Here is a 57,205-nt window from a genome sequence, read left to right as displayed (position 1 = left end):
CCTGCGCATGCACCCGCCGCGCGCCCTGGCCCGCACCGAGATCCCCGGTGACGGCATCGACGGCCGACTGGTCGTCCTCGTCGACGACGTGCTCTTCTCCGGCCGCACCATCCGGGCCGCCCTCGACGCGCTCAACGACATCGGCCGCCCGCGCGCGGTGCAGCTCGCGGTCCTCGTCGACCGGGGCCACCGCGAACTGCCCATCCGCGCCGACTACGTCGGCAAGAACCTCCCGACGTCGCTGCGGGAGACGGTCAAGGTCCAGCTCGCCGAGGAGGACGGTCGCGACACCGTGCTGCTCGGTGCCAAGCCGGCCGCCCCGGGCGCCCACCCCTAGCGCTGCGCGTACGCACCCAGCCGTGCCGTACGCCCCCTCGGCGCGCCCCCGCGCGTGCCGGGCCGCCCGAATTATCCCGCTCTTCCGCATGACTCGCCCTACGGAGCCTGACAGATGCAGCGTCATCTCATCTCGGCCGCCGACCTCACCCGCGACGACGCCGTCCTGATCCTCGACACCGCCGAGGAGATGGCCCGGGTAGCGGACCGGCCGATCAAGAAACTGCCGACCCTGCGCGGCCGTACCGTCGTCAACCTCTTCTTCGAGGACTCCACCCGGACCCGGATCTCCTTCGAGGCCGCCGAGAAGCGCCTGTCCGCGGACGTCATCAACTTCACCGCCAAGGGATCCAGCGTCTCCAAGGGCGAGTCCCTGAAGGACACCGCCCAGACCCTGGAGGCCATGGGCGTCGACGCGGTCGTCATCCGGCACGCCGCCTCCGGCGCCCCGTACCGCCTGGCCACCTCCGGCTGGATCGACGCCGCCGTGGTCAACGCGGGCGACGGCACCCACCAGCACCCCACCCAGGCCCTCCTCGACGCCTTCACGATGCGCCGCCGCCTGGTCGGCCGCGACGCCGGCCTCGGCAAGGACCTGGACGGCCGCCGGATCACCCTCGTCGGCGACATCCTGCACAGCAGGGTCGCCCGCTCCAACGTCGACCTGCTGCACACCCTCGGCGCCGAGGTCACCCTCGTCGCCCCGCCCACCCTGCTGCCGGTCGGCGTCGAGACCTGGCCCTGCGAGGTCTCCTACGACCTCGACTCGACGCTCCCCAAGTCCGACGCGGTGATGCTGCTGCGCGTGCAGCGCGAACGCATGAACGCCGCGTTCTTCCCGACCGAGCGCGAGTACTCCCGCCGCTACGGTCTCGACGGCGAACGCATGGCGAAGATGCCCGACCACGCCATCGTGATGCACCCCGGCCCGATGGTCCGCGGCATGGAGATCACCGCCGAGGTCGCCGACTCCGACCGCTGCACCGTCGTCGAGCAGGTCACCAACGGCGTCTCCATCCGGATGGCCGTCCTGTACCTGCTGCTCGGCGGCAACGAGCCCGCCGTCACCCACGCCCGCACCACCGAGGAGAAGTAAGACAGATGAGCAAGATCCTGATCCGCGGTGCGAAGGTGCTCGGTGGCGAGCCGCAGGACGTGCTGATCGACGGCACCGTCATCGAGGAGGTCGGCCAGAACCTGTCCGCCGAGGGCGCCGAGGTCGTCGAGGCCGGTGGCAAGGTGCTCCTGCCGGGCCTGGTCGACCTCCACACCCACCTGCGCGAGCCCGGCCGCGAGGACTCCGAGACCGTCCTGACCGGCACCCGCGCGGCGGCGAGCGGCGGCTACACCAACGTCTTCGCCATGGCCAACACCTTCCCGGTCGCCGACACCGCCGGCGTCGTCGAGCAGGTCTGGCGGCTCGGCCAGGAGTCCGGCTACTGCGACGTGCAGCCCATCGGCGCCGTGACCGTGGGCCTGGAGGGTGCCAAGCTCGCCGAGCTGGGCGCCATGCACGAGTCCGCGGCCGGCGTCACCGTCTTCTCCGACGACGGCAAGTGCGTCCACGACGCCGTGATCATGCGCCGCGCCCTGGAGTACGTGAAGGCCTTCAACGGCGTCGTTGCCCAGCACGCCCAGGAGCCCCGCCTCACCGAGGGCGCCCAGATGAACGAGGGTGTCGTCTCCGCCGAGCTGGGCCTCGGCGGCTGGCCCGCGGTCGCCGAGGAGTCGGTCATCGCGCGGGACGTGCTGCTCGCCGAGCACGTCGGCTCCCGCGTCCACATCTGCCATCTGTCGACCGCCGGGTCCGTCGAGATCGTCCGCTGGGCCAAGTCCCGCGGCATCGACGTCACCGCCGAGGTCACCCCGCACCACCTGCTCCTCACCGACGAGCTGGTCCGGTCGTACAACCCGGTCTACAAGGTGAACCCGCCGCTGCGCACCGAGCGTGACGTCCTGGCGCTGCGCGAGGCGCTCGCCGACGGCACCATCGACATCGTCGCCACCGACCACGCCCCGCACCCGCACGAGGACAAGGACTGCGAGTGGGCCGCCGCCGCCATGGGGATGGTGGGCCTGGAGACCGCGCTGTCGGTGGTCCAGGAGACCATGGTGGAAACGGGCCTGCTGGACTGGGCCGGCGTCGCCGACCGGATGTCCGTCAAGCCCGCGCAGATCGGACAGGCCACCGGACACGGCCGTCCCGTCTCGGCTGGTGAGCCCGCCAACCTCACCCTCGTCGACACGGAATACCGTGGCCAGGTGGACCCCGCGGGCTTCGCCTCGCGCAGCCGCAACACCCCGTACGAGGGTCGTGAGCTGCCGGGCCGTGTGACGCACACGTGGCTGCGGGGCAAGGCCACGCTCGTCGACGGGAAGCTCACGTGACATCTGTAGCACCGGTAATCCTGCTGGCCGCCGGGAAGGAATCGGCGGAAGTGACCGACTGGGCCGCCCGCATCGGCTGGGTCGTCGGCCTCGGACTGTTCGTCACGCTCGTCTACTGGCTGATGCGCGAGGGCTGGAAGTGGCGCGGCACCCTCCAGGGCGACCTCCCGGAGCTGCCCAGCGCGCCGGACGACCCCGGCCCGGCGAAACTGGTACTGAGCGGCCGCTACCACGGCTCCACCACCGCCGGGCAGTGGCTGGACCGCATCGTGGCGCACGGCCTGGGCACCCGCAGCCGGGTCGAGCTCACCCTGACGGACGCGGGACTGGACGTCGTACGCCCCGGCGCGGCCGACTTCTTCGTCCCCGTCGCCGCACTGCGCGAGGCCCGGCTCGACAAGGGCATCGCCGGCAAGGTCCTCACCGAGGGCGGGCTGCTCGTCGTCACCTGGGCGCACGGCGACAAGCTGATCGACTCCGGCTTCCGCTCCGACCACGCGGCCGAGCACAACGAGTGGGTCGAAACACTGAACGACATGATCAACAAAACGGAAACGGAAGGCGCACGATGACGACCTCCACCAGGGGAGTTGACAGGACTCCCGCCGTACTCGTCCTGGAGGACGGCCGGACCTTCCGCGGCCGCGCCTACGGGGCCGTGGGGGCCACCTTCGGCGAAGCCGTGTTCTCCACCGGCATGACCGGCTACCAGGAGACCCTCACCGACCCGTCGTACCACCGCCAGGTCGTCGTCATGACCGCCCCGCACATCGGGAACACGGGGATCAACGACGAGGACATGGAGTCCAAGAAGATCTGGGTCGCCGGCTACGTCGTCCGCGACCCCGCGCGCGTGCCCTCCAACTGGCGCTCCACCCGCTCGCTCGACGACGAACTGGCCGCCCAGGGCGTCGTCGGCATCTCCGGCATCGACACCCGCGCCCTCACCCGCCACCTGCGCGAGCGCGGCGCCATGCGGGTCGGCATCTTCTCCGGCAACGCGCTGCCCGACGAGGGCACCATGCTCGCCGAGGTCCGCCAGGCCCCCGAGATGAGCGGCGCCGACCTCTCCGCCGAGGTCGCCACCACGGAGGCGTACGTCGTCCCGGCGATCGGCGCCGACGGCGAAGCCGTCCCGATCGGTACCGCGAAGTACACCGTCGCCGCCGTCGACCTCGGCATCAAGGGCATGACCCCGCACCGCATGGCCGAGCGCGGCATCGAGGTGCACGTTCTGCCCGCCACGGCCACCGTCGAGGACGTCTACGCCGTCAACCCGGACGGCGTGTTCTTCTCCAACGGCCCCGGCGACCCGGCCACCGCCGACCACCCGGTCTCCGTGATGCGGGGCGTCCTGGAGCGCGGCACCCCGCTCTTCGGCATCTGCTTCGGCAACCAGATCCTGGGCCGCGCGCTCGGCTTCGGCACCTTCAAGCTGAAGTACGGCCACCGCGGCATCAACCAGCCGGTGCAGGACCGTACGACCGGCAAGGTCGAGGTCACCGCGCACAACCACGGCTTCGCCGTCGACGCCCCGCTCGACCAGGTCTCCGACACCCCCTACGGCCGCGCCGAGGTCTCCCACGTCTGCCTCAACGACAACGTGGTGGAGGGCCTCCAGCTCCTCGACCGGCCGGCCTTCAGCGTCCAGTACCACCCCGAAGCGGCGGCCGGCCCGCACGACGCCGCCTACCTGTTCGACCGCTTCACGTCTTTGATGAGCACCGTCATGGAGGGCCAGCGTGCCTAAGCGCACCGATATCCAGTCCGTCCTGGTCATCGGCTCCGGCCCGATCGTCATCGGCCAGGCCGCCGAGTTCGACTACTCCGGCACCCAGGCGTGCCGCGTACTCAAGGCCGAGGGCCTGCGCGTCGTCCTGGTGAACTCCAACCCGGCGACGATCATGACCGACCCGGAGATCGCCGACGCCACCTACGTCGAGCCGATCACCCCCGAGTTCGTCGAGAAGATCATCGCCAAGGAGCGCCCCGACGCGCTGCTGCCCACGCTCGGCGGCCAGACCGCCCTCAACACCGCGATCTCCATGCACGACCAGGGCGTGCTGGAGAAGTACGGCGTCGAACTGATCGGCGCCAACGTCGAGGCGATCAACAAGGGCGAGGACCGCGACCTCTTCAAGGACGTCGTCGAGGAGGTCCGCAAGAAGATCGGGCACGGCGAGTCCGCCCGCTCCGTGATCTGCCACTCCATGGACGACGTCCTGGCCGGCGTCGACACCCTCGGCGGCTACCCGGTCGTCGTCCGCCCCTCCTTCACCATGGGCGGCGCCGGCTCCGGCTTCGCCCACGACGAGGAGGAACTGCGCCGCATCGCCGGACAGGGCCTCACCCTCTCGCCGACCACCGAGGTGCTCCTGGAGGAGTCCATCCTCGGCTGGAAGGAGTACGAGCTGGAGCTGATGCGCGACAAGCACGACAACGTCGTGGTCGTCTGCTCCATCGAGAACTTCGACCCCATGGGTGTGCACACCGGCGACTCGATCACCGTCGCGCCCGCGATGACACTGACCGACCGCGAGTACCAGGTGCTGCGCGACGTCGGCATCGCGATCATCCGCGAGGTCGGTGTCGACACCGGCGGCTGCAACATCCAGTTCGCGGTGGACCCCGAGGACGGTCGCGTGATCGTCATCGAGATGAACCCGCGCGTGTCGCGTTCCTCGGCGCTCGCCTCCAAGGCGACCGGCTTCCCGATCGCCAAGATCGCCGCCAAGCTGGCCGTCGGCTACACGCTCGACGAGATCCCGAACGACATCACGCGCGAGACCCCGGCCTCCTTCGAGCCGACCCTCGACTACGTGGTCGTCAAGGCCCCGCGCTTCGCCTTCGAGAAGTTCCCGCAGGCCGACTCCACCCTCACCACCACCATGAAGTCGGTCGGCGAGGCCATGGCCATCGGCCGCAACTTCACCGAGGCCTTCCAGAAGGCGCTGCGCTCGCTGGAGAAGAAGGACAGCCAGTTCGCCTTCGTCGGCGAGACGGGTGACAAGGCCGAGCTGCTGCGCGAGGCCGTCCGGCCCACCGACGGCCGCATCAACCTGGTCATGCAGGCCATCCGCGCGGGCGCCACGCCCGAGGAGATCTTCGAGTACACGAAGATCGACCCCTGGTTCGTCGACCAGCTCTTCCTCATCAAGGAGATCGCCGACGAGCTGGCCGCGGCGCCCGAGCTGACCCCCGACCTGCTCGCCGAGGCCAAGCGGCACGGCTTCTCCGACCAGCAGATCGGTGAGATCCGCGGCCTGCGCGAGGACGTCGTCCGCGAGGTCCGCCACGCGCTCGGCATCCGGCCCGTCTACAAGACGGTCGACACCTGCGCAGCCGAGTTCGCCGCGAAGACGCCGTACTTCTACTCCTCCTACGACGAGGAGACCGAGGTCGCGCGACGCGAGAAGCCGGCCGTCATCATCCTTGGCTCCGGCCCGAACCGCATCGGCCAGGGCATCGAGTTCGACTACTCCTGCGTCCACGCCTCCTTCGCGCTCAGCGCCGCCGGGTACGAGACCGTGATGGTCAACTGCAACCCGGAGACCGTCTCCACCGACTACGACACCTCCGACCGGCTGTACTTCGAGCCGCTCACCCTGGAGGACGTCCTGGAGATCGTCCACGCGGAGCAGCAGGCCGGCCCCGTCGCGGGCGTGATCGTCCAGCTCGGCGGCCAGACCCCGCTCGGCCTGTCGCAGGCGCTCAAGGACAACGGCGTGCCGGTCGTCGGCACCTCGCCCGAGGCCATCCACGCCGCCGAGGACCGGGGCGCCTTCGGCCGGGTCCTGGCCGAGGCCGGCCTGCCCGCCCCCAAGCACGGCACCGCCACCACCTTCGCGGAGGCCAAGGGCATCGCCGACGAGATCGGCTACCCGGTCCTGGTACGCCCCTCCTACGTCCTCGGCGGACGCGGCATGGAGATCGTCTACGACGAGACCCGCCTGGAGGCGTACATCGCCGAGTCGACCGAGATCAGCCCCTCCCGGCCGGTCCTCGTCGACCGCTTCCTGGATGACGCGATCGAGATCGACGTCGACGCGCTGTACGACGGTGAGGAGCTGTACCTCGGCGGCGTCATGGAGCACATCGAGGAGGCCGGCATCCACTCCGGCGACTCGGCGTGCGCCCTGCCCCCGATCACGCTCGGCGGCTTCGACATCAAGCGGCTGCGCGCCTCCACCGAGGGCATCGCCAAGGGCGTCGGCGTGCGCGGCCTGATCAACATCCAGTTCGCGCTGGCCGGCGACATCCTGTACGTCCTGGAGGCCAACCCGCGCGCCTCCCGCACGGTCCCCTTCACCTCCAAGGCGACCGCGGTGCCGCTGGCCAAGGCCGCCGCCCGCATCTCGCTCGGTGCCACCATCGCCGAGCTGCGCGCCGAGGGCCTGCTCCCGGCCACCGGCGACGGCGGCGAGCTGCCGCTGGACGCGCCGATCTCCGTCAAGGAGGCCGTGATGCCGTGGTCCCGCTTCCGGGACATCCACGGCCGCGGCGTCGACACGGTGCTCGGCCCGGAGATGCGCTCCACCGGCGAGGTCATGGGCATCGACTCCGTCTTCGGCACGGCCTACGCCAAGTCGCAGGCGGGCGCGTACGGGCCGCTGCCCACCAAGGGCCGCGCCTTCATCTCGGTCGCCAACCGGGACAAGCGCTCGATGATCTTCCCGGCCCGCGAGCTGGTCGCCCACGGCTTCGAGCTGATGGCCACCTCCGGCACCGCCGAGGTCCTCAAGCGCAACGGCATCAACGCCACCGTCGTGCGCAAGCAGTCCGAGGGCACCGGTCCAGGCGGTGAGAAGACCATCGTCCAGCTCATCCACGACGGCGCGGTCGACCTCATCGTCAACACCCCGTACGGCACCGGCGGCCGCCTCGACGGCTATGACATCCGTACGGCGGCCGTGGCCCGCTCCGTGCCCTGCCTGACGACCGTCCAGGCGCTGGCGGCGGCGGTCCAGGGCATCGACGCTCTCAACCATGGCGACGTGGGAGTGCGCTCGCTCCAGGAACACGCGGAATTCCTGACCGCGGCCCGCGACTAGCGGCCCCGAGGGGGACACCGGAAACGGTGTCCCCCTCTTCATGAGCCCGACCGTCTCCAGAGGCGTCACGAGGACACATGTACACGATCTTCTTCAAGCTCTTCTTCTCCCGCATGGACCCGGAGCAGGCCCACCACCTGGCCTTCCGCTGGATCCGCCGGGCCGCCCGCGTCCCCGTGCTGCGCACCTTCGTCGCCGCCGCGCTCGCGCCCCGTCACAAGGAACTGCGCACCGAGGCCCTGGGCCTGCGCATGCACGGGCCCTTCGGGCTCGCCGCCGGCTTCGACAAGAACGCCATCGCCGTCGACGGCATGGCGATGCTCGGCTTCGACCACGTCGAGATCGGCACCGTGACCGGGGAGCCGCAGCCCGGCAACCCCAAGAAGCGGCTGTTCCGGCTGGTCGGCGACCGGGCGCTGATCAACCGCATGGGCTTCAACAACGACGGCTCGCTGGCCGTGGCCGCCCGCCTGGCCTCCCGCACGCCGGTCTTCCGGACCGTCGTGGGCGTCAACATCGGCAAGACGAAGACCGTCCCCGAGGAGGAGGCCGTCGGCGACTACGTGAAGTCCGCCGAGCGGCTCGCCCCGCACGCCGACTACCTGGTCGTCAATGTCTCCTCCCCGAACACGCCCGGCCTGCGCAACCTCCAGGCCACCGAGGCGCTGCGTCCGCTCCTGACGGCGGTCCGCGAGGCCGCCGACCGCGCGGTCACCGCACGGCGCGTCCCGCTCCTGGTGAAGATCGCGCCGGACCTCGCCGACGTGGACGTGGACGCGGTCGCCGACCTGGCCGTGGAGCTGGGCCTGGACGGGATCATCGCCACCAACACCACCATCGCCCGGGAGGGCCTGGGCCTGACGTCCTCACCCGTCCTCGTGCGGGAGGCCGGCGGCCTGTCCGGCGCGCCCCTCAAGGCACGCTCCCTGGAGGTCCTGCGCCGCCTGTACGCGCGCGTGGGCGACCGGATCACCCTGGTGGGCGTCGGCGGCGTGGAGTACGCCGAGGACGCCTGGCAGCGCATCCTGGCGGGCGCCACGCTGGTCCAGGGCTACAGCGCGTTCATCTACGAGGGCCCGTTTTACGCTCGCGACCTCCACAAGGGGCTCGCCGCGCGGCTGCGGCAGAGCCCCTATGCCACCCTCGCCGACGCGGTCGGCGCCGACGTGAGGAAGCCCCGGTGACCAGCATGACGGTACTCGAACCCTTCGGCGCCCGGCTGCGCCGCGCCATGGACGAGCGCGGCCCGCTGTGCGTCGGTATCGATCCGCACGCCTCCCTGCTCGCCGAGTGGGGCCTGAACGACGACGTGGCCGGCCTGGAGCGCTTCAGCCGCACCGTCGTGGAGGCGGTGGCCGACCGGGTGGCCGTCCTCAAGCCGCAGAGCGCCTTCTTCGAGCGCTTCGGCTCGCGCGGCGTCGCCGTCCTGGAGAAGTCCGTCGAGGAGGCGCGGGCGGCCGGCGCGCTCGTCGTCATGGACGCCAAGCGCGGCGACATCGGCTCGACCATGGCCGCCTACGCGGAGTCCTTCCTGCACAAGGACGCGCCGCTGTTCTCGGACGCGCTGACGGTCTCGCCCTACCTCGGCTACGGCTCCCTGAAGCCGGCCGTCGACCTGGCGCGCGAGAGCGGTGCCGGCCTGTTCGTGCTGGCGCTGACCTCGAATCCGGAGGGCGGCGAGGTCCAGCATGCGGTCCGGCCCGACGGGCGGAGCGTGGGGGCGACGATGCTGGCGCACCTCGCCGCCGAGAACGCGGGGGAGGAGCCGCTCGGCTCCTTCGGCGCGGTGGTCGGCGCCACCCTCGGCGACCTGTCGTCGTACGACCTGGACGTCAACGGACCGCTGCTGGCACCCGGCATCGGCGCCCAGGGAGCGACCCCGGCGGACCTGCCCCGGGTGTTCGGGGCGGCGGTGCGCAACGTGGTGCCGAATGTCAGCCGGGGTGTGCTTCGTCACGGTCCGGACGCGACCGCGCTGCGTACGGCCACGGACCGCTTCGCCGACGAGGTCAGGACCGCTTTGGCGGCGGTCTAGGACGTCCAGACCTTGGATACATCCTCAAATCCGAGGCATTATGTCCTAAATGTCTGGCCTGACGGAGGCTGACCAGGACTTTTCCGCTGTTCTCGCTGACTCTGGCGGACTTGACCGCTAGTCTCCGTCGAGAGTCGGCGGGCAAGCGTGTTGCTCGTGGCTCCCCAGGTGTGGGGCGACTAGGTTCCTCACCGGTCCGTATCCGACAGTTCGACATCCGAGGTGACGTAGGCGTGGCTCTTCCGCCCCTTACCCCTGAACAGCGCGCAGCCGCGCTCGAAAAGGCCGCCGCGGCTCGCCGGGAGCGGGCCGAGGTCAAGAATCGACTCAAGCACTCCGGCGCCTCCCTCCACGAGGTCATCAAGCAGGGTCAGGAGAACGACGTCATCGGCAAGATGAAGGTCTCCGCCCTCCTCGAGTCCCTGCCGGGCGTGGGCAAGGTGCGCGCCAAGCAGATCATGGAGCGACTGGGCATCTCCGAGAGCCGCCGCGTGCGCGGGCTCGGTTCCAACCAGATCGCCTCCCTGGAGCGCGAGTTCGGCAGCACCGGCAGCTGAGTCCGGACCACTCCGGGATTGCTGGAATAATCGCTGCATGGCTGCAACACCCCGGGGGACGTCCCCCGTACCCCCGGACGCACGTCCGCGGCTGACCGTGCTCTCCGGCCCCTCGGGGGTCGGCAAGAGCACGGTCGTCGCCCATATGCGCAAGGAACACCCCGAGGTATGGCTGTCGGTCTCGGCGACGACCCGCCGGCCCCGCCCGGGCGAGCAGCACGGTGTCCACTACTTCTTCGTCACCGACGAGGAGATGGACAAGCTGATCGCCAACGGGGAGCTGCTGGAGTGGGCCGAGTTCGCCGGCAACCGCTACGGCACGCCCCGCACGGCCGTGCTGGAGCGCCTGGAGGCCGGTGAGCCGGTGCTCCTGGAGATCGACCTCCAGGGTGCCCGGCAGGTCCGCGCGTCCATGCCCGAGGCCCGGCTGGTCTTCCTGGCCCCGCCCTCCTGGGAGGAGCTGGTGCGCAGGCTCACCGGGCGCGGCACCGAACCGCCGGACGTGATCGAGCGCCGTCTCGACACGGCCAAGGTCGAGCTGGCGGCCGAGCCGGAGTTCGACCAGACGCTGGTCAACACCTCCGTCGAGGACGTGGCGCGCGAGCTGCTAACCTTGACGAACGTCGTGTGATCGTTACTGGTCACCCTGCGATCACCCTGACTTCATCTTTCCCATCCATCGGAAGGTAGAGCGTGTCCTCTTCCATCTCCGCGCCCGAGGGCATCATCAACCCGCCGATCGACGAGCTCCTCGAGGCCACGGACTCGAAGTACAGCCTCGTGATCTACGCGGCCAAGCGGGCCCGCCAGATCAACGCGTACTACTCGCAGCTCGGCGAGGGCCTCCTCGAGTACGTCGGTCCGCTCGTCGACACCCACGTGCACGAGAAGCCGCTCTCGATCGCTCTGCGCGAGATCAACGCGGGGCTGCTGACCTCCGAGGCCATCGAGGGTCCGGCGCAGTAGTACCGGCGACAGCGGCGGTAGTATTTTCAGCCTGAAGCTGACTTTTCCACAGGCCCGGCAGCCCGACTGTCGGGCCTGTGGTGTGTCATGGGTCGTAAGCGATATCCGAGTCGGGGAGAGACGGTGGACAAGCCCAAGGTCGTTCTGGGGGTCAGTGGCGGCATCGCCGCGTACAAGGCCTGTGAGCTGCTGCGCAGGTTCACGGAGTCGGGACACGAGGTCCGGGTCGTCCCCACCGCCTCCGCCCTGCACTTCGTCGGCGCCGCCACCTGGTCCGCCCTGTCCGGGAACCCCGTGTCGACCGAGGTGTGGGACGACGTCCACGAGGTCCCGCACGTGCGCATCGGTCAGCACGCCGACCTGGTCGTCGTCGCGCCCGCCACCGCCGACATGCTCGCCAAGGCGGCCCACGGCCTCGCCGACGACCTCCTCACCAACACCCTCCTGACGGCCCGCTGCCCGGTCGTCTTCGCCCCCGCCATGCACACCGAGATGTGGGAGCACCCGGCCACCCAGGAGAACGTGGCGACACTGCGCCGCCGCGGTGCCGTCGTCGTAGAACCGGCCGTCGGCCGCCTCACCGGCGTCGACACCGGCAAGGGGCGGCTGCCCGACCCCGGCGAGATCTTCGAGGTCTGCCGCCGCGTGCTCGCCCGGGGCGTTCGGGAGCCGGACCTCGCCGGACGCCACGTCGTCGTCAGCGCCGGCGGCACCCGGGAGCCCCTCGACCCGGTCCGCTTCCTGGGCAACCGCTCCTCCGGCAAGCAGGGCTACGCCCTCGCCCGCACCGCCGCCGCGCGCGGCGCCCGCGTCACCCTGCTCTCGGCGAACCCGTCGCTCCCGGACCCGGCCGGTGTGGACGTGGTCCCGGTGGGCACCGCGGTGGAGCTGCGCGAGGCGGTGCTGCGGGCCGCGGCGGACGCCGATGCCGTCGTCATGGCCGCGGCGGTCGCCGACTTCCGCCCGGCCGCCTACGCCACCGGAAAGATCAAGAAGAAGGACGGCGAGGAACCGGCGCCGATAGCCCTGGTGCGGAATCCGGACATCCTCGCCGAGGTCTCCGGCAGCCGGGCCCGCTCCGGGCAGGTGATCGTCGGCTTCGCCGCCGAGACCGACGACGTCCTCGCCAACGGCCGGGCGAAGCTGAAGCGCAAGGGCTGCGACCTCCTCGTGGTCAACGAGGTGGGGGAGCGCAAGACCTTCGGCTCCGAGGAGAACGAGGCCGTCGTCCTCGGCGCCGACGGCAGCGAGACCCCGGTCCCGCACGGCCCGAAGGAAGACCTGGCCGAAACGGTGTGGGACCTCGTGGCCGAACGGCTCGGCTGAATGACCCATTCACCCGGGCGGCCCGCGCGAACCCGCGCATTCGAGCGTGGCGACCCTGGCCAAGGCCGCCTCGTTCTGGGCAGAATGCCCGTGCCGCAGGTCACAGCCCTTCCGAGAGCTGAGACGGGTGGGTCCGCGGCCGAGCGTGACCGATAAACTGTTCCTTGGACGTCGCCGGGTGCAGCTCCCCGTGCCGTCCGCCAATGATCAGCCAGCAGCCGCTGCAACCCCAGGGAGCGTTGTGTCCCGTCGCCTGTTCACCTCGGAGTCCGTGACCGAAGGTCACCCCGACAAGATCGCTGACCAGATCAGCGACACCATCCTCGACGCGCTTCTGCGCGAGGACCCCACCTCTCGGGTCGCCGTCGAAACCCTGATCACCACCGGTCTGGTGCACGTGGCCGGAGAGGTCACGACCAAGGCCTACGCGGACATCGCCACCCTCGTCCGCGGCAAGATCCTGGAGATCGGCTACGACTCCTCGAAGAAGGGCTTCGACGGCGCGTCCTGCGGCGTCTCGGTCTCGATCGGCGCCCAGTCCCCGGACATCGCGCAGGGCGTCGACACGGCCTACGAGAGCAGGGTCGAAGGTGTCGCCGCAGGCGACGACACTGACGAGCTGGACCGGCAGGGCGCCGGCGACCAGGGCCTGATGTTCGGCTACGCGTCCGACGAGACGCCGACCCTCATGCCGCTGCCGGTCTTCCTGGCGCACCGCCTGTCCAAGCGCCTCTCCGAGGTCCGCAAGAACGGGACCATCCCGTACCTGCGCCCCGACGGCAAGACGCAGGTCACCATCGAGTACGACGGCGACAAGGCCGTCCGCCTCGACACGGTCGTGGTCTCCTCCCAGCACGCCAGCGACATCGACCTGGAGTCGCTGCTGGCTCCGGACATCAAGGAATTCGTCGTCGAGCCGGAGCTGAAGGCGCTGCTGGACGACGGCATCAAGCTGGACACGGAGAACTACCGTCTCCTGGTCAACCCCACCGGCCGCTTCGAGATCGGCGGCCCGATGGGCGACGCCGGCCTCACCGGCCGCAAGATCATCATCGACACGTACGGCGGCATGGCCCGCCACGGCGGCGGCGCCTTCTCCGGCAAGGACCCGTCCAAGGTCGACCGCTCCGCCGCCTACGCGATGCGCTGGGTCGCCAAGAACGTCGTCGCCGCGGGCCTCGCCGCCCGCTGCGAGGTCCAGGTGGCCTACGCCATCGGCAAGGCAGAGCCCGTCGGCCTGTTCGTGGAGACCTTCGGCACCGCCAAGATCGACACCGAGAAGATCGAGAAGGCGATCGACGAGGTCTTCGACCTCCGTCCGGCCGCGATCATCCGCGACCTCGACCTGCTCCGCCCGATCTACGCCCAGACCGCGGCATACGGCCACTTCGGCCGTGAGCTGGCGGACTTCACCTGGGAGCGCACCGACCGCGTGGACGCGCTGCGCAAGGCGGCGGGGCTCTAGGACGCCCGGAGCGCCACGCCAGGAGGCGCGGGCGCGTCATTCGCACGTCACGAGGCCCGGTGTCCCCGACGGGGGCGCCGGGCCCCGGCGCGTTCCGGGGCGGCGTCGGACCGGTACCGGGACGGTGTGATCGCGGGCGCCCGCGGTTGTCAGTGGCCTTTGCGAGAATGCAGGCGTGAGCAGCGAGAACGGACCGGCCGAGGGCGGCGCGCAGGACGCGCCGCCCGAGCAGCTCGCGCTCATCCGGGAGACCGTGCGCCGGGCGAAGACGCCGCGGGCCAAGCCGCGGACCTGGCGCGGAGCCGCGCTCGCCGGCGAGCTGCCGGTCGCCAGGGTGCTCGTCGACAAGGGCGTGCTCCACCTCGACCGGTACTTCGACTACGCGGTGCCCGAGGAGCTCGACGCCGACGCCCAGCCCGGTGTGCGGGTGCGGGTGCGCTTCGGGGCCGGGCGGCACCGGGTGCGGGACGGACGGCGCGAGGGCGGGGGGCTCATCGACGGGTTCCTGATCGAGCGGCGCGCCGAGTCCGACTACGCGGGGCCCCTCGCGGCGCTGGCCCAGGTCGTCTCGCCCGAGCGGATCCTCGACGAGGAGCTGCTGGGACTCGTGCGGGCCGTCGCCGACCGGTACGCGGGCAGCCTCGCCGACGTGCTCCAGCTCGCCGTACCCCCGCGCAACGCGCGCGCCGAGAAGCGGACCTCGCCGGACCCGCTGCCCCCGCCGCCGGCGCCGGAGCCGGGGTCCTGGGCGCGGTACGAGCGGGGGGAGGGGTTCGTGGCGGCGCTCGCCTCGGGGAGCGCGCCACGTGCGGTGTGGAACGCGTTGCCCGGACCGCAGTGGAGCGAGGAGCTGGCGCGGGCGGTGGCGGCGACACTGGCCTCCGGCCGGGGCGCGCTCGTCGTCCTGCCGGACGGGCGGGCGGTCGCCCGGGTCGACGCCGCGCTGACCGGCCTGCTGGGCGAGGGGCGGCACGCGGTGCTCACCGCTGACGCCGGCCCCGAGAAGCGGTACGCGCAGTGGCTGGCGGTGCGCCGAGGGGCCGTACGGGCCGTCATCGGGACCCGCGCGGCCATGTTCGCGCCGGTGCGGGACCTCGGGCTGGTCGCCCTCTGGGACGACGGCGACGACAGCCACAGCGAGCCGCACGCCCCGCAGCCGCACGCGCGCGAGGTGCTGCTGCTGCGCGTCGCCCAGGACCGGTGCGCCTTCCTGCTGGGCGGCTGGAGCTGCACCGTGGAGGCCGCCCAGCTCGTGGAGACCGGCTGGGCCCGGCCTCTGGTCGCCGCCCGGGACCAGGTGCGCGCCGCCGCCCCGCTGGTGCGCACCGTGGGCGACGGCGACCTGGCCCGGGACGAGGCCGCCCGCGCCGCGCGGCTGCCGACGCTCGCCTGGCAGGTCGTCAGGGACGGACTGCGGCACGGACCGGTGCTGGTGCAGGTGCCGCGACGCGGCTACGTGCCGCGGATGGCGTGCGCCGCGTGCCGGACGCCCGCGCGGTGCCGGCACTGCGCGGGGCCGCTGGAGGGGCAGGAGTCCGGGTCCGCGCTGCGGTGCGGCTGGTGCGGGCGCGAGGAGAGCGGCTGGCACTGCCCTGAGTGCGGGGCCTTCCGGCTGCGCGCGCAGGTGGTGGGGGCGCGGCGCACCGCCGAGGAACTGGGGCGCGCCTTCCCCGCGGTGCCCGTGCGCACCTCCGGGCGCGAGCATGTGCTGGACACCGTGGGGCAGGCCCCCGCGCTGGTCGTCAGCACGCCGGGCGCCGAACCCGTCGCCGAGGGCGGCTACGCGGCGGCGCTGCTGCTCGACGGCTGGGCGATGCTCGGGCGGCCCGACCTGCGCGCCGGTGAGGACGCGCTGCGGCGCTGGCTGGCCGCCGCCGCGCTGGTGCGCCCGCAGAGCGCCGGCGGCACCGTCGTCGCGGTCGCCGAGCCCACCCTCAGGCCGGTGCAGGCGCTGGTGCGCTGGGACCCCGTCGGTCACGCGGTGCGGGAGCTGGCCGAGCGGGCCGAGCTGGGCTTTCCGCCGGTCTCCCGGATGGCGGCCGTGGCGGGGCCGCCGGAGGCGGTGGCCGGCTTCCTGGGCGCCGTCGAGCTGCCGCCCGAGGCCGAGCTGCTGGGCCCGGTGCCCCTGCCCGTCACCTCGGCCGGGCGTCCGCGGCGGGTGGGGGCGCCACCGCCCGGGGAGCACTGGGAGCGGGCACTGATCCGGGTGCCGCCGGGGCGCGGGGCGGCGCTGGCCGGTGCGCTGAAGGCCGCCCAGGCGGCGCGGACGGCGCGGGGGAGCGACGCGGTGGTGTGGGTGCGGATCGATCCGCCGGACATCGGGTGAGGGGCGCGGGCCGCCCACGTGGCGTACGCGGGCGCACGGCACCCGGCGCATGAAACGGCCGCCCTCCCCAGGAATCCGGGAGAGCGGCCGGGAGGTGTCGTCAGCCGTTGCGCGGGCCGGGGAAGGCCGTCGGCCGGACCTCGTCACGCCAGGCCGGGCTGCCCGACGTCGGCTGGGTCGGCATGGAACGGGCGGCCGGGACCGTGGGCACCCCGGGGAGGCCGGGGCCCACGTTGACCGGCCGGGTGCCCGCCGGCTCCGGGGCGTGCTCGGGAGCCTCGGTGGCGGCCACCGGCGGGGCGGCGGTGCGGCGGGAGCCGTAGCGGCGGTGCACCGCCTGCTTGGTGACGCCGAGCGCGGAGCCCACCGCGTCCCACGAGAAGCCGAGCGAGCGGTCGAAGTCCACGGCGGCGGTGACCAGGGTCTCGACGCTGTCCCGCAGTTCCTGGGCGAGACGGACCGTCGGGGCGGGGGCGCGTCCGTAGACGACGAAGCCCGTGGAGGGGCCGGAGCGGCGTGGGCGGTAGACGTTGCCCAGCTGGGCGGTGAGGGTGCGCAGTGCGTCCACCTGCCGGCGGACCCGCTCGATGTCCCGCACCAGCAAGTGCAGGCTGGCCCGAGCCTGGGCGTCGTGGGTTGCGTGGTCGGCCATGAACAAGCCTCTCGAACCGGCGTTGAAAGGAATCGGGCCGCGCGGGCGGCCCGGTGTGTCAACTCTTCCTTGACCAACGCGTGGGGGCTCCGCGGGTCACGGGGTGGGGGCGTGGGGGCATATGCGTGCGCCGTTGTGGTGGGGGTGCGTGCCTCGGCCTGCGGCACTCGGCTTCCATTTCCCACCCGCGCACCACCCGTTTCCAGTCGGTCGAGAGGTGGACGTCTGCCGTCGTGGTGCCTCGCCGTCGGCGGCTTTCCGGTCGGTGGGGGCTCGTAGACTGGAGCGTCGCCCGCCAACGCTCCCGCCCGAGAGGCCCGTCCCACCCATGAAGCTCGTCTTCGCCGGTACCCCCGAGGTCGCCGTTCCCGCTCTGGACGCCCTGATCGCCTCCGGGCGCCACGAGGTGGCCGCCGTCGTCACGCGGCCCGACGCTCCGGCCGGACGCGGGCGCCGGCTGGTCGCCTCGCCCGTGGCCGAGCGGGCCGAGGAGGCGGGCATCGAGGTGCTCAAGCCCGCGAAGCCGCGCGACCCCGAGTTCCTGGACCGGCTGCGCGCGATCGCGCCCGACTGCTGCCCCGTCGTCGCCTACGGAGCCCTGCTGCCCCGGGCCGCCCTCGACGTGCCCGCCCGCGGCTGGGTCAACCTGCACTTCTCGCTGCTGCCCTCCTGGCGCGGGGCCGCGCCCGTGCAGCACGCGCTCATGGCGGGCGACGAGATCACCGGCGCGTCCACCTTCCTGATCGAGGAGGGCCTGGACTCCGGCCCCGTCTACGGGACGGTCACCGAGACCGTGCGGCCCACCGACACCAGCGGCGACCTGCTGACCCGGCTCGCGTTCGCCGGCTCCGGGCTGCTCGCCGCCACCATGGACGGCATCGAGGACGGCAGCCTGGACGCCGTACCGCAGCCGGCCGACGGTGTCACCCTCGCTCCGAAGATCACCGTCGAGGACGCCCGGATCGACTGGGCCGCCCCGGCGCTGCGCGTGGACCGGGTGGTGCGCGGGTGCACCCCGGCGCCCGGCGCCTGGACCACCTTCCGGGGCGAGCGGCTCAAGCTCGTGCAGGCGGTCCCCCTCCCCGACCGGAACGACCTCGCCCCCGGGCAGCTCGCGTCCGGCAAGAACAACGTGTACGTCGGCACCGGCTCGTACGCCGTCGAGCTGCTGTGGGTGCAGGCGCAGGGCAAGAAGCCGATGCGGGCCGCGGACTGGGCGCGGGGGGCGCGGATCACCGAGGGCGAGCTGCTGGGCGGCTGACCACCGCCGCACCACCGTTCCCCGGCCCGACGTAGGCTGGGGAACGCACTTCATCACACACCCGGAGCACCTTTTCGTGAGCGAGCAGCCCCGTCGTCCCCGCAAACCCGGCAAGCCGTACCGCAGGCCGCAGAAGGACCCCGTCCGCCTGCTCGCCTTCGAGGCGCTCAGGGCGGTGGACGAGCGGGACGCCTACGCCAACCTGGTGCTGCCGCCGCTGCTGCGCAAGGCGCGGGAGAAGGAGGGCCCCGAGAAGTTCGACGCCCGGGACGCCGCCCTCGCGACCGAGCTGGTGTACGGGACGCTGCGCCGACAGGGGACGTACGACGCGATCATCGCCGACTGCGTCGACCGGCCGCTGCGGGAGGTCGACCCGCCCGTCCTGGACGTACTGAGCCTGGGCGTGCACCAGCTCCTGGGCACCCGGATCCCGAGCCACGCCGCCGTGTCCGCCTCCGTGGAGCTGGCGCGGGTCGTGCTCGGGGACGGGCGGGCCAAGTTCGTCAACGCCGTGCTGCGCAAGGTGGCGCGGAACGACCTCGACGGCTGGCTGGAGCGGGTCGCACCGCCCTACGACGAGGACCCCGAGGATCATCTCGCCGTCGTGCACTCGCACCCCCGCTGGGTCGTCTCCGCGCTGTGGGACTCGCTCGGCGGTGGCCGGGCCGGCATCGAGGACCTGCTGGCCGCCGACAACGAGCGGCCCGAGGTGACGCTCGTCGCCCGCCCCGGACGGGCCACGACCGACGAGCTGCTCCGCGAGGAGGCCGCCGTGCCGGGCCGCTGGTCGCCGTACGCGGTGCGGCTGAGCGAGGGCGGCGAGCCCGGGGCCGTCGAGGCCGTACGCGAGGGCCGCGCCGGTGTGCAGGACGAGGGCAGTCAGCTCGTCGCCCTCGCCCTCGCAGGCGCGCCCCTGGAGGGCCCCGACCGGCACTGGCTGGACGGGTGCGCCGGTCCCGGCGGCAAGGCCGCGCTGCTCGGTGCCCTGGCCGCCGAACGCGGCGCCTTCCTGCTCGCCTCGGAGAAGCAGCCGCACCGCGCCGGGCTGGTGGCGAAGGCGCTGGACGGGAACCCGGGACCGTACCAGGTGATCGCCGCCGACGGGACCCGTCCGGCGTGGCGCCCCGGCAGCTTCGACCGCGTCCTCGTCGACGTGCCGTGCACCGGCCTGGGCGCGCTGCGCCGCCGCCCCGAGGCGCGCTGGCGGCGCCGGCCCGAGGACCTGGAGGGTTTCGCCCCGCTCCAGCGCGGCCTGCTGCGCGGCGCCCTGGACGCCGTACGGATCGGCGGCGTGGTCGCGTACGCGACTTGCTCACCCCACCTCGCCGAGACCCGCGCGGTCGTCACGGACGTCCTCAAACAGCACCCCGGCGCCGACCTCCTCGACGCCCGCCCCCTCCTCCCCGACGTCCCCGCCCTCGGCGAGGGCCCCGACCTCCAACTCTGGCCCCACGTGCACGGCACAGACGCGATGTACCTGGCCATGATCCGCCGCATCGCATAAACGCGCCCCGGCAGTCGCGCCCCGAAGGGGCGCGGGGCTGTGACATTTCGCGGCTCCGCCGCGGGGCGCGAGCAACCACATCCAACCCGCACCCGACGCACAAACCGCACACCCCCGGGGACCCATGCCGCTGCCCCCCGGAGGGCATGGCAGGCTTGGGCCCATGGCCGCGCAGATCAACCCCAGCATCCTCTCCGCCGACTTCGCCCGCCTCGCGGACGAGGCCGAGGCGGTCGCCGGAGCCGACTGGCTCCACGTCGACGTCATGGACAACCACTTCGTCCCCAACCTCACGCTCGGCGTGCCGGTCGTGGAGTCGCTGGCCCGGGCGACCGAGACCCCGCTGGACTGCCACCTGATGATCGACGCCCCCGACCGCTGGGCGCCGCAGTACGTGGAGGCCGGCGCCGGTTCGGTCACCTTCCACGTGGAGGCGGCCGCCGCGCCGGTGCGGCTCGCCCGGGAGATCCGCGCGAAGGGCGCCCGCGCGTCCATGGCGCTGAAGCCCGCGACGCCGATCGAGCCGTACGAGGATCTGCTCCCCGAACTCGACATGCTGCTGATCATGACGGTTGAACCTGGCTTCGGCGGGCAGGCGTTCCTCGACATCATGCTTCCGAAGATCCGGCGCACCCGTGAGCTGATCAGGAAGCACGGGCTGGAGCTGTGGCTCCAGGTCGACGGCGGAGTATCGGCGTCGACGATCGAGCAGTGCGCCGACGCCGGCGCGGACGTCTTCGTCGCCGGTTCCGCCGTCTACGGGGCGTCCGACCCGGCCGAGGCGGTACGTGCACTGCGCACGCAGGCCGAGTCGGCGACCGCCAGGGCGTCGTGGTCCTGCGACCACTGAGGAACAGAACGTGAACGGCTCCCATCAGGGCAGATCATGTGCGCCGAATCTGCAAGGATGAACGGCGAGTCCAGAGTGTGAACAGAAGTGAGGAGATCGCCGTGTCGGGTATGTCGGCGGGCCGTTCAGCCATGCGGATGGGACCCGCTGAGCTGGTCCAGGCGGCGGCCATGGCCCGCCGCTTCTACCTTGAGGGCAAGTCCAAGATCCAGATCGCGGAGGAGTTCGGCGTCAGCCGCTTCAAGGTGGCCAGGGTCCTGGAGACCGCCCTTGAGCGAGATCTGGTACGAATCGAGATCCGGGTGCCGGCCGAGCTGGACGCCGAGCGCTCGGACGCGCTGCGGGCCCGCTACGGGCTCAGGCACGCCGTCGTGGTGGAGTCCCCGGCCGACGCCGAGGAGACACCCGACCCCGAGAACCTGGGCGAGGTGGCCGCCGACCTGCTCGGCGAGCTGGTCACCGAGGGCGACGTGCTGGGCCTGGCCTGGGGCCGATCCACCATCCACATGGCGGCGGCGCTCGACCGGCTGCCGCCCTGCACGGTGGTGCAGCTGACGGGCGTGTACGACGCCGGGACCGCCGAACGCGGCTCGGTCGAGGCCGTGCGGCGTGCCGCGCAGGTGTCCGGCGGCGACGCGCACCCCATCTACGCGCCGATGCTCCTGCCGGACGCGGCCACCGCGCAGGCGCTGCGCCACCAGACCGGGATCGCCCGGGCCTTCGAGTACTTCGACAAGGTCACGGTCGCCTGCGTCTCCATCGGCTCCTGGGAGCCGGGCATCTCGACGGTGCACGACATGCTCAGCGACGAGGAGCGCGCGCACTACGCCTCGCTCGGGGTCGCCGCCGAGATGTCCGCGCACCTCTTCGACGCCGAGGGGCGCCGGGTCGGGCGGGACCTGGGGGAGCGGTGCATCACGGTCAAGGCCGACCAGCTCCGCCGAATCCCCGAGGTCGTGGCGATCGCGGGCGGGCAGCGCAAGGCGACGGCCATCGACGCGGTGCTGCGCTCCGGTCTGGTCACCAGCCTGGTGACGGACACGTCGGCCGCCGACTACCTGATGACGCTGGGCTCGGCACCGAAGTCGACGCTCAACCGGACGGACCCGGACGGGGTCTGACGGGCGCTCAGGACGGGACGGACGATCAGGACGGGAGAGGGCACGACATGACCGAGGATCCCGCGGGGCGGCTCGTGGTCACGCTGGACCTCGACGGGGTCACGGACAAGGCGGGCCTGATGGAACGCTGCGCCCGTGACCTGGCCCTGCCCGACTGGTTCGGGCGGAACTGGGACGCGCTGGCCGACTCCCTCTCCGACCCGTCCGTCTGGCCGCCGGAGGCCCAGCAGCGGGGGCTGGTCCTCGTGGTGCGGGGCTGGCGGGCGTACGCCGAGGCGCGGCCGGACGAGTGGAGCGTGGCCGAGGAGGTCTTCGCCGAGGCCACGGACCGCGGGCCGGGACTCTTCGTCACGCTCGGTCCTGGAGGTTCCTCCAAGGAGGCTCCTGACCAGCCTGGATGATCTGCCCGGGGGTTGCCGGCGCCGGGCCGTGGGAGAATGAAGTACGTGCTCTTTCCCCCTGGCTGACCTGTCCGGGGGCCACCTCTGATCGACTGGGATGTGCAGCACGTGCGTTTCCTGAATGACATCCAGCCCTCGTACGACCTGACGTACGACGACGTTTTCATGGTGCCGAGCCGTTCCGCCGTCGGCTCCCGGCAGGGCGTGGACCTCGGCTCCCCGGACGGCACGGGCACCACCGTCCCGCTGGTCGTCGCCAACATGACCGCCATCGCCGGCCGCCGGATGGCGGAGACGGTCGCCCGGCGCGGCGGCCTCGTGGTCATCCCGCAGGACATCCCGATCGAGGTCGTCACCGAGGTCGTCTCCTGGGTGAAGAGCCGCCACCACGTCCTGGACACCCCGATCGTGCTGGCCCCGCACCAGACCGTGGCCGACGCGCTGGCCCTGCTGCCCAAGCGCGCGCACAACGCGGGCGTCGTCGTCGACGAGGACCACAAGCCGGTCGGCGTGGTAACCGACACCGACCTGGCCGGTGTGGACCGCTTCACCCAGCTCGAAGAGGTCATGTCCAAGGACCTGATCCTCATCGACGCGGACCTCGACCCGCGCGAGGCCTTCAACACCCTCGACGCCGCCAACCGGCGCTACGCGCCCGCCGTCGACAAGGACGGCCGCCTCGCCGGCATCCTCACCCGCAGGGGCGCCCTGCGCGCCACGCTGTACACCCCGGCGACCGACGCGCACGGCAGGCTCCGCATCGCCGCGGCCGTCGGCATCAACGGCGACGTCGCGGGCAAGGCCAAGCAGCTCCTCGACGCGGGCGTGGACACCCTCGTCATCGACACCGCCCACGGGCACCAGGAGTCGATGATCAGCGCCGTCAAGGTGGTCCGCGGCCTCGACCCGCGGGTTCCGGTCGTCGCGGGCAACATCGTCTCCGCCGAGGGCGTGCGCGACCTGATCGAGGCCGGCGCCGACATCGTCAAGGTCGGTGTCGGACCCGGTGCCATGTGCACCACCCGCATGATGACCGGCGTCGGCCGGCCGCAGTTCTCGGCCGTGCTGGAGTGCGCCGCCGAGGCGAAGAAGTACGGCAAGCACGTCTGGGCCGACGGCGGCATCCGGCACCCGCGCGACGTGGCCATGGCCCTCGCGGCCGGCGCCTCCAACGTGATGGTCGGCTCCTGGTTCGCGGGCACGTACGAGTCCCCGGGCGACCTCCAGCACGACGCCAACGGCCGTGCCTACAAGGAGTCGTTCGGCATGGCCTCCGCCCGCGCGGTACGCAACCGCACCTCCGAGGAGTCGGCGTACGACCGGGCCCGCAAGGGGCTGTTCGAGGAGGGCATCTCCACCTCCCGCATGTTCCTCGACCCGGCCCGCCCCGGCGTCGAGGACCTGATCGACTCGATCATCGCGGGAGTCCGCTCGTCCTGCACCTACGCCGGTGCCGGTTCCCTGGAGGAGTTCGCCGAGAAGGCCATCGTCGGCATCCAGAGCGCCGCCGGCTACGCCGAGGGCAAGCCGCTGCACGCCAGCTGGGGCTGAGCACGGGCTCGCGTCTCGCGTCCGAAATGCGTCAGGGGGGGGGGTGGGGCAGCCCGCCCGGGGGGGGGCGGGGGGCGCTTCACGACCCCCCGGCAAAGAGACGCCCCCCACCCACAGAAGCCCCCCGGGCCGCCCCCGGCCCGGCGGCGCGTGGCTCCGCGCCCCCCTGCGGGCGGGGGGCTGCCCCACCCCCCCCCCCCCCCCCGTGACGCTGGACGCATGACGACACCGCAGAGCATCGAGCCGCAGCACACCCTGCTGACCGCCGTGGCCCGCCTCGACGAACTGCGCGCCCGCGAGTCGCTCGCCGGGATGGGCAGCGACGCGGAAGCCCTCGACCGCCCCCAGCTCCTGGAACTGCTCGCGCTGAGCGAGGTGGTGGCCCGCAAGGCCGCCTACGGGCGCCAGCTCACCGTGCGGGCCGCCCGCGAGGCCGGCGCCTCCTGGTCGCAGATCGGAGCCGCCCTCGGCACCAGCAAGCAGGCCGCCTGGGAGGCGCACACGCGCTGGATCGACGCCCAGGAGGCCGCCCGCGACCGGCCCGGCGAGATCGGCCTCGACGCGGCGGAGGTGGCCGAGGCGCGGGCCGTCGCGGGCCATCCCGACAGCCACTGACCAGGGACGATTCACCCTCCGCCGGACCTCCCGCGCAACGCCTTTCGGCCCTCGCGCAACGAACACGCGCCACGCCCCGGCGAACGCAACGATCGTGCTCCGACGCGCAAGGTTGCTGCATTACCCGGGCAGCGCCCCGCTCGTAGTGTTCTGCGCTGTACGTGGCGTGGCGGGGACCCCGCTCGGTGGGTTCCCGTTCGTTCCGCATGAGCGCGCCCACCGGTCCCCGCCGCTCCAGAGGCCCCGCCACGAGCCCGTCCGCTCACACGGCGGCGCCGACCGGAAGCGACAAAGGAGTCAACGCGTGCTCGACCAAGGCGCACCCCCGCACCACGACGCAACGGCCACCGCACCGTCCCCGGGCCTGGCCGCGCGCCTCATGCGCCGCAAGCCCGTCGAACGACTGGTCGCCGAGGGCGGCCAGGGCGAGGGCGGCAGCCTCCGCCGCTCCCTCGGCCTCTGGCAGCTCACGATGATCAGCATCGGTGCCACCCTCGGCACCGGCATCTTCGTCGTCCTCGGCGAGGCCGTCCCCAAGGCCGGTCCCGCCGTCACGCTCTCCTTCGTCATCGCCGGCCTCACGGCGCTCTTCTCGGCCCTGTCCTACGCCGAACTGGCCGGCACCATCCCGGTCGCCGGATCCTCGTACTCGTACGCCTACGCCACGATGGGCGAGCTGGTCGCCTGGATCTGCGGCTGGTGCCTGGTCCTGGAGTACGGCGTGTCGGTGGCCGCCGTCGCCGTCGGCTGGGGCGAGTACCTGAACGAGCTGCTCGACGGCACCATCGGCGTCACCCTCCCCGCCGTCCTGTCGGCGCCACCCGGCGACGGCGGCATCTTCAACCTGCCCGCGCTGATCGTCGTCCTGCTCGCCATGACGTTCCTGCTGGGCGGTGCCCGCGAGTCCGCCCGCGCCAACACGATCATGGTCGTCGTCAAGATCGCGGCCCTGGTGCTGTTCTGCGCGATCGGCGTCCAGGGCTTCCGCTCCGGCAACTACGAGCACTTCATGCCGCTCGGCATGGCCGGCGTCAGCGCGGCCGGCGCGACGCTCTTCTTCTCCTACATCGGCTTCGACGCCGCCTCCACCGCCGGTGAGGAGGCGAAGAACGCCCAGCGCGACCTGCCCCGCGCGATCATGCTCTCCCTGATCATCGTCACGGTGCTGTACGTCCTCGTCGCGGCCGTCGCCGTCGGCGCCAAGCCCTGGCGGAACTTCACCGACTCCGAGGCCTCCCTCGCGCAGATCATGACCGACGTCACCGGGCAGAGCTTCTGGGGCACCCTGCTGGCCTTCTGCGCGGTCGTCGCCATCGCCAGCGTCGTCCTGACCGTGCTCTACGGCCAGACCCGCGTCCTGTTCGCCATGTCCCGCGACGGACTGGTGCCCAAGGTCTTCTCCAAGGTCCACCCGAAGACCGGCGCGCCCCGCGCCAACACGCTGATCGTCTCCCTGTTCTGCGGCGTCCTGGCCGCCGCCATCCCGCTCGGGCAGCTCGCCGACGCCACCAGCATCGGCACCCTCTTCGCCTTCGCCCTGGTCAACGTGGCCGTCGTGATGCTGCGCCGGACCCGTCCGGACATGCCCCGCACCTTCCGGGTGCCGCTGTCGCCGGTCCTGCCCGCCCTGGGCTTCGCCTTCTGCGTCTGGATGATGGGCAGTCTGTCCACCGTCACCTGGGTGGTCTTCGGTGTCTGGATGGCGGTGGGGCTCGTGGTCTACTTCGTGTACGGCCACCGCCGCTCCCGACTCGCCACGCCGGACACGTCAGAGGTCCGGACGCACCAGAAGTGAAGTGAACCACCCGCAGTGCTGAACGAACTCGACGAACGCATCGTGCACGCCCTCGCCGAGGACGCCCGCCGCTCCTACGCGGACATCGGGCAGTCGGTCGGCCTGTCCGCGCCCGCCGTGAAACGGCGCGTGGACCGGCTGCGCGCCACCGGCGCCATCACCGGCTTCACCGTACGGGTCGACCCCGCCGCGCTCGGCTGGGAGACCGAGGGGTTCGTCGAGATCCACTGCCGCCGCAACACCTCGCCGGAGACCATCCAGCGGGGCCTGGAGCGCTACCAGGAGGTCGTGGCCGCGTCCACCGTCACCGGGGACGCGGACGCGGTCGCCCAGGTCTTCGCCTCCGACATGCGGCACTTCGAGCGGGTCCTGGAGCGGATCGCCGGGGAGCCGTTCGTGGAGCGCACCAAGTCCGTGCTGGTGCTCTCGCCGCTGCTGCGGCGCTTCTCGTCGGGGTCGCCCACGTAATCGGTGGGCAGGGAGCCGGGTGACGTCTAGCATCGGTGGCATGACCTGGCGACATTGATTCACCTGTAGCGCCTCCTCCCGAGGGCCGCCCCGGACGCCGTACCTCCGGTGTCCGATCCGCCCCCTCGGGAAGGCCTCATGACTCTCTCACCCGAGCGTGCCCCCGCCACCGCCGGTACCCGGCGGCTGACGCGCACGCTGTACGCCTCCGCGTTCTGCGACGACTTCGTCCTGCTCTACCCGGTGTACGCGCTGCTGTTCAGCGACACCGGTCTCTCCGTCTGGCAGATCTCCTCGCTGTTCGCCCTGTGGTCGCTGACCGGCGTTCTGCTGGAGGTGCCGTCCGGCGCCTGGGCCGACGCCGTCTCCCGGCGGCTGCTCCTGGTCCTCGGCCCGCTGCTCACCGCCGCCGGCTTCGCCCTGTGGGTGCTCGTGCCCTCCTACGGCGCCTTCGCGCTCGGCTTCGTGCTGTGGGGCGCCGGCGGAGCCCTCGGCTCTGGCGCGCTGGAGGCGCTGGTCTACGACGAACTGGACCGGGCCGGCGCGGCCGACCGGTACGCCCGGGTCATGGGCCGGGCGCGGGCGGTCGGCATCGCCGCCACGATGAGCGCGATGGGTCTGGCCGGTCCGGTGTTCGCCTGGGGCGGCTACGAGGCGGTGGGCGCGGTGAGCGTGCTGGTCTGTCTGGCCGGGGCGGCCGTGGCGACGCGCTTCCCCGAGCACCGCGAACCGTCCGCCGGCGACGACGGCTGGACCGCGACCCTGCGCGCCGGACTCGGCGAGGCCCGCACCGACCGTTCCGTGCGCGGGGCGCTGCTCCTGGTCCCGGCCGTGACCGCGGTGTGGGGCGCGCTCGACGAGTACACGCCGCTGCTGGCGCTGGACACCGGCGTGGCGGCGGAGACCGTTCCCTGGCTGCTGCTGGTGATCTGGGCCGGCGCCACCGGCGGCAGCCTGCTGGCCGGTGCCGCCGACCGCCTGACCACCGCCGGGTTCGCCGCCCTGCTCACCGGTTCCGCGCTCGCCCTGGCGGTGGGCGCCGCGGCCCGCACCCCGGCCGCCCTGGTCCTGGTCGGGCTCGCCTTCGGTGGCTTCCAGCTGGCGACCGTGCTCGCCGACGCGCGTCTCCAGCGGCGGATCGACGACACCGGCCGGGCGACCCTGACCTCGATCGCGGGCCTGGGCACCGAGCTGGGCACCCTCACCACCTACGGCGCCTACACGGTGGCGGCCACGGCGACCGGGCACGGCACCGCGTTCGCCCTGGCCGCGGTGCCGTACCTGCTGACGGCGCTGCTGCTGGCCGCCACCGCCCGGACTACAGCCGCGGCTGCCAGGGCACGACCCTGAAGTCGCCGGTCCCCTTCTTGACCTTCTCGAACGGCGCGGAGCCGACGCACTTGGGCGGCTCCGCGCCCTCCGCGGGGCTGCCCGTGGCGGCCCAGCTGTAGCCGAGCCGGTCGTGGCGGCCGAGGTCGTGGACCGTGATGCCGACCCGTCTGCCCTCGGCGCCGGGCAGGTCGGAGTCGGTGATGACACCGGAGACGACGGCCACGTCTCCGCCGGTCAGCAGGCAGTCGACGGTGGCCTTCGCCTTGGCGCCCCCGCCGTCCAGGTAGTGGCTGAACTCGAACGTCCCGGTGGCTTCGAGCGGGTTGTCGTTGTGCTCCGCCGCGAGGTGCGCGTCGAAGGCGACGGTGATGTCGTCCCCGGCCGACCGGTAGAGCTTGGCGCTGCCGGTCAGCGCGGCGGCCTCCCTCGGGGGCGGGCCCTGGTGGGCTCCCTCGTGCGGCCCGGACGCGACCGCGGCGCCGGTCGTGACGGCGGTGAGCAACAGGGCGACGCAGAGCGCGGCGGTCGTCGTACGGCTTCGTTTCATGGCGGTCCCCTCGGTGGGCGGAAGCGGGCGGACTTGAACGCTCACCACTGTCCCGGCGCCGCACCCCCGCCACATCGCGCTCAGGGCGGGACCGCCCTCCGCCGCGCGGCGGGGAGAACACGCGCGGGATGCCACCCGAGGAGGAGCGGGGCCCCCACGCCGGGCGGGCCCGGGCGTGGGGCGGGCGCCCGGCCCACGCCGTCGGCAGCCGCGCACAACGAATCTCCGCGCCGCGCCCGACGCACGCAACGAACCGCTCTCCGGTGCGCAACAGGTCCGTCTTGTCCGGCCGAGTCCGCCGACCGTACCGTCTATCTGGCCCCCCGACCCCCTCCCACCGGTGAGGAACACGCATGCGCACCGCCCTGCTCCAGAGCTCCGGCCGGCCCGGCTCCACCGCCGAGAACCTCAAGGTCCTCGACGAGGCCGCCGGCCGGGCCGCCGCCGCGGGTGCCGGGCTGCTGGTCACCTCGGAGCTGTTCCTGACCGGGTACGCGATCGGCGACGACATCGGCGTCCTCGCCGAGCCCGCCGACGGCGACTCGGCCGACGCCGTCGCGGAGACCGCCGGGCGCCACGGCCTCGCGATCGCGTACGGCTACCCCGAGCGGGAGGGCGAGCGCGTCTTCAACTCCGTCCAGCTGATCTCCGCCGACGGCACCCGCCTGGCCAACTACCGCAAGACCCACCTCTTCGGCTGCTTCGAGCGCGACCACTTCACCCCCGGCGAGCAGCCGGTCGTGCAGGCGCGGCTCGACGGCGTCACCGTCGGCCTGATGATCTGCTACGACGTGGAGTTCCCGGAGAACGTCCGCGCCCACGCCCTGGCCGGCACCGACCTGCTGCTCGTGCCGACCGCGCAGATGCACCCGTTCCAGTTCGTCGCCGAGTCGGTCGTGCCGGTGCGGGCCTTCGAGAACCAGATGTACGTGGCGTACGTCAACCGGGCCGGTCAGGAGGGGGAGTTCGAGTTCGTCGGCCTCTCCACCCTCGCCGGACCCGACGGCACCGCCCGGGCCCGGGCCGGGCGCACCGAGGAACTGGTCCTCGGCGACGTCGACCCGGCCTTCCTGGCCGCGTCCCGCGAGCACAACCCGTATCTGCGGGACCGCCGGCCCGGTCTCTACGGGTCCCTCGTCTGAACCCCCACCGCCACCCCTCCGTTCCACCTGTGCAAGGAGTCCGTACCCCATGACGTCCACCGTGCCCAACGCGATCGAGCACGCAGACGAGCAGCAGCCGCCGATCACCATGTTCGGTCCGGACTTCCCGTACGCGTACGACGACTTCCTCGACCACCCGGCGGGGCTCGGCCAGATACCGGCGACCGAGCACGGCGCCGAGGTCGCGGTCGTCGGCGGTGGACTGTCCGGCATCGTGGCGGCCTACGAGCTGATGAAGATGGGCCTCAAGCCCGTCGTCTACGAGGCCGACAAGATCGGCGGCCGGCTGCGGACCGTGGGCTTCGACGGCTGCGACGAGTCCCTGACCGCCGAGATGGGCGCGATGCGCTTCCCGCCGTCCTCCACCGCCCTCCAGCACTACATCGACCTGGTGGGGCTCCGGACCAGCCCGTTCCCCAACCCGCTCGCCGAGGCGACGCCCTCCACCGTCGTCGACCTCAAGGGCGAGTCGCACTACGCCGAGACGCTCGACGACCTCCCGCAGGTCTACCGGGACGTGGCCGACGCCTGGGCGAAGTGCCTCGAAGAGGGCGCCGACTTCTCCGACATGAACCGCGCCCTGCGCGAGCGCGACGTCCCGCGCATCCGCGAGATCTGGTCGAAGCTGGTCGAGAAGTTCGACAACCAGACCTTCTACGGCTTCCTCTGCGACTCCGACGCCTTCAAGTCCTTCCGGCACCGGGAGATCTTCGGCCAGGTCGGCTTCGGCACCGGCGGCTGGGACACCGACTTCCCCAACTCCATCCTGGAGATCCTGCGCGTCGTCTACACCGAGGCCGACGACCACCACCGGGGCATAGTCGGCGGTTCCCAGCAGCTGCCGACGAGGCTCTGGGAGCGCGAGCCGGAGAAGATCGTCCACTGGCCGCACGGCACCTCGCTCAAGTCCCTGCACGCGGACGGTGAGCCGCGCCCGGCCGTGACCCGGCTGAACCGCACGGCCGGCAACCGGATCACGGTGACGGACGCCGACGGCGACATCCGCACGTACCGGGCTGCGATCTTCACCGCCCAGTCCTGGATGCTGCTCTCCAAGATCGCCTGCGACGACTCGCTCTTCCCGATCGACCACTGGACCGCGATCGAGCGGACCCACTACATGGAGTCCTCGAAGCTCTTCGTGCCGGTCGACCGGCCGTTCTGGCTGGACAAGGACGAGGTCACGGGGCGGGACGTGATGTCGATGACGCTCACCGACCGCATGACCCGCGGCACCTACCTCCTGGACGACGGCCCGGACAAGCCCGCCGTCATCTGCCTCTCCTACACCTGGTGCGACGACAGCCTGAAGTGGCTGCCGCTGTCCGCGAACGAGCGGATGGAGGTCATGCTGAAGTCGCTCGGCGAGATCTACCCGAAGGTCGACATCAGGAAGCACGTCATCGGCAACCCGGTGACGGTCTCCTGGGAGAACGAGCCCTACTTCATGGGCGCGTTCAAGGCCAACCTCCCCGGCCACTACCGCTACCAGCGGCGCCTGTTCACGCACTTCATGCAGGAGGAGCTGCCCGAGGACAAGCGCGGCATCTTCCTCGCCGGCGACGACATCTCCTGGACGGCCGGCTGGGCCGAGGGCGCCGTCCAGACGGCGCTGAACGCCGTCTGGGGCGTCATGCACCACTTCGGCGGGGAGACCGACGCGTCCAACCCCGGCCCGGGCGACGTGTACGACGAGATCGCGCCGGTCGAGCTCCCCGAGGACTAGGTCCCGGCGCCGGCTAGATTCCGCCCGCCCGCGCCTTCTCGTACACCTCGGCCGCGACGTCCTTCAGTTCCTCGGCATCCCGGGCCGTGCTCTGGAGGTCGAGGAGGATCTCGTCCAGGCCGATCTCGGCGTGTGCGGCGAGGTCCTCGACGATCTGGTCGACGTTGCCGTGGAAGGGCCTGCGACCGGAGGTGTCCTGGGGCGCGGCGGTGTAGCGGGCGTTGGCCCGCAGCACCGTCCGGATCGGCTCCGTGCGACCGCGCTCGGCGGCCAGCTCGCGCAGTACCCGCCACTGCCCGGCCACCGCCTCGGCGCCGATCGCGGCGGGCAGCCAGCCGTCGGCGTGGTCGACCAGCCGCCGCCGGGCCCTGCCGTTGCCCGCCGCCAGCAGGATCGGGATCGGCCGGGCCGGCTTGGGGCCGACCACGGCGGACGCGATCCTCGTGACCTCGCCCTCGTACACCACCGGGTCCGGTCCCCAGACCGCGCGGCACACCCCGATCAGCTCGTCCAGGGCGGCACCGCGCTCGGCGAACGGCCGCACGGACGCCGCCGCGTACTCGTCGTGGGACCAGCCCGTGCCGAAACCCGCGACCACGCGGCCGCCGCTCGCCGCGTCCAGCGAGCCCAGCGTCCGGGCCAACTGGAACGGCACGTGCAGTGGGGCGACCAGGACGCTGGAGCCCAGTTCCGCCCGTTCGGTGGCCGCGGCGGCGAGGGCCAGGGTGACCAGCGGTTCCGCCACATTGCGGTACTCGTCCGGCCAGGGCAGGCCCTCGATGCCGTACAGCCCCTGGGTGGCGGGTTCGGGGAACAGGGCCCGTTCGAAGACCCAGAGGCTCTCGTAGCCCATCCCTTCCGCCGCACGGGCCACGTCGGGAACGTCCTTGCCGATGTCGTACTGCCGCATCTGGGGGAGGCCGAGTCCGAGCCGGGTCGTCATACCGGGGTGCTCCTTCGCGGTCGGGGTGCGATGTTGCCCAAGGATGCAACGTACAACGAGCGCACCGAAGTTGCCCGGGCACGCACCGGGAACAGGCCGGTTCAGTCCGGCAGCGGGGTGAGCAGCATGCGTCCGGCGAAGCCCACCGCCGCGTCCAGCCGTTCGGTGAACTCCCCGGCGACGTCCGGCAGCCGGCGCAGCGCCCACAGCGCGCGGGCCGCCGCCCAGGCGGCGTCGCGGGCGCGGTCCAGGCTCCAGGAGCCGAGCAGATGGGTGAGCGGGTCGGCGATCTGGAGGAGGTCGGGGCCCGGCATCAGCTCGTCGCGGATGCGCTCCTCCAGCGAGACGAGGAGATCGCCCACACGGTCGAACTCGTCCTCCAGGTCGACGGGTTCGCAGCCGAGCGTACGGCAGGTGTCCACCACGGCCAGCGCCAGATCGTGGCCGATGTGCGCGTTGATGCCCGCCAGCGCGAACTGCAGCGGGCGTACGCCGGGATGGCGGCGGAACTGGAACACGGGCCGCCAGCACGCGGGCGGACGCCGGTCTTCCGCCGCCGCGTCCACGGCGTCCAGGAACCGCTCCGCGAACCGCACGTCCAGCGCGATCGCCGCCCGGGCGTCCGCGAACCGGCCGCTGTCGATGTGCCGGTCGACCGCCTCCGTGACGGCGAGGTAGACGCGGTTGAAGACCGCCACCCCGTCCCGGTCGGACAGCGCCCCGTCGAGGGCGCGCATCCGGGTCAGCACCGAGTCCACCGTCCGGACGGCCGTCGGTACTTGCTCGCAGTGGGCCATGGCGGCAGCGTCGCAGCTTTAGGGTGACGGCAGTGCCGGCGGGCCCGGCGCTTCCCCAGAACGGGGGAACGCGCCCGCCGCGCGGGGGAGGGGAAACCGTACGTGTCAGGCCATCGTGCCCGGCGCCGGGCCGCCCGCAGGGCCGAGCGCGAACGCGCCGCCCGGCGCGGCGCGATGGTCTTGGCCGCGTCCGTCGTGGTCGCGGTGGGCGCCGCGACCGGCATCCTGACCGCGCTCGGCGACCACGGTGGCGGCGGTGCGGACGAGGCCCGCCCGGCCGGGACGCGGACGCCGTGGCCGAAGCCCCCGCCCGCCGTGCCGTCACCCTCGGCGTCGGCTTCCGCGTCGGTCTCCGCTTCGCCCTCGGTGCGGAAGGCGAGCGGCACGCCCTCGCCGGCGCGGACGGCCCGGACGGAGCCGTCCCGTACCGCCGAGCCCGCCACCCGGCTCTACCGGCACCCCGAGTCCCAGGTCCTCGACTGGGTCCGGACCCACCCCGACGACCCGCGACGGGACGTCATCGCGTCCCGGGTGGCCGGCCACCCGGCCGCCGTGTGGTTCGCCGACCACACGCCCGCCACCCTCACCTCCCGGGTCCGCGCCGTCACCTCCGAGGGCGCCGCCCGGGGCCGGGTGCCGGTCGTCGTGCCGTACGCGATACCCGACCGCGACTGCGGCGGCCACTCCCAGGGCGGCGCGCCCGGTCTGGACGCCTACGACGACTGGATCGACCGGTTCGCGGCCGGGCTCGGCTCCGGCGAGGTCATCGTCGTCCTGGAGCCCGACTCGGTCGCCCAGGCCGACTGCCTGTCCGCGGGGGAGCGGGCCGACCGCTTCGCCTCGCTGGCCCGGGCCGGCCGGGTGATGAAGGACGCCAACCCCGCCGCCCGGGTCTACTTCGACGCGGGCCACTCCGGCTGGCACACACCCGCCAGACAGGCGGCCTGGCTGAAACAGGCCGGCGCCGCCTCGCCCGACTCCTCCGACGGCGTCTTCAGCAACGTCTCCAACTTCCACGCCACCGCCGACGAGGTCGCCCACGACCGCGCCGTCCTCGACGCCCTCGGCGGCCCGGCGAGCCTGGGCGCCGTCATCGACACCAGCCGCAACGGCAACGGCGCGCCGCCCGACGGCGAGTGGTGCGACCCGGCCGGCCGCAAACTCGGGCGCGCGCCCACCCTGAACACCGGCATGGGACGCGTCGACGCCTACCTGTGGGTCAAGCTGCCCGGCGAGTCCGACGGCTGCCGGGGAAAGCCGGGCACCTTCACACCGTCGTACGCCTACGACTTGGCGCGCTGAGCACCGGGAGCACCGCCCTCGCCGCCATCCCTGCCGTCCCCGCCGTCCCCGCCCTTCTCGTCGTACGAGGACGTCCCCTCGTCGAGCAGCGGCTGCTGCGTCTTGAGGTGGGCCGGGGCGAACGCCCGCAGCGCGTGGTAGCCGGTGATGACGACCAGGGTGCCGAGCGCGATGCCGCTGAGCGAGAAGGTGTCGGTGAACTCCATGCTGACGTTTCCGACGCCGATGATGATGCCCGCGGCGGCCGGCACCAGGTTGAGCGGGTTGCGCAGGTCCACCTTGGCGTTGACCCAGATCTGGGCGCCGAGCAGGCCGATCATGCCGTAGAGGATGACGGTGATGCCGCCGAGGACACCGCCCGGGATGGCGGCCACGACCGCGCCGAACTTCGGGCAGATGCCGAAGAGGAGGGCGAACCCCGCGGCTGCCCAGTAGGCGGCCGTCGAGTAGACCCGGGTCGCGGCCATCACGCCGATGTTCTCGGAGTACGTGGTGTTGGGCGGGCCGCCCACCGCGGTGGACAGCATCGAGCCGACGCCGTCCGCGGAGATCGCCGTGCCCAGCTTGTCGTCGAGCGGGTCGCCGGTCATCTCGCCGACCGCCTTGACGTGCCCGGCGTTCTCCGCGACCAGCGCGATGACGACCGGCAGCGCGACCAGGATCGCCGACCACTCGAAGCTCGGCCCGTGGAAGGACGGCAGACCGATCCAGTCGGCCTGCCCCACGGCGGACAGGTCCAGCCGCCAGTGGTCGGTGAGCTTGCCGCTGCCGTCCACCGAGTGGATCCTGCCGAAGATCCGGTCGAGGACCCAGGACAGGACGTACCCGAAGACCAGCCCCAGGAAGATCGCGATCCGGGACCAGAAGCCGCGCAGGCAGACCACGGCCAGACCGGTGAACAGCATCACAAGCAGCGCCGTCCACTGGTCCTGCGGCCAGTAGGTGGACGCGGTGACCGGCGCCAGGTTGAAGCCGATCAGCATCACCACCGCGCCGGTGACGATCGGCGGCATCGTGGCGTGGATGATCCGCGCCCCGAAGCGCTGGACGGCGAGACCCACCAGGAACAGCGCGGCGCCGACCACCAGGACCGCGCCGGTCACCGTGGCGCTGGTGCCGCCCTGCGCCCGGATGACCGCGGCGACGCCGACGAAGGAGAGCGAGCAGCCGAGGTAGCTGGGGACCCGGCCGCGGGTGGCGAGCAGGAAGATGACGGTCGCCACGCCCGACATCATGATCGCCAGGTTCGGGTCCAGACCCATCAGGACCGGAGCCACGAAGGACGCCCCGAACATGGCCACCACGTGCTGGGCACCGAGCCCGGCGGTGCGGGGCCACGAGAGCCGTTCGTCGGGGCGGACCACCGCTCCGGGTGCGGGCGTGCGCCCGTCACCGTGCAGCTTCCAGCGCACGCCGAGGTCCATGGTGAGGTATCGCTTTCTCTGTACGTGAGGACGGTCCGGACCATTGTCAGGGACACCGGGGCCGCTCACGTCCCGCCCCCCCGCTGACCAGCGCCTTCCCGGTGGCTGTCGCTCAGCGTCCGCGCCCTGGAGCGGCGTCCTCAGGACTGCCGGTCGGGCACGCCCACGTCCGACGGACTGATCTTCGGGCGGTCCCGGTCCCCGACGCGCAGCACCTTCGCGAACACCACGAGACAGCAGGCCAGCACGGTCACCAGACCGAACGACACCACCAGGCTGGTCGCCTGGGCCAGCCCGCCGATCGCGCTCGGGGCGACCAGACCCGAGGTGTACGTGATGGTGGCGACGCCCGCGATGGCCAGGCTCGGGTTGGACCCGGCCCGGCCCGCCGCGGCGAAGCACAGCGGGACGACCACGGCGATGCCGAGGCCCATCAGCGCGAAGCCGGTCATCGCCACCGCCGGATGGCCCCCCACGACGACGAGCAGACCGCCGAGCGTGGCCAGTACACCGCTCACCCGCACCACGCGCACCGCGCCGAACCGGTCCACCACCTTGTCGCCGGCCAGCCGGGCCAGCGCCATGGTGAGCGTGAAGCCGGTCGTGCAGGCCGCCGCCAGACCGGCCGAGGTCTCCAGTTCGTCCCGCAGATAGACCGCCGACCAGTCCAGGCTCGCCCCCTCCGCGAACACCGCGCAGAACCCGACCGCGCCGATCAGCAGCGCCGACCTGGGCGGCAGCGCGAACCGCGGCGGCGGGTCCTCGCCCTCGGCGGGCTGGAGGTCCAGCACCCAGGTGCAGGCGACCAGGCCCGTCACCGTCAGCACCGCGGCGGCCAGCACGTGGTGCAGCCGGGCGTCCGCGCCCAGGTGGGCGGCGAGCGTGCCGGCCGCCGATCCGATCAGCGCGCCCGCGCTCCACATGCCGTGCAGGCTGGACATGATCGACCTGTCGAGCCGGTTCTCTATCTCGACGCCGAGCGCGTTCATCGCCACGTCCGACATGCCGGCCGTGGCGCCGTAGACGAACAGGGCGAGGCAGAGGGTGAGCAGGTTGGGGGCGAGGGAGGGCAGCACCAGCGCCAGCGTCCACAGGGCCAGCAGACCGCGCAGCGCGGTGCGGGCGCCGAAGCGGTGGCTGACGCTGCCGGCCAACGGCATGGCGACGGACGCGCCGAGCGCCGGGAACGCCAGCGCCAGCCCCAACTGGCCCGCGCTCACCCCGGCATGGTCCTGGATCCACGGCACGCGGGTCGCGAAGGAGCCGGTGACGGCGCCGTGCACGGCGAACACGGCCGCCACGGCGTACCGGGCCCGCCTCACCTCGCGTTGCCCGTAGGCCACTGTGCTCATGGTCCACCCCTCCGTCTCGTCGCTGCGCGAGCCGCCAGCCGCGGCGTAAATTATCAGGGACCCTGCCTGATAGATAGTGGATTACCGGCGAGCGCCCCCGCGCCGCCGATCTGGAAGGATCCCGGCATGCCCGCATCCCCGAGCACCGCCCGGGCCATCAACGACCGGCTCGCCCTTGATCTGCTCCAGCGGCAGGGCCCGTTGACGGCAGGGCAGTTGAAGCAGCTGACCGGCCTGTCCCGGCCCACCGTGGCCGACCTCGTCGAACGCCTCACCGCCTCCGGGCTGATCGAGGTGGCGGGGGAGTCGGGCGAGCAGCGCCGCGGGCCGAACGCCAAGCTGTACGGCATCGTCGCCGAGCGCGCGTACCTCGCCGCCCTCGACGTCCGTACCGAGGGCGTCGCCGTGCTGGTCTCCGACCTGGTCGGCCGGGTGCTCGCCGAGGCGTCCGCGCCGATCGACGACGACTCGGGCACCGGGCCCGCGGTGGAGCAGGCGGTGGGCCTGGTGGAGCGCGCGGCGAAGGAGGCCGGCGCCGACCGGCTGCACACCGTCGGCATCGGGGCGCCCGGCCTGATCGACCCGGCCAGCGGTGAACTCCGCGACTCCAGCGGCCTGCCCGCGTGGCACCGCCGGCTGACGGCCGCACTCCAGGAGAAGTTCCCCGAGGCGCGGGTCGGCGTCGAGAACGAGACCAACCTCGCCGCCCTGGCCGAGCAGCGCGACGGCGCGGCCCGGGACCGGGACACCTTCGTGCTCCTGTGGCTCGGCCTCGGCATCGGCGCCGCCGTCGTCCTCGACGGCACGCTGCGCCGGGGCGTCTCCGGCGGCGCGGGCGAGATCGGCTTCATGCCGGTGCCGGGTACCTCGGGCCTGCCGTCCGCCACCGACTGCGACGGCGGCTTCCACTCCGTCGCCGGGGCGGCGGCGGTGACCGCCCTCGCCGCGGAGCACGGCCTGACCGCGTCCCCGGCCGGTCCCGGGCCGCACGCCGCCGCGCTGGTCCGGGAGGCGGTACGCGGCTCCGGCCCGGGCGCCGAACGGTTCTTGGACACGCTCGCCGACCGGATCGTCCTCGGCGCCGCCGCCGTCGTCTCCGTCCTCGACCCCGGCTGCCTGGTGCTGGCCGGCGAGATCGGCAGCGCGGGTGCCGACGCCCTCGCCACCCGCGTCCAGCACCGCCTCACCCGAATGTCACCGCTCGCCACCGAGGTGCGCCCCAGCACCCTGGGAGGCGGCGCCGTCCTGCGCGGCGCCCTGCTCACGGCCCGCGACCGGGCTCAGGACGACCTGTTCGCCCCACCGGAGCGGTAGCGGGCGGCGCGTCCGCGGGCCGGGCTCGCCGCGCGGGCCCGACGCCCCCGTGACGGCGCCCGGCGGCAGGCAGGTGGCCCGGCGGGTCCCGGAGCCGTCTCCGCGCGCGGCGCGTCCGGCAGCCCTCAACGCCTCACTCCCGCGCACCGGCGCGCACGGACGCACACCCACGGCCGCTGCGCCAGCCCGTTCAGGTCGCCGCGTCCGCGAGCCGCCCACGCGCGGTCAGGGCGTCGCCCGTCGCACCCCCGCGTCCGGATCGCGGAAGGCCGTCCCCTCCGCCGCCAGCCACAGCAGTGCCGCGGGCAGCAGGACCGCCGCTCCCAGCAGTGCCATGAACCCCGCGGCGCTCGCCGCCGGCAGGGGCTCCAGATGCCGGGCGTGGAAGAGGAGATGGGCGACGGAGTTCACCAGGTAGGCCACCAGCGCCGTCAGCACCAGACGCCGTTCCATCGCCGCCACCGCCGCGCACAGCACCACGGCGAGCGCGAGGCTCGCGCCGCCGAAGTCCTGGAGCAGATGCTCGTTGTAGGGCGGCAGGTGCGACACCCAGGGCCACTTCCAGAACAGCTCGGGCAGCAGCACGACCCCCAGCCCCAGCACCACCTGCGTACCGGCGAGCAGCCCAAGACCCGCCCGCAGCACCGCGCGTCCGCTCATCCGCGCCGCCCGTCCTCCCCGCCGCCGAACCGTGCCGCCAGATACTCCTCGAACGTGCCCGTGCCGACCGCCCGCCCGGGCGCCAGGTGCCCGCCCGCGCGGAACGCCCGGTAAGTCTTCCCCGCCAGCGGCACCTTCACCACGGCCCGCCGGCGTCCCGTCGCGCGCAGATACGCGCGGGCCAGCGACTCGAACGTCCGCACCTCGGGGCCGCCCATGTCGGCCACCCGCCCGGCGGGCGCGCCGACGGCCAGTGCGGCGAGCCGGTCGGCCACCTCCGCCACCTCGACCGGCTGGTCGCGGATCCCGGCCGGCAGCGGCACGACCGGTGCCTTGGCCAGCGCCTGGAGCACCTGCACCACCAGGTCGTGGAACTGGGTCGCCCGCAGCACGGTCCAGCCGAGCCCCGACTCCTCGACCAGCCGCTCGACGGCGAGCTTGGACCGGTAGTAGCCGAGGGGCACCTGGTCGACGCCGACGATCGAGATGTAGACCAGGTGGGTCACCCCGGCCCGCCGTGCCGCCGCGACGAGGTTGGAGGCCGCCCGTTCGTCACCACCGCGCGGTGAGGTCGCGCAATGCACGACCGTCTCCACACCGCCGAGCGCCGCGTCCAGTCCGCCACCGTTCTCGCGCAGATCGACCGCGTACGGCCGGCTGTGCCGGCTCAGCACCCGCACCTCGTGCCCGTCCGTGCGCAGCCGTTCGGTGACGAGCCGGCCGAGGGTGCCGGTGCCGCCGGTCACCAGGATGTCGGTCATGCTGCTCAGCCCCTGTCGGACGCGCGGGGCTCCGGGGTGGAGCGCCCTGTCGTCACGTCCAGTGTGTCAGCCGGTCCCGCTCCGCAGGTCGCCGATTGGGTGGCCCGGCGGCGGGCAAGGGCCGTCGTCACCGCCGCCGGGCCGGTTCTGGCCGGGGGTCAGCAGGCCCCGAGGTCCTGCCAGACGCCCCATTCACCGGTGGTGCCGGGCTCCTCGCCCTTCGTCCACCACTTGGACTTCCACGTGTGCCCCTGGTGGGACACCGTGGTGCCACCGCCGTACGCCGTGGCCGTGTCCCAGGCCGGGGCGGCGCAGTCCGTCGGGTCGGGTGACCCGGAGCCCGTGGGCGTGGGCGTCGGGGTCGGGGTCGGCGTGCCGGGGTCGACCTCGGTCGTGCCCCGGGCGAGGTCACCCGTCAGGGCGTACGACTTCCCGCCGAAGGTCACCGTCCAGTTCGACGGCGTCGACACCGGCAGGTAGTACACGAGGTCCACCGTCGTGGAGGCCCCCGGCGCCAGCGACTGCCAGGCCGGCAGCTTCAGCGAGATCCGGTGGTAGTCGCCCTCGAGTCCGCCCACGTTGGCGCCGGTGTGGTCGCTGCGGATCACCGAAGTGCCCCAGCCGGACTGGTCCTTGGCGTTGCCGGGCGCGGACGTGCCGTAGTCGAACCGGAACTCCGTACCGCCGGGCAGCGCGGTGTCCGTGTTGTTGGTGATCTTCAGCTTGGGGCTGATCGGGTAGTTGGAGTCGCCCAGCGGGAACTGGCCGAACTCCACGTCGACGTCCAGCGCCTCGGACGGCATCTCGGTGGTGGCACGCTGGGCGCCGTACGGTCCGGCCGCCTTGAAGGTGTCGTACATCGTGTCGGTCAGCGTCGAGCCCGGCACGTACTGCCCCTCGGCCGCGTCCCAGGCGTAGTCGCCGGCCAGCTCCCAGATCATCGCGCCGCCGATGCCGCGGTCGGCCACGTAGTCCGCCTTGGCCCGCACCGACTGCTCGTCCTCCGTGGACAGGAAGACCTTCTTCTCGGCGTTCCACAGCCAGGGCGCGACCAGCGTGGCGTCGTACTTGCGGGCGTACGTCCCGGTCAGCCGGGTGTCGGCGGGGAAACCGTAGTCGGTGACGTAGTCGCCGACGATGCCCTTCTCCAGGTTCTTGGCGTGCCACATGGGGTTGGAACCCGCGGGCGACTCCTCGCCGTCGGTGTCCAGGTCGTGCCACAGGTTGTCGATGCCGACCGCGCCGTCACCGCACTTGGTCAGGCCGGAGCCGGCCGGGCAGTCCGTGGAGGGGGCCCGGCCCCAGAGCCCGTCGGTGCCGCCGGTGACGTTCTTGAAGCCGCGCGTGTAGTACGGCAGCCCGATGTTGATGCGGCCCGCGGGCATCGAGCCGCGGAAGTAGTGGTAGGCCCAGTCGGTGTTGAGGTAGCCGATGCCGCCGTACTGGGAGGTCGTGTAGACGCCCGCGGCGGCGAGTTCCGCGTCCCTGCCGTCGTCGAAGAGCGAGGCGTTGGGGCCGACGTACTCGTTCCAGGCGCCGTGCAGGTCGTACGACATGATGTTGACGTAGTCCAGGTACTTCTGGACCTGGAAGGTCTCCATGCCGCGCAGCACATACCCGGACGATGGAGCGGCGACGGAGAGGAGGTAGTGCCGGCCGTCCGCGGCGCCCGCGCGGTCGAGCCTCTCGCGCAGCGTCTTCATCAGGGCCGCGTAGCCCTTGACCAGTCCGGCCCGGCGGCCGCCCGCGAAGGACCAGTCCAGCGGGTTGCCCGCGTCCTTCATCGTCGTCGGGTACTCGTAGTCGATGTCGACGCCGTTGAAGCCGTACTTCCGTACGAAGTCCACGGCCGAGTCCGCGAAGGTGTCGATGCCGGCCTGGTTGACCGAGCCGTCCGCGTTGGTCGCCATCGAGTAGAAGCCGCCCGAGTCCACGCGCGTGCCGTCGTCCGCGAAGTAGCCGCCCGTCTCGGCCCAGCCGCCCACCGAGATCATCGTCTTGACGTCGGGGTGCTGCTTCTTGAACTTGTTGAGCAGGTTGAAGTGGCCCTTGTAGGGCAGGCCCGGGTCCATCTCGGCGCCCTCGACCCCGGGCCAGGTCATACCGGTCGCGGGGTTCTTGTCGCCGTCCGCGCCGACGGAGAGCCGGTTGCCGCCGTCGACGTGCGCGAAGGCGTAGTTGATGTGGGTGATCTTGTCCCACGGGATGTCCGAGGCCAGGTACGCCGGCTTGCCGTCCTTGCCGGTGCGCCAGCTCGTGAAGTAGCCGATCACCCGGCGCGGGTGGTCCGCGCCCATCTTCTCCCGGCCGGCGGAGTCGTAGACCGAGCAGTACGGGACGTCGGCACCGGGGGTCTCGTAGAGCCCGTCCGGGCGACAGGTCTCCTGGTCGGCGGCTTGCGAGGCGGTCGCCGGGAGTCCGGCGAGGAAGAGTCCGGTGATGGCGGCGGCCGCGGCGAGGAGCGCGGGTCTCGCGCGGCGGCGGGCTCTGGAACGTGAGGGGGAAGGCACTGTCGGTTCCTCTCCACGGAAGTTGCGCAGACAGTAGAGAGGACTAGACCAGAGCGTCAATAGGTATGGACCAATTGAAAAGCCCTGCGTGGCCAGGTCAGTTGAGGGGGCACGGGACGCTCGAGCTCCGGTCGAGGAGCGCTCTGTGAGCCACCCCACACACTCCGTCCGCATGGACGGCGATCAGGCGTGGCAGACTGACCGTGTACCAGAAGCAGCGCACTCCGGGGTCGGTGAAAGTCCGAACCGGCGGTTACAGTCCGCGACCCGGTCGCCTCCAGCGACCGGTTGACCAGGTGAAATTCCTGGACCGACGGTTAAAGTCCGGATGGGAGGCAGTGCGCGGCGGGCGGGCATTCGTGCGCGCCGCCGATCTCTGGGCTCGCCTGTCACGGGTGGGCCCGTCCGGCGTCGTCCCAGGTGTCCTCGCTCGCGGTCTCTGTCGATCTCGACAGCCCCGGAGTCCGTGCCCGAAGAGGCAGGAGGACCCGGGAAGTGTTCACCGGAATCGTCGAAGAGCTGGGCGAGATCACCGCTGTCGAGACCCTCGACGACGCCTGTCGCTTCCGTCTGCGCGGCCCCGTGGTCACCGAGGGGGCCCGGCACGGAGATTCCATCGCCGTCAACGGCGTCTGCCTCACGGTCGTCGACCAGGAGGGCGACGAGTTCACCGCCGACGTGATGGCCGAGACCCTGAACCGCTCCAGCCTGGGCGTCCTCACCACCGGCTCCCGCGTCAACCTGGAACGCCCCACCGCCGTCGGCGCCCGCCTCGGCGGCCACATCGTGCAGGGTCACGTCGACGGCACCGGCGAGATCCTGGAGCGCAAGCCCTCCGAGCACTGGGAACTCGTCCGGATCTCCCTGCCCGCGGACCTCGCCCGCTACGTCGTGGAGAAGGGCTCCATCACCGTCGACGGCATCAGCCTCACCGTCGTCGACGCCGGACCCGACTTCTTCACCGTCAGCCTCATCCCCACCACCCTCGCCCTGACCACGCTGGGCCTCAAGCAGCCCGGCGACCTGGTCAACCTCGAAGTGGACGTCATCGCCAAGTACGTCGAGCGGCTGCTGGGCGTCCAGGGGGGCACCAGGTGAACTGGCTCAACTCCGAGGCGTTCACGCTCTTCGACCAGCACATCAAGTGGTCCGACATGATCGGCAACGTGATCGGTCTGCTCGGCCTCGCGCTCGGCTGGCGCCGCTCCATCTGGACCTGGCCCGTGCAGTTCGTCTCCGGGCTCGTCCTCTTCACCGCCTTCGCCACCGCCCACCTCTCCGGCAGCGCCGGCAAGCAGATCGTCGTCATGGCGGTCGCCGCCTGGGGCTTCTGGCAGTGGAACCGGGGCCGGCAGCAGACGCAGGACGGGTCCATCGCCGTCCGGTTCGCCACCTGGCGCGAGCGCGGTGTCCTGGCCGCCGCGGCCGCCGCCGGCACCCTCGCGGTGGGCGGCCTGTTCACCGCCTTCCCGACCCTGTCCTGGGACCCCTGGCCGGACGCCTACATATTCGTCGGCACCGTAGTCGCGATGTACGCCCAGGCGCGCGGCATGGTCGAGTTCTGGTTCGCCTGGCTGCTGGTCGACCTGGTCGGCGTCCCGCTGAACTTCGCCAACGGCTTCGCCTTCTCCGGCTTCGTCTACGTCCTCTACGGCGCGCTCGTCCTGTGGGGCCTGCGCGACTGGTGGCTGCGCTCCCGCAACGCGACGCGGCCCATCCCGGAAGGAGCGCCCGCATGAGCGCCCGCCCGTCTCCCACCGCCGCCCTGAACGAGGCGCTTCGCGCCACACCTCTTGTCCCACCCATCCTCTACAGCCCCGACGGCATCGACGACCTCTCCCTCGACCCCATCGAACAGGCCGTCGCCGACATCGCCGCAGGACGCCCGGTCGTCGTCGTCGACGACGAGAGCCGCGAGAACGAGGGCGACCTCGTCATCGCCGCCGAGAAGGCGACCGAGGAGATCGTCGCCTTCATGATGAGCGAGTGCCGCGGCCTGATCTGCGCCCCCATGGAGGGCGACGAACTGGACCGGCTCCGGCTCCCGCAGATGGTCGACGACAACACCGAGTCGATGAAGACCGCCTTCACCGTCTCCGTCGACGCCACCGCCGCCCACGGCGTGAGCACCGGCATCTCCGCCTCGGACCGCGCCGCCACCCTCCAGCTCCTCGCGAGCGGCACCGCCGAACCCACCGACCTGGTCCGCCCCGGCCACATCTTCCCGCTGCGCGCCCGCTCCGGCGGCGTCCTCGTCCGCGACGGCCACACCGAGGCCGCCGTCGACCTGGCCCGCCTCGCGGGACTGCGCCCGGCCGGCGCCATCGTCGAGATCGCCGGCGAGGACGGGCGCATGCTGCGGCTGCCCGAGCTGATCCCGTTCGCCCGCAAGCACGGCCTGACGATCATCTCCATCGAGGACCTCATCGCCTACCGCCGCAGCGAGGAACCCACCGTCCGCCGCGAGGCCGAGGTCCACCTCCCCACCCGGCACGGCGAGTTCACGGCGTACGGCTACCGCTCCACCGTCGACGGCGTCGAGCACGTCGCCCTCGTGCACGGCGAGATCGGCGACGGCACCGGCGTCGTGGTCCGCATCCACTCCGAGTGCCTGACCGGCGACGTCTTCGGCTCCCAGCGCTGCGACTGCGGCCCCCAGCTCGACGCCTCCCTGGACCGCATCCAGGCCGAGGGCAGGGGTGTGGTCGTCTACCTGCGCGGCCACGAGGGACGCGGCATCGGCCTGATGTCCAAGCTGCGCGCCTACGAACTCCAGGAGCGCGGCCGGGACACCCTCGACGCCAACCTGGAACTCGGCCTGCCCGCCGACGCCCGCGACTACGGTGCCGGCGCCCAGATCCTCAAGGACCTCGGCGTACGCTCCGTCCGCCTGATGACCAACAACCCGGACAAGAGCGACGCCCTCGTCCGGCACGGCATCGACGTCACCGGCCGCGAGCCGATGCCCGTCCAGGCCGGCGAGCACAACCTCCGCTACCTGCGCACCAAGCGGGACCGGATGGGACACGACCTGCCCTGGCTGGACACGACCTCCGTGTCCACCTGCGGCAACCAGTAAGCAAGCAGCAACGCGAGGAGCGACGTGAGCGGCAAGGGTGCACCGGAACTGTCCGTACGCAACGTGGGCGACCTGCGGGTCGCCGTCGTCGCGGCACAGTGGCACGACCAGGTGATGGACGGACTGGTGGACGGCGCCCTGCGCGCCCTGCACGACCTCGGCATCGACGAGCCGACCCTGCTCAGGGTCCCCGGCAGCTTCGAACTCCCGGTGGTCGCCAAGGTCCTCGCGGGCCGCGGCTACGACGCGGTCGTCGCCCTCGGCGTCGTCATCCGCGGCGGCACCCCCCACTTCGACTACGTGTGCCAGGGCGTCACCCAGGGCCTGGTCCAGGTCTCCGTGGAGACCGGCGTCCCCATCGGCTTCGGCGTCCTCACCTGCGACACCGAGGAGCAGGCCCTGGACCGGGCCGGCCTCGCGGGCTCCAGCGAGGACAAGGGGCACGAGGCGGTGACCGCGGCCGTCGCCACGGCGGCCACGCTCCGCTCAGTATCCGAACCGTGGCGCTAGCCCCGCCGGCACTACGCGTAAAGTGGGCGCCACCATGTCCAATAAGACGTTCGAGGAGCTCTTCACCGAGCTCCAGCACAAGGCCGCACACGGCGACCCCGCCACCTCCCGCACCGCCGAGCTGGTGGACAAGGGGGTCCATGCCATCGGCAAGAAGGTCGTCGAAGAGGCCGCCGAGGTCTGGATGGCCGCCGAGTACGAGGGCAAGGACGCGGCGGCCGAGGAGATCTCGCAGCTGCTGTACCACGTCCAGGTGATGATGGTCGCCCGCGGCATCTCCCTGGACGACGTCTACGCCCACCTGTAAAGCCCAGCTCACCCTCACCCCCACTTCACGCAAAGGAAGCCGACCTCATGCTGCGCATCGCCGTCCCCAACAAGGGTTCCCTGTCAGGCCCCGCGGGGGAGATGCTGCATGAGGCCGGCTACCAGCAGCGCCGCGAGTCCAAGGAACTGCGGATCGTCGACCCGACGAACGAGGTCGAGTTCTTCTACCTCCGGCCCCGCGACATCGCGATCTACGTCTCCTCCGGCATGCTCGACATCGGCGTCACCGGCCGCGACCTGCTGATCGACTCCGGCGCCGACGCCGAGGAGATCCTGCCGCTCGGCTTCGCCCGCTCCACCTTCCGCTTCGCCGGAAAGCCGGGCACGGCCAACGGCATCGAGGACCTCAAGGGCCGCACCGTCGCCACCTCCTACGAGGGCATCGTCGCCGCCCACCTGGCCGACCGGGGCATCGACGCCTCCGTGGTCCACCTCGACGGCGCCGTCGAGACCGCCATCGAACTCGGCGTCGCCGAGGTCATCGCCGACGTCGTCGAGACCGGCACCTCCCTGCGCAACGCGGGCCTGGAGGTCTTCGGCGAGCCCATCATGAAGTCCGAGGCCGTCGTGATCCGCCGTTCGGGCGCCGAGCCCGACGAGACCACCGAGCCCAAGGTCCAGCAGTTCCTGCGCCGCCTCCAGGGCGTCCTGGTGGCCCGGACGTACGTGATGATGGACTACGACTGCCGGGTGGAGCAGCTGGAGAAGGCCGTCGCGCTCACCCCCGGCCTCGAATCCCCCACCGTCTCCCCGCTGCACAACGAGGGCTGGGTCGCCGTCCGCGCGATGGTCCCCGCCAAGGAGGCCCAGCGGATCATGGATGACCTGTACGAGATCGGCGCCCGGGCCATCCTGACCACGGCCATCCACGCCTGCCGTCTCTGAGCCCGCCCGGAGCGACGCCATGCCCGACACCACGCCGGACCTGCCCGGCCTGCCCGTCACCTTCCGGCCGGGCCGCACCCGCGCCGTCCTGATCGTCCTCGCCGTCGCCACCTTCGCGACCATCACGGCGGTCGGGACGGTGCTCGACGGCCTCGGTACGGGGGAGCGCCTCAGCTTCGTGCTGACGGCCCTCCTCCTGGCCGGCGGACTGCTCCTGCTGGCCCGGCCCCGGGTCGACGCCGACACCACGGGCGTCACGGTCGTCAACCTGACCACCAGGCGGCGCCTGGCCTGGCCCGAGATCCTCCGGGTCAACCTCCGCCACGGCGACCCCTGGGTCTTCCTCGACCTGAGCGACGGCACCAGCCTGCCCGTGCTCGGCATCCAGCCGGGCATCGCCAGGCAGCGCGCCATCGCCGACGCCCGCGCCCTGCGCGCCCTCGTGGAGGCCCGGTCCGGCGCCCACCCCGAGCCGACGCGTGACTGACACCGCGGCGCCGACCCTGCCGCGGGCGCCCTTTTCCTGATTAATCTGGGAACGACAGACGCGGCCACCGCGTCTGCGCCCCTGCCGCTCCGCCCGGTGCGCGGGGGTTCCTGCTACCCGAGGAGTGACTCCCTCCGGCGATGGACGGACCGTCCTGCAGTACCTGCGCCGCCCCCTGCTGTGACACCCCACAGGCGGCGGCATCATGACCACCCCCCTGCTGCTCCTGGCAGCCGCGTTCCTGCTGATCCTCGCCAACGGCTTCTTCGTCGCCGCCGAGTTCGGTCTGGTCACCGTCGAACGGCCGGAGGCCGAACAGGCCGCCGCCGACGGTGACCGGCGGGCCCACCGGGTCGTCGAATCCCTCAAGGAGCTGTCCTTCCAGCTCTCCGGCACCCAGCTCGGCATCACCATCACCTCCCTGGTCGTCGGCATGCTCGCCGAACCGGCGCTCGCCCAGCTCCTGGACGGCCCGTTCACGGCGATCGGCGTCCCCGACGGCGCCGTGCCCGGCGTGTCGGTCGTCGTCGGCATGCTGCTGGCCTCGGCGGTGCAGATGGTGATCGGCGAGCTGGTGCCCAAGAACTGGGCGGTCTCCAGGCCCCTCCAGGTCGCGCGCTTCGTCGCCGGCCCGCAGCACGCCTTCGCCCGGCTCTTCCACCCGGTGATCGCGGCCCTGAACTCCGTGGCCAACCGGCTGGTCCGCGCCCTCGGCATCGAGCCCGCCGAAGAGCTGGCCTCCGCCCGCACCCCCGGCGAACTGGTGTCCCTGGCCCGGCACTCCGCCCGGGCCGGCGCGCTGGAACAGGGCACCGCCGACCTCTTCGTACGGACCCTCTCGCTGGGCGACCTGACCGCCCAGCACGTCATGACCCCCCGGGTGAAGGTCAGCGCCCTGCACTCCTCGGCCACCGCCCAGGACGTCGTCAACCTGACCCGCGCCACCGGCCTGTCCCGCTTCCCCGTCTACCGGGAGAGGATCGACGAGATCGTCGGCATGGTGCACCTCAAGGACGCCCTCGCCGTCCCCGTCCACGACCGGCTGCGCGTCCTGACCGGCCGGATCGCCCGCCCGGCGCTGCTCGTCCCCGAGACACTGCCCGTCCGGCCGCTCCTCGCTCGCCTGCGCAGCGAGCAGCCCATCGCGGTCGTGGTCGACGAGTACGGCGGCACGGCCGGCGTCGTCACTCTGGAGGACATCGTCGAGGAGATCGTCGGCGAGGTCCGCGACGAGCACGACGGCCTGGACGCGCCCGAACTGGCCCCGGCCCCGCCCGAGGAAGGGCACCCCGCCTGGGACGTCGACGGCAGCTGCCGCGTCGACGCCCTGCGCCGCGTCGGCCTCGAAGCGCCCGACGGACCCTACGAGACCGTGGCCGGGCTCGTCGCCGACCTGCTCGGCCGTATCCCGGCCGTCGGCGACCGCGCGGAACTCCCCGGCTGGCGGCTCTCCGTCCGCCAGGTCGGCCACTACCGCGCCGAACGGATACGACTGGTGCGCACGGCGCCGGTCTCCGTGCTGGAGGCCGCCCGATGATCGTCCTGCAACTCCTCTTCGCCGCGCTGCTCGTGCTCGCCAACGGATTCTTCGTCGGCGCCGAGTTCGCGCTGGTCTCGGTGCGCCGCAGCCAGATCGAACCGCTCGGCACCGCCCGCGCCCGCCAGGTGCTGTACGGGCTGGAGCGGCTGCCGCGGATGATGGCGGCCGCCCAGTTCGGCATCACCGTCTGCTCACTGACGCTCGGCGCCGTCGCCGAACCGACCGTCGCGCATCTGCTGGAGCCCGCCTTCGAGTGGATCCACCTGCCGCACGGCATGATCCACCCGCTCGGCTACGTCATCGCGCTGGCCGCCGTGGTCTTCTGCCACCTCGTCATCGGCGAGATGGTCCCGAAGAACCTCGCGATGGCCGCCCCCGAGAAGGCCGCGCTGTGGCTCAGCCCCGGCCTGGTCGCCTTCGCCCGCCTCTGCGGGCCGGTCACCGTCGCGCTCGGCGCCTGCGCACGGGTCGTCCTGCGGCTGTTCCGCGTCGAGCCCAAGGACGAGGTCGAGGCCGTCTTCACCAGCGAGCAGCTCAACCGCCTGGTGGAGGACGCCGGCCAGGCCGGGCTGCTCGACCCGGAGGAGCAGGAACGCCTGGAGGACGCCCTGGAACTGGGCTCCCGCCCGGTCACCGACGTACTCCTCAAGCGGGAGTCCCTGGTGACGGTCAGCCCCTCGGTCACCCCGGCCCGGATCGTCGCGCTCACCGCCCGCACCGGGTACTCGCGCTTCCCGGTCGCCGCCGAACAGGGCGCCTTCATGGGGTACCTGCACGTCAAGGACGTCCTCGACCTGGAGGAGTCCGAGCGGGCCGTGCCCCAGCACCTCTGGCGCCCGATGACCACGCTGCGCCCCGAACTGCCCCTCGACGACGCCCTCACGGTGATGCGCCGCGCGGCCACCCACCTGGCCCAGGTGACGGACGCCTCCGGAAGGGTGCTGGGCCTGGTCGCGCTGGAGGACGTGCTGGAGCTGCTGGTCGGGGAGGTCAGGGACCCGGCCCACCGGGTGGCGGCCCCGCACCTCACCCGGCAGGCGGATCCTGCGGCCCCCGCCCCGACAGCACCTCCCCATACGCCTGCATCAAGTCCGGCAGCCGCAACGTAGCCAGGTCGTCCCGGGTCAGCTCGCCGGGATACACCGACAACCGCAGATCCCGGTAGGCACAGCTCTTCTCGTACAGCGTCCGCAGGAACCGCCCGTTGCCCAGCTCGTCGATCCACCCCTGGTCCACCACGTGCCCGGCGATCGACCGCAGCTCGTCCAGCGCCTCCTCGTCCCACCCGTCCCCGTTCTCGGCCGCGAGCACCTCGCCGATCGAGGTCAGCTCCAGCGGCCGGTACGAGGGGAAGTCGACCCGGGAGGTGAAGCGGGAGGACAGCCCCGGGTTGGCGGCGAGCAGCCGGTCCATGCCCTCCGGGTAGCCGGCCAGGATCACCACCAGGTGGTCGCGGTTGTCCTCGGCGCGCTTCAGCAGCACCTGGAGCGCCTCGTCGCCGTACGCGTCGCCCTTGCCGTAGCCGGAGTTGGACAGGGAGTACGCCTCGTCCACGAAGAGGACGCCGCCGAGCGCGGAGTCGATCAGCTCGTTGGCCTTCACCGCCGTCTGGCCGAGGTACTCGCCGACCAGGTCGGCCCGCTGCGCCTCCACCAGGTGATCGCCGCCGAGCAGGCCGAGGGCGTAGAAGACGCGGCCCAGGATGCGGGCCACGGTGGTCTTGCCGGTGCCGGAGGGGCCGGAGAAGACGAAGTGGCGTTTGGGCGGTTGCACCGGCAGCCCCTGGCCGGCCCGCAGCCGCGCCATGTTCAGCTGTGCCGACAGCGCCTTGACCTGACGCTTCACCGGCTCGAGACCCACCATGCGCTCCAGCTCGGCCAGCGCCCCCTCCAGCAGCGCGGGGTCGGTGGGACCGGTGGGCAGGGCCGGGTCGGCCCCGTCGGCCTTCTCGCGCACCGGCGGTCCGCTCAGCGCGGTCAGCGGCGCCGCCGGCGGGGACCCGGGAGCGGAGACCTTGAGGTCGCGCTCCTCGGTGCCGAAGAGCGGGTCAAGACCGTCCAGGCCGTCCACGACCGGGCCGGCTCCGGGGAGGCCCGCGAGGTCGGTGGCGTCGTCGTAGCCGTCGCTCTCGTCGATCGCCGCCAGCCGGGCCGAGGTGTCCATGAACGCCGGGTCGACGCGGTGCACGGCCCGGTACAGGGGGAGCGCGGCGGCGCTGCGGCCCGTGCCCTCGTGGGCCCGCGCCAGCCAGTAGCGCAGCTCCTTGCGCTGGGGCTGCTCGCTGCGGCACCGCATCAGGGCGGCCGACAGCAGCGGCTCGGCCTGTCCGAACATCTCCAGGCGGACCCGCGCCATGCCGCTGAAGAGGCCGGCCTCGATGCCCAGCAGGGGGTCGCCGAGCAGGGGGTCGGTGTGCCGGACGAGCTGCTCCCAGTCCTTGACGAGGTAGGCGCGGCAGGCGTGCAGGAAGCGGACCTGGGGGTCGGTGCCGACCGGCGGCAGCCCGGCCAGCGCCCGGTCCAGTTCCGGGACGTGGCGGCCGTCCAGCCAGTGGGAGGCGTGCGCGAGCAGCAGGTCACGGGGGTTCTCCAGCACGGGCTGCACCCACCAGCCCAGCCAGTACCAGGAGTTGAGCGTCCGGCGGTGGCGGGCGCGCTGCTCGCCGAAGCGCTCCCGGTTGCGGAACATCCGCAGCAGGGCGTTCGTGGTGTCGACGCGCAGGGCGTGCAGTCCCAGCCAGCCGTCGGCCATGGTGGGGTCGATGCGTACCGCGGTCCGGAACTCCTCCTCCGCCTGCGGGTAGGCCCCCATGGTGTAGGCGTCCACGCCGCGCAGCCAGGCGAGGTCGGCCGGGGCCGGGCCCCGCGTGCCGAAGTCCATCCCGTCCCCCACGTACCGTGCCCCCGTCGGTATGCCGCCGAGCCGTAGCCCGCCGGCCGCCTCGGTCAACGGCTGCACCGAGGACCGGAGTTGCAGGTGCGCGCGGCAACCGCCCGAAGGTCGCACCGAGGGCATCGTACCCGCGGCGCTCTGTCCTCCGAAGAGTGCGGGGAGCCGTCGTTCCGCGAGGTGGGAGTGGCCGGATCAGCCGCCCGGACGGTGACCGAGGGTGAGCGTCAGCGCCACGGAGCACCCGGAAAACGGGCTCAGGGCAGAACGAAGCCCCCGATCACGGGGGAACAACCGGGGGCTTCGCGTCTGTCGGCGGCTTCGAACTACCGCACATTCAGAACGTAAGACCTGTACGGCCCCTGGGTCAAGCGGAGTTGGGACGCCTGCGCGGGTTGCCGGGGGAGCGATCTTCACGAGTTCAGCACATTGCCGACGGTCCGTCACCCTGCGTGAAAAAGTGGGGTCCGGAAGCGGTCCCCGCCGGCCCCGGCAGCACCTCGTACCCCTCCTCCCTCTGCCGTACCAGAAGATGCGCGAAGGGGCGCGAGGGGTCGTCCGCGAGGTGGCGGCGCTCCGCCGGGACCCATCCGTCCCAGAACTCCCGCTGTTCCGCTCCGTCGCGCGCCCGGCCGCGGGCCCACGCCTCCTCGGCGGGCAGGTCCATCCAGAACAGCAGCGCCAGGTGCGGGCGCACCGCCCGGCGGCCCGCGCCGACCCCCTCGACCAGCACCACCGGCGCGGGCGGCAGCGGACGCGCCGCCCCGAAGCGCCGGGACCGCCAGTCGTAGGGGGTGTAGTGCGCGGTGTCGCCGTGCCGCAGCGGCTCGATCACCTGGCCGAGCAGCCGTTCGGTCCAGTCGAACAGTTCGTCGTGACTGGCGATGTCGTCCAGGCGCAGCACCGGTACGCCGCCCAGCCCGGCCGCCAGCCGCCCGGCGAACGTGGACTTCCCGGACCCGGCGTGTCCGTCGACGCCGATCAGACGCACGGGCCCGCAGGAGGGCGGAAGCCGGCGGAGCAGGGCGGCGAGGTCGTGGATGACGGATCCTGTGCGGCACGAGGGGACGGACACGGTTCGCCCCGCACTCTAGCCGCGCCCCCGACCCGTCCCCACCTCGGCGTTCGTGCCACAGGTCGACACCAATGTTCATGGCGTGGCGTGCGCGGAAGTGCTGGCAGGAGCGGGCGCCTGCGGTCATAGTGGGCGCACGACCGTGCAACGGACCCGCCCGACTCGGACACCTGGGGGTCTTCCGCCCATGAGCAGAGCCGAACAGCCGTCCCGCAGAGCCGTCCTGGCCGCGGCAGTCGCCGCGGCCGCCGTGGCCGGCGGCGCGATCCCGGCCACCGCCGAGGCCGCCGCGCCCGGCGCGGGCACCGGCGGTGGCGGCGGGGACACCGGCCGCGCCCCCGCCCGCCGCGTCGACTACCGCGCCTGGACGACGTGCAGCGACTGGCGGCGCGGCACCGCCAGGGGAGCCCGTGTCGCGGCGGGTTCCCGGCCCGGCGTGACGATCGGCACCCCGGCCGGCACCGCCGACTACACCGACCCGCACACCGGCACCACCGCCGCCTGGGAGTACGCCACCTGGACCTCGCCCGTCCACCGGCTCGCCGTGCCCTCGACGGAGGCCATCGCCTCCTGGAACGCGCACACCCCGAGCGGCACCTGGATCCAGGTCGAGCTGCGGGGCACCTATTCCGACGGCACGGCCACCCCCTGGTACGTGCTGGGCCGCTGGGCGGCAGGCGACGGTGACCAGGACATCCGCCGTACCTCGGTCGACGACCAGGGCGACGGCAAAAGCAGCGTCTGGACCGACACCTTCTCGGTCGACGACGCCGCCTCGGGCCTCCGCCTGGCCTCCTACCGGCTCCGGCTCACGCTGTACCGGCGCCCCGGCACGCGGAACGCGCCCACCGTCTGGCGGCTCGGCGCGATGGGCTCCGACGTCCCCGACCGCTTCACCGTCCCGGCCTCCGCGCCCGGCCTCGCCCGGGAACTGCGCGTCCCGCGCTACTCGCAGGAGATCCACAAGGGCCAGTACCCCGAGTACGACAACGGCGGCGAGGCATGGTGCAGCCCCACCTCCTCGCAGATGATCATCGAGTACTGGGGCGGCAGGCTCACCGAGGACCAGCTCTCCTGGGTCGACCCCTCCTACGTCGACCCGCAGGTCTGCCACGCGGCCCGGTACACGTACGACCACCAGTACTCCGGCTGCGGCAACTGGCCGTTCAACGCCGCCTACGCGGCCACCTTCAAGGGCCTCCAGGGCGTGGTCACCCGCCTCGGCTCCCTCGCCGACCTGGAGGAGCTGATCGCGGCGGGCATCCCGGCCATCACGTCCCAGTCGTTCCTGGAGAAGGAGCTGACCGGGGCCGGATACGGCACCGCGGGCCACCTGATGACCGTGATCGGCTTCACGGCCGACGGGGACGTGATCGCCAACGACCCCGCCTCGGACGACAACGAGGCCGTGCGACGCGTCTACAAGCGGCGGGAGTGGGAGAACATCTGGCTGCGGACCAAGCGGTACAACGCCGACGGCAAGGTCGTCTCCGGCACGGGCGGCGTCTGCTACCTGTACTTCCCGGCCCATCCGAGCGCGCGCCAGCGCAGGGCGCTCGCGGCGGTGGGCGTGCGCTGACGCCGCTCACGGGCCGACTGTGACCAAGGTCTCCGGCGCAAAAGCCGCCGTCGGTGGCAAGGTGGACAGGGCTACCGGGGCGGGGAGCACCTGGGGAGCCGGGGGAGTCCACCGAACGCCCGAGATCAGCGAGAAGCCATGACCGCACACACCGCCACCGCCACCCGTGTCCGTACCGGCGGCCCCAAGGACGACGGTCCGAAGATCCTCGAACACGTCATGGGCTGGACCCTCGTCGTGGTGGTCGCGATGCTCGTGGTTCGGCTGGGGCTGCTGTGACGTGACCGGCATGTGACCTGCCCCACGACCCGACCTGCCATACTGCGGATGTCCCGCCGCCCGTAGGAGACCAGGGTCGAAATTGAATATCAGTCAACAGCGTGCCGACGCCCGTCCCCGGGCGCGCGGCACCGAGCGCTCGCTGGCACGTCGCGCCGAACTCATCGCCATCGGGCGGAGGTTGTTCGCGGACACGTCCTACGACGCGCTCTCGATGGACGACATCGCCCGCCAGGCGCATGTCGCCAAGGGGCTGATCTACTACTACTTCCAGTCCAAGCGGGGCTACTACCTGGCGATCATCCAGGACTCCGTCACCGACCTGGTCACCACCGCCGCCCGGGGCACCGAACTGCCGCAGGTGGACCGCGTCCAGCGCACCATCGACGGCTACCTGCGCTACGCCGAGCACAACCAGGCCGCCTACCGCACCATCGTCAGCGGCGGGGTCGGCTTCGACACCGAGGTGCACGCCATCCGGGACGGGGTGCGCGAGGCCATCGTCGCCACCATCGCGGAGGGGGCCTACGGCCGCTCCGACATCGGGCCGCTGGCCCGTATGGGCCTGCTCGCCTGGGTGTGCAGCGTCGAGGGCGCCACCCTCGACTGGATCGGCCGGCCCGAACTGCCCCGCGAGACCATGCGCGAACTGCTGGTCAAGTCGCTCGGCGGCACCCTGCGCGCCATCGAGGAGCTGGACCCCGCCTACCCGGCCCCGGAGCCCGCCCGCCGCGACGCGTGACGAAGGGGCGGAGGCCCGAGCCGGCCTCCGCCCCCGCCCCCGTGCGCCGGATGGTTCAGTCGATCGCCTTGATCAGCTCACCGTTCGCGGTGTCGCCGCTCAGCTCCCAGAAGAAGGTCCCGCCCAGACCCTGCTCGTTCTTGTACGACATCTTGGTCGCGATGGTCTGCGGGGTGTCGTAACTCCACCAGTCGCCGCCGCACTTGGCGTAGGCGGTGCCGGCCACCGTGCCGGTCGCCGGGCAACTGGTCTTCAGCACCTTGTAGTCCTCGATGCCGTTCTCGTACGTGCCCTTCGCCGGGCCGGTCGCGGTGCCACCGGGCTCCGACTGGGTGACGCCGGTCCAGCCGCGGCCGTAGAAGCCGATGCCGAGCAGCAGTTTCGAGGCCGGGACGCCGAGGCCCTTGAGCTTCGCGATGGTCGCCGAGGAGTGGTAGTCCGCCTTGGGGATGCCGGAGTACGAGGTCAGCGGCGAGTGCGGTGCGGTCGGCCCGGTGCCGTCCCAGGCGCCGAAGAAGTCGTACGTCATCGGGTTGTACCAGTCGACGTACCGGGCGGCGCCCGCGTAGTCGGCCGCGTCGATCTTGCCGCCGGCCGTCGCGTCGGCCGTGATCGCCGCGGTCACCAGGTAGTCCTGGCCGAACTCGGCACGCAGCGCTCCCATCAGCTTCGGGAACGCGTCCCGGCCGCTCTCGTCGCAGCTCAGGCCGCAGGCGCCCGGGTACTCCCAGTCGATGTCGATGCCGTCGAAGACATCGGCCCACTTGGAGTTCTCGACCAGGTCGTAGCAGGACTGGGCGAACGCGGCCGGGTCCTTGGCGGCCTCGGTGAACCCGCCGGACCAGGTCCAGCCGCCGAAGGACCACAGGATCTTGAGGTCGGGGTGCTTCTTCTTCAGCTTGAGCAGCTGGTTGAAATTGCCGCGCAGCGGCTGGTCCCAGGTGTCGGCGGTCCCGTCCACGGACTCGGCCGCGGTGTACGCCCGGTCGGTCGCCGCGTAGGCGTCGCCCATCGCGCACTTGCCGCCGGTGACGTTGCCGAACGCGTAGTTGATGTGGGTCAGTTCGGCGGCGGAACCGGAGGTCTCGACGTTCTTGACGTGGTACTTCCGGTCGTAGGTGCCCCACTCGGTGAAGTAGCCGACGACCTTGGAACCGGCCGCCGCCTGTGTGGGGGGCGCCTGCGGAGGGGGCGTGGCCGTGGCCGAACCGGCGCCGGCCAGCAGTCCCGCGCCGAGGGCGACGGAACACAGGGCGGAGAAGAGGGGCCCCCGGGGGCGGGGGCGGGGGCGGGGGCGGGAGGGGCTCGGGTGTG

Annotated in this window: 52 protein-coding genes and 1 riboswitch (1 of these 53 running past the window's edge); of the genes, 40 read left to right on the top strand and 12 right to left on the bottom strand. The window is 72.4% G+C overall.

Annotated elements, in window-relative coordinates:
• From pyrR to ACFWR9_RS03430, 14 genes are all read left to right on the top strand, one after another.
• On the top strand, positions 1-337 hold the 3' portion of the coding sequence (gene pyrR / locus ACFWR9_RS03495) for a bifunctional pyr operon transcriptional regulator/uracil phosphoribosyltransferase PyrR (RefSeq protein ID WP_383834831.1). Its footprint begins 251 nt before the window's first position; only the last 337 of its 588 coding nucleotides appear in the window; the start codon falls outside the window, past its left edge; its stop codon occupies positions 335-337.
• Positions 338-451: 114 nt separating this feature from the next.
• Positions 452-1,432, top strand: a complete 981-nt coding sequence (locus ACFWR9_RS03490; protein WP_383834828.1) for an aspartate carbamoyltransferase catalytic subunit — start codon at positions 452-454, stop codon at positions 1,430-1,432.
• 5 nt (positions 1,433-1,437) lie between these two features.
• Positions 1,438-2,724, top strand: a complete 1,287-nt coding sequence (locus ACFWR9_RS03485) for a dihydroorotase (protein WP_383834825.1) — start codon at positions 1,438-1,440, stop codon at positions 2,722-2,724.
• Entirely contained in the window at positions 2,721-3,296 is a 576-nt protein-coding gene (locus ACFWR9_RS03480; RefSeq protein WP_383834822.1) for a hypothetical protein, read from the top strand. The genes ACFWR9_RS03485 and ACFWR9_RS03480 overlap by 4 nt, the downstream gene beginning before the upstream one ends.
• Entirely contained in the window at positions 3,293-4,474 is a 1,182-nt protein-coding gene (carA, locus tag ACFWR9_RS03475) for a glutamine-hydrolyzing carbamoyl-phosphate synthase small subunit (RefSeq protein WP_383834819.1), read from the top strand. The genes ACFWR9_RS03480 and carA overlap by 4 nt, the downstream gene beginning before the upstream one ends.
• Entirely contained in the window at positions 4,467-7,775 is a 3,309-nt protein-coding gene (carB, locus tag ACFWR9_RS03470; RefSeq protein WP_383834816.1) for a carbamoyl-phosphate synthase large subunit, read from the top strand. The genes carA and carB overlap by 8 nt, the downstream gene beginning before the upstream one ends.
• A gap of 77 nt (positions 7,776-7,852) precedes the next feature.
• Positions 7,853-8,959 (top strand): quinone-dependent dihydroorotate dehydrogenase, encoded by a 1,107-nt coding sequence (locus ACFWR9_RS03465; protein ID WP_383834813.1) that lies wholly within the window; start codon positions 7,853-7,855, stop codon positions 8,957-8,959.
• A gap of 5 nt (positions 8,960-8,964) precedes the next feature.
• The gene (gene pyrF, locus ACFWR9_RS03460) at positions 8,965-9,810 is read left to right on the top strand and encodes an orotidine-5'-phosphate decarboxylase (protein WP_383835045.1); all 846 of its coding nucleotides are present in this window, start codon (positions 8,965-8,967) and stop codon (positions 9,808-9,810) included.
• A gap of 233 nt (positions 9,811-10,043) precedes the next feature.
• Positions 10,044-10,367, top strand: a complete 324-nt coding sequence (locus tag ACFWR9_RS03455; protein ID WP_003977346.1) for an integration host factor — start codon at positions 10,044-10,046, stop codon at positions 10,365-10,367.
• A 37-nt stretch (positions 10,368-10,404) separates the two neighbouring features.
• Positions 10,405-10,998 (top strand): guanylate kinase, encoded by a 594-nt coding sequence (gmk, locus tag ACFWR9_RS03450; protein ID WP_383834810.1) that lies wholly within the window; start codon positions 10,405-10,407, stop codon positions 10,996-10,998.
• Positions 10,999-11,060: 62 nt separating this feature from the next.
• Positions 11,061-11,333 carry a DNA-directed RNA polymerase subunit omega gene (rpoZ, locus tag ACFWR9_RS03445; protein ID WP_003977348.1) on the top strand — a complete coding sequence of 91 codons (273 nt, stop codon included), beginning with the start codon at positions 11,061-11,063 and terminating at the stop codon, positions 11,331-11,333.
• Between the two features lie 123 nt (positions 11,334-11,456).
• Positions 11,457-12,659 carry a bifunctional phosphopantothenoylcysteine decarboxylase/phosphopantothenate--cysteine ligase CoaBC gene (gene coaBC, locus ACFWR9_RS03440; RefSeq protein WP_383834806.1) on the top strand — a complete coding sequence of 401 codons (1,203 nt, stop codon included), beginning with the start codon at positions 11,457-11,459 and terminating at the stop codon, positions 12,657-12,659.
• 241 nt (positions 12,660-12,900) lie between these two features.
• Positions 12,901-14,124: a methionine adenosyltransferase gene (gene metK, locus ACFWR9_RS03435; protein ID WP_383834803.1), complete on the top strand. Its 1,224-nt coding sequence runs from the start codon at positions 12,901-12,903 to the stop codon at positions 14,122-14,124.
• A 175-nt stretch (positions 14,125-14,299) separates the two neighbouring features.
• Entirely contained in the window at positions 14,300-16,450 is a 2,151-nt protein-coding gene (locus ACFWR9_RS03430) for a primosomal protein N' (RefSeq protein ID WP_383834800.1), read from the top strand.
• A 100-nt stretch (positions 16,451-16,550) separates the two neighbouring features.
• On the opposite strand, the gene ACFWR9_RS03425 is transcribed toward ACFWR9_RS03430, so the two are convergent.
• Positions 16,551-17,102 carry a hypothetical protein gene (locus ACFWR9_RS03425; RefSeq protein ID WP_383834797.1) on the bottom strand — a complete coding sequence of 184 codons (552 nt, stop codon included), beginning with the start codon at positions 17,100-17,102 and terminating at the stop codon, positions 16,551-16,553.
• 328 nt (positions 17,103-17,430) lie between these two features.
• On the opposite strand from ACFWR9_RS03425, the gene fmt reads away from it, so the two are divergent.
• The 10 genes from fmt (at position 17,431) to ACFWR9_RS03375 (ending at position 28,018) form a co-directional block, all read left to right on the top strand.
• Positions 17,431-18,363, top strand: coding sequence for a methionyl-tRNA formyltransferase (fmt, locus tag ACFWR9_RS03420; protein WP_383834794.1), 933 nt, complete (start codon positions 17,431-17,433; stop codon positions 18,361-18,363).
• A gap of 76 nt (positions 18,364-18,439) precedes the next feature.
• Entirely contained in the window at positions 18,440-19,867 is a 1,428-nt protein-coding gene (locus ACFWR9_RS03415) for an RsmB/NOP family class I SAM-dependent RNA methyltransferase (RefSeq protein WP_383834791.1), read from the top strand.
• Between the two features lie 163 nt (positions 19,868-20,030).
• Positions 20,031-20,717, top strand: a complete 687-nt coding sequence (gene rpe / locus ACFWR9_RS03410) for a ribulose-phosphate 3-epimerase (protein WP_383834788.1) — start codon at positions 20,031-20,033, stop codon at positions 20,715-20,717.
• Positions 20,718-20,794: 77 nt separating this feature from the next.
• On the top strand, positions 20,795-21,838 hold the full coding sequence (locus ACFWR9_RS03405) for a sugar-binding transcriptional regulator (protein ID WP_383834786.1): 1,044 nt from the start codon (positions 20,795-20,797) through the stop codon (positions 21,836-21,838).
• A gap of 47 nt (positions 21,839-21,885) precedes the next feature.
• Positions 21,886-22,239: a barstar family protein gene (locus tag ACFWR9_RS03400; RefSeq protein ID WP_383834783.1), complete on the top strand. Its 354-nt coding sequence runs from the start codon at positions 21,886-21,888 to the stop codon at positions 22,237-22,239.
• Between the two features lie 108 nt (positions 22,240-22,347).
• Positions 22,348-23,790, top strand: a complete 1,443-nt coding sequence (locus tag ACFWR9_RS03395; RefSeq protein ID WP_383834780.1) for a GuaB1 family IMP dehydrogenase-related protein — start codon at positions 22,348-22,350, stop codon at positions 23,788-23,790.
• A gap of 219 nt (positions 23,791-24,009) precedes the next feature.
• Entirely contained in the window at positions 24,010-24,405 is a 396-nt protein-coding gene (locus tag ACFWR9_RS03390) for a hypothetical protein (RefSeq protein WP_383834778.1), read from the top strand.
• Between the two features lie 304 nt (positions 24,406-24,709).
• Entirely contained in the window at positions 24,710-26,200 is a 1,491-nt protein-coding gene (locus ACFWR9_RS03385) for an amino acid permease (RefSeq protein ID WP_383834775.1), read from the top strand.
• Between the two features lie 15 nt (positions 26,201-26,215).
• Complete coding sequence (locus ACFWR9_RS03380; protein ID WP_125490424.1) at positions 26,216-26,668, top strand: Lrp/AsnC family transcriptional regulator; 453 nt, start codon at positions 26,216-26,218, stop codon at positions 26,666-26,668.
• 138 nt (positions 26,669-26,806) lie between these two features.
• Positions 26,807-28,018 (top strand): MFS transporter, encoded by a 1,212-nt coding sequence (locus ACFWR9_RS03375; RefSeq protein WP_383834771.1) that lies wholly within the window; start codon positions 26,807-26,809, stop codon positions 28,016-28,018.
• Here ACFWR9_RS03375 and ACFWR9_RS03370 read toward each other — a convergent pair.
• Complete coding sequence (locus tag ACFWR9_RS03370) at positions 27,987-28,547, bottom strand: Repetin (RefSeq protein ID WP_383834768.1); 561 nt, start codon at positions 28,545-28,547, stop codon at positions 27,987-27,989. The two genes, ACFWR9_RS03375 and ACFWR9_RS03370, sit on opposite strands and share 32 nt — an antisense overlap.
• A 353-nt stretch (positions 28,548-28,900) precedes the next feature.
• Between ACFWR9_RS03370 and ACFWR9_RS03365 the strand changes: the two genes are divergently transcribed.
• Together ACFWR9_RS03365 and ACFWR9_RS03360 are read left to right on the top strand one after the other, a co-directional pair.
• Positions 28,901-29,689 carry a carbon-nitrogen hydrolase family protein gene (locus tag ACFWR9_RS03365; RefSeq protein WP_383834765.1) on the top strand — a complete coding sequence of 263 codons (789 nt, stop codon included), beginning with the start codon at positions 28,901-28,903 and terminating at the stop codon, positions 29,687-29,689.
• Positions 29,690-29,738: 49 nt separating this feature from the next.
• Entirely contained in the window at positions 29,739-31,436 is a 1,698-nt protein-coding gene (locus ACFWR9_RS03360; RefSeq protein ID WP_383834762.1) for a flavin monoamine oxidase family protein, read from the top strand.
• A 13-nt stretch (positions 31,437-31,449) separates the two neighbouring features.
• On the opposite strand, the gene ACFWR9_RS03355 is transcribed toward ACFWR9_RS03360, so the two are convergent.
• Positions 31,450-32,379 (bottom strand): TIGR03619 family F420-dependent LLM class oxidoreductase, encoded by a 930-nt coding sequence (locus ACFWR9_RS03355; RefSeq protein WP_383834759.1) that lies wholly within the window; start codon positions 32,377-32,379, stop codon positions 31,450-31,452.
• A 101-nt stretch (positions 32,380-32,480) separates the two neighbouring features.
• Positions 32,481-33,176 (bottom strand): DUF5995 family protein, encoded by a 696-nt coding sequence (locus ACFWR9_RS03350; RefSeq protein ID WP_383834755.1) that lies wholly within the window; start codon positions 33,174-33,176, stop codon positions 32,481-32,483.
• Positions 33,177-33,350: 174 nt separating this feature from the next.
• On the opposite strand from ACFWR9_RS03350, the gene ACFWR9_RS03345 reads away from it, so the two are divergent.
• Complete coding sequence (locus ACFWR9_RS03345) at positions 33,351-34,478, top strand: glycoside hydrolase family 6 protein (RefSeq protein ID WP_383835042.1); 1,128 nt, start codon at positions 33,351-33,353, stop codon at positions 34,476-34,478.
• On the opposite strand, the gene ACFWR9_RS03340 is transcribed toward ACFWR9_RS03345, so the two are convergent.
• Together ACFWR9_RS03340 and ACFWR9_RS03335 are read right to left on the bottom strand one after the other, a co-directional pair.
• Positions 34,460-35,902 (bottom strand): uracil-xanthine permease family protein, encoded by a 1,443-nt coding sequence (locus ACFWR9_RS03340; RefSeq protein ID WP_383834752.1) that lies wholly within the window; start codon positions 35,900-35,902, stop codon positions 34,460-34,462. The two genes, ACFWR9_RS03345 and ACFWR9_RS03340, sit on opposite strands and share 19 nt — an antisense overlap.
• Before the next feature lie 140 nt (positions 35,903-36,042).
• Positions 36,043-37,254 carry an MFS transporter gene (locus tag ACFWR9_RS03335; RefSeq protein ID WP_383834749.1) on the bottom strand — a complete coding sequence of 404 codons (1,212 nt, stop codon included), beginning with the start codon at positions 37,252-37,254 and terminating at the stop codon, positions 36,043-36,045.
• 126 nt (positions 37,255-37,380) lie between these two features.
• Here ACFWR9_RS03335 and ACFWR9_RS03330 point away from each other — a divergent pair, with 126 nt between their 5' ends.
• Positions 37,381-38,568, top strand: a complete 1,188-nt coding sequence (locus ACFWR9_RS03330) for an ROK family transcriptional regulator (protein ID WP_383834746.1) — start codon at positions 37,381-37,383, stop codon at positions 38,566-38,568.
• A 225-nt stretch (positions 38,569-38,793) separates the two neighbouring features.
• On the opposite strand, the gene ACFWR9_RS03325 is transcribed toward ACFWR9_RS03330, so the two are convergent.
• The 3 genes from ACFWR9_RS03325 to ACFWR9_RS03315 form a co-directional block, all read right to left on the bottom strand.
• Positions 38,794-39,228, bottom strand: a complete 435-nt coding sequence (locus tag ACFWR9_RS03325; RefSeq protein ID WP_383834743.1) for a hypothetical protein — start codon at positions 39,226-39,228, stop codon at positions 38,794-38,796.
• Positions 39,225-39,989, bottom strand: a complete 765-nt coding sequence (locus tag ACFWR9_RS03320) for an SDR family oxidoreductase (RefSeq protein WP_383834740.1) — start codon at positions 39,987-39,989, stop codon at positions 39,225-39,227. Before ACFWR9_RS03320 ends, ACFWR9_RS03325 begins: the two co-directional genes overlap by 4 nt.
• 158 nt (positions 39,990-40,147) lie before the next feature.
• Positions 40,148-42,499, bottom strand: coding sequence for a chitinase C-terminal domain-containing protein (locus ACFWR9_RS03315; protein WP_383834737.1), 2,352 nt, complete (start codon positions 42,497-42,499; stop codon positions 40,148-40,150).
• A gap of 215 nt (positions 42,500-42,714) precedes the next feature.
• Positions 42,715-42,845, top strand: a riboswitch (FMN riboswitch).
• Positions 42,846-42,994: 149 nt separating this feature from the next.
• Between ACFWR9_RS03315 and ACFWR9_RS03310 the strand changes: the two genes are divergently transcribed.
• From ACFWR9_RS03310 to ACFWR9_RS03270, 9 genes are all read left to right on the top strand, one after another.
• The gene (locus ACFWR9_RS03310) at positions 42,995-43,597 is read left to right on the top strand and encodes a riboflavin synthase (RefSeq protein ID WP_383834735.1); all 603 of its coding nucleotides are present in this window, start codon (positions 42,995-42,997) and stop codon (positions 43,595-43,597) included.
• Positions 43,594-44,238 (top strand): nicotinamide riboside transporter PnuC, encoded by a 645-nt coding sequence (locus ACFWR9_RS03305; RefSeq protein WP_383834732.1) that lies wholly within the window; start codon positions 43,594-43,596, stop codon positions 44,236-44,238. Before ACFWR9_RS03310 ends, ACFWR9_RS03305 begins: the two co-directional genes overlap by 4 nt.
• A complete protein-coding gene (locus ACFWR9_RS03300; RefSeq protein WP_383834729.1) occupies positions 44,235-45,578 on the top strand; it encodes a bifunctional 3,4-dihydroxy-2-butanone-4-phosphate synthase/GTP cyclohydrolase II in 1,344 nt (447 codons plus the stop codon). Before ACFWR9_RS03305 ends, ACFWR9_RS03300 begins: the two co-directional genes overlap by 4 nt.
• Before the next feature lie 24 nt (positions 45,579-45,602).
• Complete coding sequence (ribH, locus tag ACFWR9_RS03295; RefSeq protein WP_383834726.1) at positions 45,603-46,088, top strand: 6,7-dimethyl-8-ribityllumazine synthase; 486 nt, start codon at positions 45,603-45,605, stop codon at positions 46,086-46,088.
• Positions 46,089-46,122: 34 nt separating this feature from the next.
• Positions 46,123-46,395: a phosphoribosyl-ATP diphosphatase gene (locus ACFWR9_RS03290; protein WP_383834724.1), complete on the top strand. Its 273-nt coding sequence runs from the start codon at positions 46,123-46,125 to the stop codon at positions 46,393-46,395.
• A 47-nt stretch (positions 46,396-46,442) separates the two neighbouring features.
• Positions 46,443-47,300, top strand: a complete 858-nt coding sequence (hisG, locus tag ACFWR9_RS03285) for an ATP phosphoribosyltransferase (protein ID WP_383834720.1) — start codon at positions 46,443-46,445, stop codon at positions 47,298-47,300.
• A 19-nt stretch (positions 47,301-47,319) separates the two neighbouring features.
• Positions 47,320-47,787 (top strand): PH domain-containing protein, encoded by a 468-nt coding sequence (locus ACFWR9_RS03280; protein WP_383834717.1) that lies wholly within the window; start codon positions 47,320-47,322, stop codon positions 47,785-47,787.
• A gap of 205 nt (positions 47,788-47,992) precedes the next feature.
• Positions 47,993-49,324, top strand: a complete 1,332-nt coding sequence (locus ACFWR9_RS03275) for a hemolysin family protein (protein WP_383834714.1) — start codon at positions 47,993-47,995, stop codon at positions 49,322-49,324.
• Positions 49,321-50,436, top strand: coding sequence for a hemolysin family protein (locus ACFWR9_RS03270; protein WP_383834711.1), 1,116 nt, complete (start codon positions 49,321-49,323; stop codon positions 50,434-50,436). Before ACFWR9_RS03275 ends, ACFWR9_RS03270 begins: the two co-directional genes overlap by 4 nt.
• Here ACFWR9_RS03270 and ACFWR9_RS03265 read toward each other — a convergent pair.
• Both ACFWR9_RS03265 and ACFWR9_RS03260 read right to left on the bottom strand, forming a co-directional pair.
• The gene (locus ACFWR9_RS03265; RefSeq protein WP_383835039.1) at positions 50,354-52,207 is read right to left on the bottom strand and encodes an AAA family ATPase; all 1,854 of its coding nucleotides are present in this window, start codon (positions 52,205-52,207) and stop codon (positions 50,354-50,356) included. The two genes, ACFWR9_RS03270 and ACFWR9_RS03265, sit on opposite strands and share 83 nt — an antisense overlap.
• 430 nt (positions 52,208-52,637) lie before the next feature.
• Positions 52,638-53,291 carry a uridine kinase gene (locus ACFWR9_RS03260; RefSeq protein WP_383834708.1) on the bottom strand — a complete coding sequence of 218 codons (654 nt, stop codon included), beginning with the start codon at positions 53,289-53,291 and terminating at the stop codon, positions 52,638-52,640.
• A 187-nt stretch (positions 53,292-53,478) separates the two neighbouring features.
• Between ACFWR9_RS03260 and ACFWR9_RS03255 the strand changes: the two genes are divergently transcribed.
• The 3 genes from ACFWR9_RS03255 to ACFWR9_RS03245 all read left to right on the top strand — a co-directional run bounded on the left by ACFWR9_RS03255 (position 53,479) and on the right by ACFWR9_RS03245 (position 55,891).
• Positions 53,479-54,870 carry a peptidase C39 family protein gene (locus tag ACFWR9_RS03255; protein WP_383834705.1) on the top strand — a complete coding sequence of 464 codons (1,392 nt, stop codon included), beginning with the start codon at positions 53,479-53,481 and terminating at the stop codon, positions 54,868-54,870.
• Positions 54,871-55,008: 138 nt separating this feature from the next.
• Positions 55,009-55,149, top strand: a complete 141-nt coding sequence (locus ACFWR9_RS03250) for an SCO1431 family membrane protein (protein ID WP_383834702.1) — start codon at positions 55,009-55,011, stop codon at positions 55,147-55,149.
• 82 nt (positions 55,150-55,231) lie between these two features.
• Positions 55,232-55,891, top strand: coding sequence for a TetR/AcrR family transcriptional regulator (locus ACFWR9_RS03245; RefSeq protein WP_383834699.1), 660 nt, complete (start codon positions 55,232-55,234; stop codon positions 55,889-55,891).
• Positions 55,892-55,946: 55 nt separating this feature from the next.
• Here the strand turns inward: ACFWR9_RS03245 and ACFWR9_RS03240 are convergent.
• The coding region (locus ACFWR9_RS03240) for a glycoside hydrolase family 18 protein (protein WP_383834696.1) at positions 55,947-57,205 on the bottom strand (1,259 nt) is incomplete at its 5' end.

Origin of the sequence: Streptomyces sp. NPDC058534 (genome assembly GCF_042717365.1) — a bacterium.
Lineage (GTDB): Bacteria > Actinomycetota > Actinomycetes > Streptomycetales > Streptomycetaceae > Streptomyces.
The sequence above is the reverse complement of the archived record's forward strand: the minus strand, read 5'-3'. Positions and strand labels throughout refer to the sequence as shown.

Coding starts and splice junctions, on each gene's coding strand:
- ACFWR9_RS03320 (WP_383834740.1), bottom strand. CDS start 39,989: ATGACCGACATCCTGGTGACCGGCGGCACCGGCACCCTCGGCCGGCTC.
- ACFWR9_RS03255 (WP_383834705.1), top strand. CDS start 53,479: ATGAGCAGAGCCGAACAGCCGTCCCGCAGAGCCGTCCTGGCCGCGGCA.
- ACFWR9_RS03345 (WP_383835042.1), top strand. CDS start 33,351: ATGGTCTTGGCCGCGTCCGTCGTGGTCGCGGTGGGCGCCGCGACCGGC.
- ACFWR9_RS03465 (WP_383834813.1), top strand. CDS start 7,853: ATGTACACGATCTTCTTCAAGCTCTTCTTCTCCCGCATGGACCCGGAG.
- ACFWR9_RS03375 (WP_383834771.1), top strand. CDS start 26,807: ATGACTCTCTCACCCGAGCGTGCCCCCGCCACCGCCGGTACCCGGCGG.
- ACFWR9_RS03335 (WP_383834749.1), bottom strand. CDS start 37,254: ATGAGCACAGTGGCCTACGGGCAACGCGAGGTGAGGCGGGCCCGGTAC.
- ACFWR9_RS03290 (WP_383834724.1), top strand. CDS start 46,123: ATGTCCAATAAGACGTTCGAGGAGCTCTTCACCGAGCTCCAGCACAAG.
- carA (WP_383834819.1), top strand. CDS start 3,293: ATGACGACCTCCACCAGGGGAGTTGACAGGACTCCCGCCGTACTCGTC.
- ACFWR9_RS03275 (WP_383834714.1), top strand. CDS start 47,993: ATGACCACCCCCCTGCTGCTCCTGGCAGCCGCGTTCCTGCTGATCCTC.
- ACFWR9_RS03250 (WP_383834702.1), top strand. CDS start 55,009: ATGACCGCACACACCGCCACCGCCACCCGTGTCCGTACCGGCGGCCCC.
- pyrF (WP_383835045.1), top strand. CDS start 8,965: ATGACGGTACTCGAACCCTTCGGCGCCCGGCTGCGCCGCGCCATGGAC.
- ACFWR9_RS03300 (WP_383834729.1), top strand. CDS start 44,235: ATGAGCGCCCGCCCGTCTCCCACCGCCGCCCTGAACGAGGCGCTTCGC.
- ACFWR9_RS03485 (WP_383834825.1), top strand. CDS start 1,438: ATGAGCAAGATCCTGATCCGCGGTGCGAAGGTGCTCGGTGGCGAGCCG.
- ACFWR9_RS03325 (WP_383834743.1), bottom strand. CDS start 39,228: ATGAGCGGACGCGCGGTGCTGCGGGCGGGTCTTGGGCTGCTCGCCGGT.
- ACFWR9_RS03280 (WP_383834717.1), top strand. CDS start 47,320: ATGCCCGACACCACGCCGGACCTGCCCGGCCTGCCCGTCACCTTCCGG.
- ACFWR9_RS03400 (WP_383834783.1), top strand. CDS start 21,886: ATGACCGAGGATCCCGCGGGGCGGCTCGTGGTCACGCTGGACCTCGAC.
- ACFWR9_RS03390 (WP_383834778.1), top strand. CDS start 24,010: ATGACGACACCGCAGAGCATCGAGCCGCAGCACACCCTGCTGACCGCC.
- ACFWR9_RS03340 (WP_383834752.1), bottom strand. CDS start 35,902: ATGGACCTCGGCGTGCGCTGGAAGCTGCACGGTGACGGGCGCACGCCC.
- ACFWR9_RS03270 (WP_383834711.1), top strand. CDS start 49,321: ATGATCGTCCTGCAACTCCTCTTCGCCGCGCTGCTCGTGCTCGCCAAC.
- ACFWR9_RS03355 (WP_383834759.1), bottom strand. CDS start 32,379: ATGACGACCCGGCTCGGACTCGGCCTCCCCCAGATGCGGCAGTACGAC.
- fmt (WP_383834794.1), top strand. CDS start 17,431: ATGAAGCTCGTCTTCGCCGGTACCCCCGAGGTCGCCGTTCCCGCTCTG.
- ACFWR9_RS03370 (WP_383834768.1), bottom strand. CDS start 28,547: ATGAAACGAAGCCGTACGACGACCGCCGCGCTCTGCGTCGCCCTGTTG.
- ACFWR9_RS03425 (WP_383834797.1), bottom strand. CDS start 17,102: ATGGCCGACCACGCAACCCACGACGCCCAGGCTCGGGCCAGCCTGCAC.
- ACFWR9_RS03490 (WP_383834828.1), top strand. CDS start 452: ATGCAGCGTCATCTCATCTCGGCCGCCGACCTCACCCGCGACGACGCC.
- ACFWR9_RS03365 (WP_383834765.1), top strand. CDS start 28,901: ATGCGCACCGCCCTGCTCCAGAGCTCCGGCCGGCCCGGCTCCACCGCC.
- ACFWR9_RS03265 (WP_383835039.1), bottom strand. CDS start 52,207: ATGGACTTCGGCACGCGGGGCCCGGCCCCGGCCGACCTCGCCTGGCTG.
- ACFWR9_RS03350 (WP_383834755.1), bottom strand. CDS start 33,176: ATGGCCCACTGCGAGCAAGTACCGACGGCCGTCCGGACGGTGGACTCG.
- hisG (WP_383834720.1), top strand. CDS start 46,443: ATGCTGCGCATCGCCGTCCCCAACAAGGGTTCCCTGTCAGGCCCCGCG.
- ACFWR9_RS03330 (WP_383834746.1), top strand. CDS start 37,381: ATGCCCGCATCCCCGAGCACCGCCCGGGCCATCAACGACCGGCTCGCC.
- rpe (WP_383834788.1), top strand. CDS start 20,031: ATGGCCGCGCAGATCAACCCCAGCATCCTCTCCGCCGACTTCGCCCGC.
- ACFWR9_RS03360 (WP_383834762.1), top strand. CDS start 29,739: ATGACGTCCACCGTGCCCAACGCGATCGAGCACGCAGACGAGCAGCAG.
- gmk (WP_383834810.1), top strand. CDS start 10,405: ATGGCTGCAACACCCCGGGGGACGTCCCCCGTACCCCCGGACGCACGT.